The 56374-nt window shown below is 72.1% G+C and carries 44 protein-coding genes, 1 tRNA gene, 1 rRNA gene and 1 pseudogene (1 of these 47 running past the window's edge); 22 read left to right on the forward strand and 25 right to left on the reverse strand.

Annotated features, from left to right (window positions below):
- Positions 1–249, forward strand: partial view of a lysine N(6)-hydroxylase/L-ornithine N(5)-oxygenase family protein gene (locus tag ACFY6U_RS05155; protein ID WP_390035208.1) — the 3' portion only. It extends 1095 nt beyond the left edge of the window; the window shows 249 of its 1344 coding nt (coding positions 1096–1344); its start codon lies beyond the left edge, outside the window; it ends in the stop codon at positions 247–249.
- Positions 250–367: 118 nt separating this feature from the next.
- Here the strand turns inward: ACFY6U_RS05155 and ACFY6U_RS05160 are convergent, their stop codons facing one another.
- Together ACFY6U_RS05160 and ACFY6U_RS05165 are read right to left on the reverse strand one after the other, a co-directional pair.
- On the reverse strand, positions 368–1888 hold the full coding sequence (locus ACFY6U_RS05160; RefSeq protein ID WP_390035128.1) for an amidohydrolase: 1521 nt from the start codon (positions 1886–1888) through the stop codon (positions 368–370).
- Positions 1889–2074: 186 nt separating this feature from the next.
- Positions 2075–2908, reverse strand: a complete 834-nt coding sequence (locus tag ACFY6U_RS05165) for an isocitrate lyase/phosphoenolpyruvate mutase family protein (protein WP_390035129.1) — start codon at positions 2906–2908, stop codon at positions 2075–2077.
- A 137-nt stretch (positions 2909–3045) separates the two neighbouring features.
- On the opposite strand from ACFY6U_RS05165, the gene ACFY6U_RS05170 reads away from it, so the two are divergent.
- From ACFY6U_RS05170 to ACFY6U_RS05180, 3 genes are all read left to right on the forward strand, one after another.
- Positions 3046–3597 carry a histidine phosphatase family protein gene (locus ACFY6U_RS05170; RefSeq protein WP_390035130.1) on the forward strand — a complete coding sequence of 184 codons (552 nt, stop codon included), beginning with the start codon at positions 3046–3048 and terminating at the stop codon, positions 3595–3597.
- A gap of 76 nt (positions 3598–3673) precedes the next feature.
- Positions 3674–4033, forward strand: a complete 360-nt coding sequence (locus tag ACFY6U_RS05175; RefSeq protein ID WP_390035131.1) for a DUF6204 family protein — start codon at positions 3674–3676, stop codon at positions 4031–4033.
- 217 nt (positions 4034–4250) lie between these two features.
- Positions 4251–5702 (forward strand): hypothetical protein, encoded by a 1452-nt coding sequence (locus ACFY6U_RS05180; RefSeq protein WP_390035132.1) that lies wholly within the window; start codon positions 4251–4253, stop codon positions 5700–5702.
- 7 nt (positions 5703–5709) lie between these two features.
- Here ACFY6U_RS05180 and ACFY6U_RS05185 read toward each other — a convergent pair whose 3' ends face one another.
- Positions 5710–6144: a MazG nucleotide pyrophosphohydrolase domain-containing protein gene (locus ACFY6U_RS05185; RefSeq protein WP_390035133.1), complete on the reverse strand. Its 435-nt coding sequence runs from the start codon at positions 6142–6144 to the stop codon at positions 5710–5712.
- Between the two features lie 111 nt (positions 6145–6255).
- On the opposite strand from ACFY6U_RS05185, the gene ACFY6U_RS05190 reads away from it, so the two are divergent.
- Positions 6256–7254, forward strand: a complete 999-nt coding sequence (locus ACFY6U_RS05190) for a TAXI family TRAP transporter solute-binding subunit (protein ID WP_390035134.1) — start codon at positions 6256–6258, stop codon at positions 7252–7254.
- A 122-nt stretch (positions 7255–7376) separates the two neighbouring features.
- On the opposite strand, the gene ACFY6U_RS05195 is transcribed toward ACFY6U_RS05190, so the two are convergent.
- Positions 7377–8774, reverse strand: coding sequence for an ATP-binding protein (locus ACFY6U_RS05195; protein WP_390035135.1), 1398 nt, complete (start codon positions 8772–8774; stop codon positions 7377–7379).
- A gap of 9 nt (positions 8775–8783) precedes the next feature.
- Positions 8784–9476, reverse strand: a complete 693-nt coding sequence (locus ACFY6U_RS05200) for a response regulator transcription factor (RefSeq protein ID WP_390035136.1) — start codon at positions 9474–9476, stop codon at positions 8784–8786.
- A 318-nt stretch (positions 9477–9794) separates the two neighbouring features.
- On the opposite strand from ACFY6U_RS05200, the gene ACFY6U_RS05205 reads away from it, so the two are divergent.
- The 8 genes from ACFY6U_RS05205 (at position 9795) to ACFY6U_RS05240 (ending at position 16233) form a co-directional block, all read left to right on the forward strand.
- Positions 9795–10571 carry an amino acid ABC transporter ATP-binding protein gene (locus ACFY6U_RS05205; protein WP_351484917.1) on the forward strand — a complete coding sequence of 259 codons (777 nt, stop codon included), beginning with the start codon at positions 9795–9797 and terminating at the stop codon, positions 10569–10571.
- A gap of 60 nt (positions 10572–10631) precedes the next feature.
- Positions 10632–11468, forward strand: a complete 837-nt coding sequence (locus ACFY6U_RS05210; RefSeq protein WP_390035137.1) for a glutamate ABC transporter substrate-binding protein — start codon at positions 10632–10634, stop codon at positions 11466–11468.
- A 118-nt stretch (positions 11469–11586) separates the two neighbouring features.
- Positions 11587–12252 carry an amino acid ABC transporter permease gene (locus tag ACFY6U_RS05215; RefSeq protein ID WP_293999038.1) on the forward strand — a complete coding sequence of 222 codons (666 nt, stop codon included), beginning with the start codon at positions 11587–11589 and terminating at the stop codon, positions 12250–12252.
- Positions 12249–13151 (forward strand): amino acid ABC transporter permease, encoded by a 903-nt coding sequence (locus tag ACFY6U_RS05220; RefSeq protein WP_390035138.1) that lies wholly within the window; start codon positions 12249–12251, stop codon positions 13149–13151. The genes ACFY6U_RS05215 and ACFY6U_RS05220 overlap by 4 nt, the downstream gene beginning before the upstream one ends.
- 236 nt (positions 13152–13387) lie before the next feature.
- The gene (locus ACFY6U_RS05225; protein WP_390035139.1) at positions 13388–15019 is read left to right on the forward strand and encodes an FAD-dependent monooxygenase; all 1632 of its coding nucleotides are present in this window, start codon (positions 13388–13390) and stop codon (positions 15017–15019) included.
- Between the two features lie 78 nt (positions 15020–15097).
- Complete coding sequence (locus tag ACFY6U_RS05230) at positions 15098–15169, forward strand: putative leader peptide (protein ID WP_311737274.1); 72 nt, start codon at positions 15098–15100, stop codon at positions 15167–15169.
- A 72-nt stretch (positions 15170–15241) separates the two neighbouring features.
- Entirely contained in the window at positions 15242–15790 is a 549-nt protein-coding gene (locus ACFY6U_RS05235) for a cysteine dioxygenase (RefSeq protein WP_390035140.1), read from the forward strand.
- Positions 15781–16233 carry a rhodanese-like domain-containing protein gene (locus ACFY6U_RS05240; RefSeq protein ID WP_390035209.1) on the forward strand — a complete coding sequence of 151 codons (453 nt, stop codon included), beginning with the start codon at positions 15781–15783 and terminating at the stop codon, positions 16231–16233. Before ACFY6U_RS05235 ends, ACFY6U_RS05240 begins: the two co-directional genes overlap by 10 nt.
- Here the strand turns inward: ACFY6U_RS05240 and ACFY6U_RS05245 are convergent.
- The 4 genes from ACFY6U_RS05245 to recA all read right to left on the reverse strand — a co-directional run bounded on the left by ACFY6U_RS05245 (position 16230) and on the right by recA (position 21980).
- Positions 16230–17189: a sugar ABC transporter substrate-binding protein gene (locus ACFY6U_RS05245; RefSeq protein ID WP_390035141.1), complete on the reverse strand. Its 960-nt coding sequence runs from the start codon at positions 17187–17189 to the stop codon at positions 16230–16232. The genes ACFY6U_RS05240 and ACFY6U_RS05245 overlap by 4 nt on opposite strands.
- Before the next feature lie 181 nt (positions 17190–17370).
- Entirely contained in the window at positions 17371–19902 is a 2532-nt protein-coding gene (locus ACFY6U_RS05250; RefSeq protein WP_390035142.1) for an ABC transporter permease, read from the reverse strand.
- Between the two features lie 97 nt (positions 19903–19999).
- Complete coding sequence (gene recX, locus ACFY6U_RS05255) at positions 20000–20842, reverse strand: recombination regulator RecX (protein ID WP_390035143.1); 843 nt, start codon at positions 20840–20842, stop codon at positions 20000–20002.
- A gap of 4 nt (positions 20843–20846) precedes the next feature.
- Positions 20847–21980: a recombinase RecA gene (recA, locus tag ACFY6U_RS05260; protein ID WP_390035144.1), complete on the reverse strand. Its 1134-nt coding sequence runs from the start codon at positions 21978–21980 to the stop codon at positions 20847–20849.
- 478 nt (positions 21981–22458) lie between these two features.
- Between recA and ACFY6U_RS05265 the strand changes: the two genes are divergently transcribed.
- The 4 genes from ACFY6U_RS05265 (at position 22459) to ACFY6U_RS05280 (ending at position 25912) form a co-directional block, all read left to right on the forward strand.
- The gene (locus tag ACFY6U_RS05265) at positions 22459–22734 is read left to right on the forward strand and encodes a polyprenyl synthetase (protein ID WP_390035145.1); all 276 of its coding nucleotides are present in this window, start codon (positions 22459–22461) and stop codon (positions 22732–22734) included.
- On the forward strand, positions 22727–23779 hold the full coding sequence (locus ACFY6U_RS05270; RefSeq protein ID WP_390035146.1) for a polyprenyl synthetase family protein: 1053 nt from the start codon (positions 22727–22729) through the stop codon (positions 23777–23779). Before ACFY6U_RS05265 ends, ACFY6U_RS05270 begins: the two co-directional genes overlap by 8 nt.
- Before the next feature lie 88 nt (positions 23780–23867).
- Complete coding sequence (locus ACFY6U_RS05275; protein WP_390035147.1) at positions 23868–25028, forward strand: oxygenase MpaB family protein; 1161 nt, start codon at positions 23868–23870, stop codon at positions 25026–25028.
- Between the two features lie 80 nt (positions 25029–25108).
- Entirely contained in the window at positions 25109–25912 is an 804-nt protein-coding gene (locus ACFY6U_RS05280; RefSeq protein WP_390035148.1) for a hypothetical protein, read from the forward strand.
- A 12-nt stretch (positions 25913–25924) separates the two neighbouring features.
- Here the strand turns inward: ACFY6U_RS05280 and ACFY6U_RS05285 are convergent, their stop codons facing one another.
- The gene (locus tag ACFY6U_RS05285; protein WP_390035149.1) at positions 25925–27199 is read right to left on the reverse strand and encodes an AI-2E family transporter; all 1275 of its coding nucleotides are present in this window, start codon (positions 27197–27199) and stop codon (positions 25925–25927) included.
- A 60-nt stretch (positions 27200–27259) separates the two neighbouring features.
- Positions 27260–27454, reverse strand: coding sequence for a DUF3046 domain-containing protein (locus tag ACFY6U_RS05290; protein WP_351484938.1), 195 nt, complete (start codon positions 27452–27454; stop codon positions 27260–27262).
- Between the two features lie 80 nt (positions 27455–27534).
- Between ACFY6U_RS05290 and ACFY6U_RS05295 the strand changes: the two genes are divergently transcribed.
- Positions 27535–28479 carry a hypothetical protein gene (locus tag ACFY6U_RS05295; protein WP_390035150.1) on the forward strand — a complete coding sequence of 315 codons (945 nt, stop codon included), beginning with the start codon at positions 27535–27537 and terminating at the stop codon, positions 28477–28479.
- 50 nt (positions 28480–28529) lie between these two features.
- Here ACFY6U_RS05295 and ACFY6U_RS05300 read toward each other — a convergent pair whose 3' ends face one another.
- The 3 genes and pseudogenes from ACFY6U_RS05300 to ACFY6U_RS05310 form a co-directional block, all read right to left on the reverse strand.
- A complete protein-coding gene (locus ACFY6U_RS05300; RefSeq protein ID WP_390035151.1) occupies positions 28530–28838 on the reverse strand; it encodes an AzlD domain-containing protein in 309 nt (102 codons plus the stop codon).
- Complete coding sequence (locus tag ACFY6U_RS05305; RefSeq protein WP_390035152.1) at positions 28835–29587, reverse strand: AzlC family ABC transporter permease; 753 nt, start codon at positions 29585–29587, stop codon at positions 28835–28837. Before ACFY6U_RS05305 ends, ACFY6U_RS05300 begins: the two co-directional genes overlap by 4 nt.
- A gap of 28 nt (positions 29588–29615) precedes the next feature.
- Positions 29616–30449: pseudogene (locus ACFY6U_RS05310) on the reverse strand (AraC family transcriptional regulator); the annotation flags it as partial.
- 432 nt (positions 30450–30881) lie between these two features.
- Between ACFY6U_RS05310 and ACFY6U_RS05315 the strand changes: the two are divergent.
- The 3 genes from ACFY6U_RS05315 to ACFY6U_RS05325 are packed head-to-tail and all read left to right on the forward strand — an operon-like array spanning position 30882 to position 37541.
- Positions 30882–35852, forward strand: coding sequence for an ATP-dependent helicase (locus ACFY6U_RS05315; protein ID WP_390035153.1), 4971 nt, complete (start codon positions 30882–30884; stop codon positions 35850–35852).
- 49 nt (positions 35853–35901) lie between these two features.
- Positions 35902–36744 (forward strand): Fpg/Nei family DNA glycosylase, encoded by an 843-nt coding sequence (locus ACFY6U_RS05320; RefSeq protein ID WP_390035154.1) that lies wholly within the window; start codon positions 35902–35904, stop codon positions 36742–36744.
- Positions 36745–36776: 32 nt separating this feature from the next.
- Positions 36777–37541 carry an SDR family NAD(P)-dependent oxidoreductase gene (locus ACFY6U_RS05325; protein ID WP_390035155.1) on the forward strand — a complete coding sequence of 255 codons (765 nt, stop codon included), beginning with the start codon at positions 36777–36779 and terminating at the stop codon, positions 37539–37541.
- A gap of 630 nt (positions 37542–38171) precedes the next feature.
- Here ACFY6U_RS05325 and ACFY6U_RS05330 read toward each other — a convergent pair.
- The 8 genes from ACFY6U_RS05330 to ACFY6U_RS05365 all read right to left on the reverse strand — a co-directional run bounded on the left by ACFY6U_RS05330 (position 38172) and on the right by ACFY6U_RS05365 (position 51946).
- Complete coding sequence (locus ACFY6U_RS05330; RefSeq protein WP_351484950.1) at positions 38172–38546, reverse strand: helix-turn-helix transcriptional regulator; 375 nt, start codon at positions 38544–38546, stop codon at positions 38172–38174.
- A 109-nt stretch (positions 38547–38655) separates the two neighbouring features.
- Entirely contained in the window at positions 38656–39201 is a 546-nt protein-coding gene (locus ACFY6U_RS05335; RefSeq protein ID WP_390035156.1) for a CinA family protein, read from the reverse strand.
- Entirely contained in the window at positions 39198–39968 is a 771-nt protein-coding gene (pgsA, locus tag ACFY6U_RS05340) for a CDP-diacylglycerol--glycerol-3-phosphate 3-phosphatidyltransferase (protein ID WP_390035157.1), read from the reverse strand. Before pgsA ends, ACFY6U_RS05335 begins: the two co-directional genes overlap by 4 nt.
- Positions 39965–41437, reverse strand: coding sequence for a 30S ribosomal protein S12 methylthiotransferase RimO (gene rimO / locus ACFY6U_RS05345; protein WP_390035158.1), 1473 nt, complete (start codon positions 41435–41437; stop codon positions 39965–39967). The genes pgsA and rimO overlap by 4 nt, the downstream gene beginning before the upstream one ends.
- Positions 41438–41529: 92 nt before the next feature.
- Entirely contained in the window at positions 41530–42372 is an 843-nt protein-coding gene (locus ACFY6U_RS05350) for a RodZ domain-containing protein (RefSeq protein ID WP_351484957.1), read from the reverse strand.
- A 290-nt stretch (positions 42373–42662) separates the two neighbouring features.
- The gene (locus ACFY6U_RS05355) at positions 42663–45410 is read right to left on the reverse strand and encodes a DNA translocase FtsK (protein WP_390035159.1); all 2748 of its coding nucleotides are present in this window, start codon (positions 45408–45410) and stop codon (positions 42663–42665) included.
- 124 nt (positions 45411–45534) lie between these two features.
- Complete coding sequence (locus ACFY6U_RS05360; protein WP_390035160.1) at positions 45535–46218, reverse strand: two-component system response regulator; 684 nt, start codon at positions 46216–46218, stop codon at positions 45535–45537.
- Positions 46219–46492: 274 nt separating this feature from the next.
- Positions 46493–51946 carry a HAMP domain-containing protein gene (locus tag ACFY6U_RS05365; RefSeq protein ID WP_390035161.1) on the reverse strand — a complete coding sequence of 1818 codons (5454 nt, stop codon included), beginning with the start codon at positions 51944–51946 and terminating at the stop codon, positions 46493–46495.
- A gap of 397 nt (positions 51947–52343) precedes the next feature.
- Here ACFY6U_RS05365 and ACFY6U_RS05370 point away from each other — a divergent pair, with 397 nt between their 5' ends.
- Positions 52344–55097, forward strand: coding sequence for a SpoIIE family protein phosphatase (locus ACFY6U_RS05370; RefSeq protein ID WP_390035162.1), 2754 nt, complete (start codon positions 52344–52346; stop codon positions 55095–55097).
- Positions 55098–55176: 79 nt separating this feature from the next.
- Here the strand turns inward: ACFY6U_RS05370 and ACFY6U_RS05375 are convergent.
- The 3 genes from ACFY6U_RS05375 to rrf all read right to left on the reverse strand — a co-directional run bounded on the left by ACFY6U_RS05375 (position 55177) and on the right by rrf (position 56218).
- Positions 55177–55249 (reverse strand) — tRNA-Thr (locus ACFY6U_RS05375).
- A gap of 76 nt (positions 55250–55325) precedes the next feature.
- Positions 55326–55988, reverse strand: a complete 663-nt coding sequence (locus tag ACFY6U_RS05380; RefSeq protein WP_390035210.1) for a DegT/DnrJ/EryC1/StrS family aminotransferase — start codon at positions 55986–55988, stop codon at positions 55326–55328.
- 113 nt (positions 55989–56101) lie between these two features.
- Positions 56102–56218 (reverse strand): 5S ribosomal RNA (gene rrf, locus ACFY6U_RS05385).
- Positions 56219–56374 lie beyond the last annotated feature (156 nt).

Here is a 56374-nt window from a genome sequence, read left to right on the forward strand (position 1 = left end):
TACCGGCCCCGGGACCTGACCGCGCTCATGGGCGACGCGGGCAAGCTGTGCCTCAAGGACGACGGCGACGCGATCCGGGTCGGCCGGGACCACCGCGTGGAGACGGTGCCGGAGGTCGAGGCCGGCATCTACCTCCAGGGCGGGACCGAGCACACCCACGGGCTCACCAGCACCCTGCTGTCGACCGTGGCGGTCCGCGCGCAGGAGATCCACCGGTCCCTGCTGGCCGACCGGGCGACGGCGGCCTGACCCGCCCCGCCGCTCCACCACCCGCCGCACTCCCGTGGCCCGGACGGTACGGTCCCGTCCGGGCCACGGGCTCTGGCGGCCAAGCCCCTCCAAGGCGGGCGGTCCGAGGCGGGCGGTGTCAGTACGGCCCGTGGGTCCAGCGCCCGGCCGTCATCGTGGCGTGCACGGGCATCGCGCGCAGGGCGTCCGGAGCCGCCGTCAGCGGATCCACGTCCACGACCGCCAGGTCCGCGGGGTCCCCGACCCTGATGAGGCGGCGCCCGCGGGCCGCCGCGGCCAGCGCGTCCCGTACCGGCAGGCGCTGTTCGGGGTGCCAGGCGGGACGGTCGTCGTCGGTACGGGTGACGGCCGACGCGACGGCGAGCCAGGGGTCGAGCGGGGAGACGGGGGCGTCCGAGCCGAACTCCAGCCGTGCCCCGGCGGCCAGCAGGTCGGCGTAGGCGAAGGCGCGCGAGGTGCGTCCGGCCCAGTACCGGTCCGCCACGTCACGGTCGTCCGTCGCGTGCCGGGGCTGCACCCCTGCCGTGACGTCCAGTTCCGCGAAGCGCGGGAGGTCCTCGGGGCTCAGCAGCTGCGCGTGCTCGATCCGGCCGCGGCAGCGCACGGCCTCGAAGGCGTCCAGGGCGACGGTGTTGGCCCGGTCGCCGATGGCGTGCACCGCAGGTTCGATGCCGTGGGCGGCGGCCCGGCGCATGAGCCGTACCAGCTCGTCCGGTGCCGTCTGCTCGATGCCGTGCGCGTGCTCCGTGTTCTCCAGCCCCGGGTAGGGGTCGCGGCACAGCGCGGTACGGGTGTTGAGCGAGCCGTCCGTGAAGAGCTTGAGCGGGCCGACCCGCACCAGGCCGCCGGAGTCGCCGATCTCGGAGCCGGTGCGCAGTCCGCGCGCCACGGCCGCGTCCAGGTGGCTCGGGTAGACGGCGGCCGACACCCGTACGGCCGGCGGGACCTGTGCCGAGCGCCGCTCCCAGGCGCCCACGGTGTCGCCGAACTGGAAGTCGATGACCCCGGTGACCCCGCGCGCGGCGGCTGCCCGGCAGGCGTCGGCGACCCAGTCGTCCAGCGTCCCGGCCGGCACCTCGGGCAGGGCCGAGAGGACTTCGTGCCCCTCCGCCTCCCGGACCAGTCCGGTCGGGTGGTCGCCCCGGCCGACCAGCGCCAGGCAGGCGGAGTTCAGCCACACGGCGTGCAGATCGGCGCTGACCAGGGCGACCGGACGGTCCGGCAGGACCGCGTCGAGGAGTCGCCGGTCCGGGGCGTCGGGCCAGAGCCCGTCCCGGAAGCCGTATCCGAACAGGACCGTTCCCGCGCCGGGTGCCGTACGGCCGTGCGCGCGCACCCGGTCGGCCACCTCCCGCGCGGAGGTGGTTCCGGAGAGGTCGAGCCGGCGGCGCGCGCTCGCCCACTCGGCGAGGTGGACATGGGCGTCCCACAGCCCGGGCAGCAGGAAGCGCCCGTCCAGATCGACGACCCGCTCACCGGCGGCGGGTCCGGCGGGCGCCGCGTCGTCCCGCTCCGGGACCACCTGCGTGACCCGGCCGTCCTCCACCCGCACACCGGCCAACGGGCCGCCCGCCCCCAGCCGCACCCGGGCGAGGGTCACCGCGGCCGACCCGAGCGGAGTGGTCGCGAAGTCCGTCATCGAGGCTCCCTCCGAGGCGGCACGCCCGCCCTCAACAGCGACGAGAAGACAAACTTAGGCTCACCTTACCCAACATGATCCCGCCCTCATCCCCGAGCAACTGGTGGCGCGCCGCCAACTGCGCCGTTACCGGTCCTGGTCGCCCTAGGCGGCCGCACACTCGGCGCACCCACCACTGACGTACCGTCACCTGTGGAAGAGGTCGTTCAGGTCCGTCTGCGAGATCTGGTTCTCGGCGTAGGAGAAGGTCCCCCGCTCCGCCAGCTCCCGTGCCGCGGCGAGCAGGTGCGCGTACATCGCCCGGGCGATGCTGCCGCCCACCGTGACCCGGCGCACGCCGAGTTCGCGGAGGTCGGCCAGGGACAGGGCGCCGCCTGTCAGGCCCATCACCACGTTCAGCGGGCCGTCGATCGCCCGCACCAGCGTGCCGATCGTCCCGGCGTCGGCGGCGCCCGGCACGAACGCGCAGTCCGCACCCGCCGCCAGATACGCGTTGGCGCGCCGCACCGTCTCGTCGAGCGGGCCGCCGGTGAGCAGCACGTCGGTGCGGCCGACGAGGACGAACGGCTCGCCGGCCGCGTCGATCACCTCGCGCGCGGCGCGGATCCGGTCGGCCGAGAGCTCCGGGTCGTACAGCGGCCGGGAGCGGTCGCCCGTGAAGTCCTCGATGTTGCCGCCGGCGGCTCCGGCCGCGAGGGTCGCCGAGATCGTCCCGGCCACGGTTTCGGGCGCCTCGCCGAACCCGTCCTCCAGGTCGGCGCTGACCGGGACGCGCACCTCGGCGGCGATCTCCCGGATCCGGCCCGTCATCGTGGCACGGTCGACGCGGCTTCCGCCGTAGTCGTGGTCCGCACGGCCCAGGGAGAAGGCGATGCCCGCACTGGTGGTGGCCAAGGCCGGGAAACCGGCCGACTCCAGAACGCGGGCGCTCCCCGCGTCCCAGGCGTTGGGCAGCAGGAAGCAGCCCTCCCGGTGCAACTCCACGAAGCGTGCGGCCCGTTCTCGACGTTGAGTGTCCACGCCGGACACTCTGCCAGCCGGCACTGACCATCAGGTGCCGGCGACGCCCGGCACGGTCCGGGGCGGCGTACTCTCGTGCGCGTCCGGCACTCGCCGTCGTCGGCACCCGCTGTCCGACCGAGGAGGAACTTCCGCCCGTGACCTGCCGAGTCATCCTCATAGCCCCCGCCATCACCCCCTCGCTGCGGCGGGCCCGCTTCGACGACGGCGACTCGATCGAGAAGCCCGAGACGGTGGCGCTGTCCCTGCCGGCCGCGGGCGAGGAGGTCAGCTCCCCCAGCGTGCGGTGCCGGGAGACGGCGGCCGCACTGGGCCTCGACGCCTCGGCGGAACCCGAGCTGTCGGGCCTGGACGCGGGGCGCTGGCGGGGGCTGACGCTCGAGGAGGTCGGCACCGCCGAACCCGACGCCCTGCTCAGGTGGCTGACCGACCCGGGGGCCGCACCCCACGGGGGCGAATCGGTACGGGAGTTGTGCGCGCGGGCTGCCGGCTGGCTGGACCGGACGGGCCTGACGATCGGCAGGACGATCGCCGTGGTGGAGCCGGAGGTGGTGCGCGCCATGGTGCTGCACGCACTGGGGGCGCCCGAGGCGGCGTTCTGGCGCGTGGACGTCCCGCCGCTGTCGGCGACGGAGATCACGGGCGGCCCGGGGCGCTGGAACCTGCGGCTCGGCCAGGTCGGCCGGTAGACGTCCGGCGGGCGGGGTCCCGCGGGCGCCGGAAATGCGGTGGAGCGGTGCGCCCCGTCCTGCCTAGGGTCGCGCCATGACCACCCGCACCTTCCGCCTCACCGTCCGCGGCGTCTTCGACGGCCTCAGCGCCGAGCAGCGCGCCGAACTCCTCTCCCGGGCCGCCGAGCACGACGTGCTGCGCGCGGCCTTCACACCCGAGGGGCACCTCAGCTACGACATCACCGCCCGTCCGGCCTTCACCTTCCGCTTCCAGGACACCGGGGAGGAAGAGGAGGACATCCTGGTGGCGACCGAGCGCGCTGAGGAGGCTGCCAGGGCGTGGCTCACCGAGCGCGGCTACGGCTACAAGAACCTCAGGTCCAGCGCGGAGGACCTCTCCCAGGCACCCCTCGGCAAGCGGCAGCGCCGGGCGGCCGCGCAGCGGCAGGACTGACTCCGGCGCCGACTCCAGCCCTGACTCCGGCCCCGTGGATACGGCCATGGCGGCCTGAAGTCGCCGTGGTTCAGGTCACGTCGGGATGTGGCCGGATCGTGGGGAGCCTGTGCGGCGGGCGTGGCATGCTCTTGGCCACATCGAGTTACCGGTCGGCTCTACTCGCCGGTAATCATGATCGGTGTCTCTTCGTCACCCCCCACCCTCAGGACTGACCTTGCGCAGACGCACAAGGCTCGGGCATGCCCTCACGCCCGCCTTCGCCGTGACCGCCCTCCTCCTCGCCGCCGGCTGCTCCTCGCCGCAGCACCAGGCCGCCGCCGACGGCCACGCCCGGGAGGCCGCCCGGGTCTCCGACGACACCGGCGCAGCCGCCGGCACGGACGGCCCGGCGCTCGCCGTCGCCGCCGCACCCACCGCGACCGCGACCACGGCCGCGGGCTCGGCCGGCGCGGGCCGTCCGGCCCACCGCACCACGCTCACCGTCAGCTCGTACGACACCAGGACCCGACGGGCCGTCATAGCCCGTTCCCCGAAGGGTGATCCGACGGGCAAGGGGAATCCGACCGCCCCGGCCTCCCCGGCCGTCTCCCCCAGCGCCTCGGCACCGGCCGCCGCCCACCAGGCCGCCGTCGGTGACGTCATCGCCAGCGCCCCCGCGCCCGGCGCCCCGGACGGGCTGCTCGCCAAGGTGACCAAGGTGCTCGGCGAGACCGACGCGGGCACCCAGGTGCAGACCGAGCCCGCGACCCTCGACGCCCTGCTCGGCGACGACACCGCGAAGGGCAGCGTGCCCGTCGACCCGGCCGCCTTCGACGTCGACACGCTGCTCCCGGACGTCAAGGTGTCCTGGTCCAAGGCCGGTGACGGGCACGTCGGCCCCAAGGGCGCCACCGTGCCGCTCGGCAGCCTCCGGCTGGACGTCAGCACCGGGATACCGGCCGCCGAGGGCGCGCCGGCCTCCGCCGCGGCCTCGGTCTCCGGCTTCGTCCAGGTCGCCCCGCAGGTCGACTTCGCCTACGGCGGCGCGGGCACCGGCACCGCGCCCGGCTCCGCCTACCTCGGCGTCTCCGGCGACTGGGACTCCGGCTGGGCGGTCAAGGGGCGGGCCGGCGCCACGGCCACCCCGCTGCGCATCCCGTTCGCCAAGCTGCACGCCGACCCGGTCCTCCAGGTCGGCCCGGTCCCCGTCGTCGTCAACCTCGACCTGACCTGCTACCTCCAGGTGAGCGGCGACGGGAAGATCACCGTCGACGTGGAGCAGAACCTGAAGGGCGACTTCAAGGCGGGCGGCACCTTCGGCACCGCCCAGGGCTGGACGCCGGTCAGCAGCTCGACCCTGACGAGCACGCCGGTGCGCACCTCGGTGACCACCGCGGGAAGCGTCCGGACCGCGCTGGGCGCCGAGGCCTCCGTCGGTCTCTACGGCAGCGTGGGCGTCACCGCCGACCTGGCGCCGTACCTGCGGGGCGAGGCCACCGGCGCGGTCACCGCCACCTCCGCGACCCCGGGCGCGGACGCCGAGGGTGCCTGGAACCTCTACGGCGGTGTCGACCTCTCCGGCACCCTCCGCCTCCAGCTGTCGGTCTTCGGCACGCCGGTGCTGGAACGGAGCATCCCGCTGGGCGCCCTGCACCGCGAGTGGAAGCTGGCGGGCGGCACCCTCTGATCCCGGGTCAGGCCGCGCCGCCCGGTGTCCAGCCCTGGCGGCGCAGCACCGCCGAGACGTCCGGCGCCCGGTAGTGCTCCCCCTTGAGGACCTTGCCGTCGGCCCGGCGGGCCACCTGCCCGTCGGGCCCCAGCTTGCTCATGTTGGACCGGTGGATCTCGGCGAGCACCGCGTCGAGGTCGATCCCGTGCACCAGTGCGGTGCCGTACGCCACGTAGACCACGTCCGCCAGCTCGTGCGCGAGCCGGTCGAGGGGCCCGCCGACCGCGACCTCGGCGACCTCCGCGGCCTCCTCGGCGAGCAGCTCCCCGCGGTGCGCGGCCAGTTCGGGAGAGACCTCGGTCGGCGTGGTGCGGGCGTCCAGGCCGAAGGCGTGGTGGAACTCCCGGACGAGGCGGGCGGGCGAGGTACCGGACGGGGCACCGGGGACGGAACTGGTCATGCGAACGACTCTAGCGGCCGCCACCGACAGTCACGGTCCGCCGCCGGGCTCCCGGCCCCGCCCCGCCCCCGGCCCTGGTCAGGACGGTGACCGGCTGGCAGGATCGCGCGCATGTCCAAGCTGCTCCCCCGTGTCGGCAGACGCCGTGCCCTCCAGTGCGCGACGGCCGGCGTCGTCGCGTTCGGCCTGCTGCTGTGGTGGCTGCTGCCGCTGGGCGAGAAGCCGCCGACCGGGACGATCGTCTTCAGCACCGGGACGCTGCGCGGCGTCTACCAGGAGTACGGCGAGCGGCTGCGCACCGAGCTGCGCAAGGACATGCCGGGCCTGAAGGTGAAGCTGGTGCAGAGCAACGGGTCGTACGAGAACGTACGGCGGGTGGCGACCGGCCACGCCGACTTCACCATCGCGGCGGCCGACGCGGTGGAGACGTACGAACTGAACGGCGGCCAGGACGCCGGACTGCTGCGCGGGGTGGCCCGGCTCTACGACGACTACGTCCAGCTCGTCGTACCCCGCGACTCGGGCATCACCGACGTCGCGCAGCTGCGGCACAGGCGGGTGGCGATCGGGCTGCCCAACTCGGGGGTCCGGCTGATCGCCGACCGGGTGCTCAGGGCCGCCGGGATGGACCCGGCGAAGGACATCACACCGGTCTCCGACGGCATAGACACCGGCCCGGACCAGTTGCGGCGCGGCAAGATCGACGCGTTCTTCTGGTCGGGCGGCCTGCCGACCAAGGGGCTGCTGGACCTGGCGAAGAAGTTCAGCTTCACGTTCGTCCCGATCGGCGGGAACCTCGTCACCAGGCTGCACACCGAGGGGGAGGCCGCGCTCTACTACCGGGCGACCAACATGCCGGAGTCGGCGTACCCGTCCGTGCAGCAGGGCACGACGGTGCCCACGATCGCGGTGTCCAACGTCCTGATGACCCGCAAGGACGTCGACCCGCGCCTCACCGAGTGGGTGACGCGCACGGTCATCAAGAGCCGCGACGACATCGGCAACCACGTCCACTCGGCCCAGCTGGTGGACCTCCGCACCGCGATCTACACGGACCCGCTGCCGCTGCAGGAGGGAGCCAGGCGGTACTACCGCTCGGTCAAGCCCTGAGCGCGGCTTGAAGCGCCCCGGATCGAAGCGCGCCGGATCGAAGCGCCCCAAAGGGGCGCGGGGAACTGCGCGAGCACCCCCCACCGACCCGTACCCGACCCACCACCGCGCCCACCACCGTCTCACCCACCCCGCGGCACCGACACGGTCACCCGCAACCCCCGCGGCTCACCGTGCTCGTACTCGATCGCACCCCCACCCGCCGCCAGCAACGCCCGCGTGATCGACAGCCCCAGCCCCGACCCCTTCACGTTCTGATGCCGCCCGCTCCGCCAGAACCGGTCCCCCACGCGCGCGAGCTCCTCATCCGTCAGTCCCGGCCCCGAGTCGGTCACCACGACCGTGGACACGTCACCGTCGGCGGCCACGGTCACCTCCACCGCACCCCCCTCCGGCGTGAACTTCACCGCGTTGTCGATCACCGCGTCCAGCGCGCTGGACAGCGTCACCGGGTCGGCCCACCCGGTGGTCGGCGGGCAGTCGCCGGTCAGCCGGACCCCCTTCGCCGCGGCGGCCGGTGCCCACGCGGCGATCCGCTCCTCGGCCAGCCTTCCGAGGTCGGTCGTCATCAGGTCCGCCTCGGCGTGCTCGGCCAGCGCCAGGTCGAGCAGGTCGTCGAGGACCTGCGTGAGCCGCTTGCCCTCGGTGCGGACCGAGGCGATCTCCTCGTTGTCCTCGGGCAGTTCGAGGGCGAGCAGCTCGATGCGCAGCAGCAGCGCGGAGAGGGGGTTGCGCAGTTGGTGGGAGGCGTCGGCGACGAAGGCCCGCTGCTGCTCCAGCACGTCCTCGACGTTGTCCGCCATCTCGTTGAACGCCCGGGCCAGCCGTCTGAGTTCCGGCGGGCCGCCGGCCGCCGCGACCCGGGACTTGAGCCGGCCGCTGGCGATCGCGTGCGTGGTGGCGTCGAGGACCCGTACCGGCCGCAGCACCCACCCGGTCAGCCGCAGCGCCGCGCCGACGGCGAGCAGCATCGCCGCGCACTCGCCGGCGCCGATGACCAGCCAGTCGCGCAGGGTGCGGGAACGCATGGGACCGGTGGGCGAATCGGTGACCACCACGGCGACGACGTCACCGTCCCGGATCACCGGCGAGGCGACCACCAGCCGGGTGCGCTGCCAGGGCCACACCTGGGCGGGATCGTGGCTGCGGCGGCTGAGCAGGGCCTCACCGAAGGCCTCCCGGACCTCGCCGGTCTCCGGCAGCACCCAGTCCTCGGGGGCGTTGGCCATGGAGGAGGCGTTCCGGTAGAAGACGCCCGCGCGGATGCCGTAGACGCCGTAGTAGCTGGCGAGTTCGCGGCGGAGGGTCTCCAGGCGGTCGTCCGTGCGCATGGGGCGCGCGGTGGTGGGCGTGTCGGTCACGAACTGGGCGAGGGCCGCGAACCGCGCGGTGTCGTCGATGCGGTCGACGACGACCTTCTGCTGCTGCGCGGAGGCCGTGCTGACGGCGAGCGGAACGCCGAGCGCGAGCAGCACGGCCGCCATCAGGACGATGAGCAGCGGAAGGAGACGTGTGTGCACCCGTCCCCGCTACGCGGCCGGGGCGACGAGCCGGTAGCCCACGCCGCGTACGGTCTCGATGAGCGCGGGCATGCGCAGCTTGGCGCGCAGCGAGGCGACGTGCACCTCCAGGGTGCGGCCGGTCCCCTCCCAGCTGGTGCGCCAGACCTCGCTGATGATCTGCTCCCGGCGGAAGACCACGCCGGGCCGCTGGGCGAGCAGCGCCAGCAGGTCGAACTCCTTGCGGGTGAGCTGCACGACCTTGCCGTCCACGCTGACCTGGCGGGTGGGCAGTTCGATGCGGACGGCGCCGAGCCGCAGCGCGCTGTCGCCGTCGGCCCCTGCCGGGCCGTCCTCGTGGTGGGTGCGCCGGCTGACGGCGTGGATCCGGGCGAGCAGTTCGCCGGTGTCGTACGGCTTCACCACGTAGTCGTCGGCGCCGAGGTTGAGGCCGTGGATGCGGGAGCGGACGTCCGAGCGGGCCGTCACCATGATGACCGGGGTGCTGGTGCGCTTGCGGATCTTGCCGCAGACCTCGTAGCCGTCCTGGTCGGGCAGGCCGAGGTCGAGGAGGACGACGTCGTAGCCGTCGCTCTCGGGGACGAGGGCCCGCAGGGCCTCCTCGCCGCTGCGGGCGTGGGTGACGGAGAACCCGTGCCGGGCCAGGACCGCGGAGAGTGCGGCGGCGACGTGGTTGTCGTCCTCGACGAGCAGCAGTCTCATCCCGGCCCCCTCCGGTTCAGCGGTCGTACGGTCGTGGTTCGTCGGCGGCTCGCCCGTGGAAACCCGCGCATTGCAGAAAGCGCGCGCACGCGCGCGTGCCCGAGGAGCAGTCACGCTGATGGACGCCGACGGCGTCAAGTGGGTTCCGGTGGCGCGCGGGTTCCGTTACGCGGCCGATACCCGGGCGGCCGCCGATGCTACGACACGTGTCCGCCTGCTACCGGATCGTGATGCTCAGATCTCCCTCAGATGTAATGACGCTGGTCATCAGCGAAAACTACATTCCTCCGAAACCGATGAGGACGGAGCCCGAAAGCGATGACCGAAGTATCGGTGGCCAAGGAGGACGTGGCCGCGACCGGCGAACTGGTCGTCCTGAAGAGCGTGAACAAGCACTTCGGCGCCTTGCACGTGCTCCAGGACATCGACCTGACGATCGCCCGCGGTGAGGTCGTCGTGGTGATCGGGCCCTCCGGGTCCGGCAAGTCCACTCTGTGCCGCACCGTCAACCGCCTGGAGACCATCGACTCCGGGACGATCACCATCGACGGCAGGCCGCTGCCCCAGGAGGGCAAGGAACTCGCCCGGCTGCGCGCCGACGTCGGCATGGTCTTCCAGTCCTTCAACCTCTTCGCGCACAAGACGGTGCTGGAGAACGTGATGCTCGGCCAGGTCAAGGTCCGCAAGGCGGACCGGAGACAGGCCGAGGAGAAGGCCCGCGCCCTGCTCGACCGGGTCGGCGTGGGCACCCAGGCCGACAAGTACCCCGCGCAGCTCTCCGGCGGCCAGCAGCAGCGCGTCGCCATCGCGCGGGCGCTGGCGATGGACCCGAAGGTCATGCTCTTCGACGAGCCGACCTCGGCCCTCGACCCCGAGATGATCAACGAGGTCCTGGAGGTCATGCAGCAGCTGGCCAGGGACGGCATGACGATGATCGTCGTCACCCACGAGATGGGCTTCGCCCGCTCGGCCGCGAACCGGGTGGTCTTCATGGCCGACGGCCGGATCGTCGAACAGGCCACCCCGGACCAGTTCTTCAGCAATCCGAGCAGCGACCGGGCCAAGGACTTCCTGTCGAAGATCCTGCACCACTGAAAAGCGGCAGACCCCCGCTTCCTTTCACAGCCGTCTTCACCAGAACGAGGGATGTTCATCATGCAGCTCCGCAAGGTCACCGCCGCCTCGGCCGCCGTGCTCGCGCTCGCCCTGTCCGCCACGGCGTGCGGCGGCGGCGACAAGGACGACAGCGGTTCCTCGGGCGGCGGCAAGATCAAGGTCGGCATCAAGTACGACCAGCCCGGTCTCGGCCTCCAGGAGCCCGACGGATCCTTCTCCGGCTTCGACGTGGACGTGGCCACCTACGTGGCCGGGCAGCTGGGTTACAAGCCGAACCAGATCGAGTTCGTGCAGACCAAGAGCGCCGACCGGGAGAACGCCCTCGCGCGCGGCGACGTGAAGTTCATCGCGGCCACCTACTCGATCACCGACGAGCGCAAGGCGAAGGTGGACTTCGCCGGCCCGTACCTGCTGGCCCACCAGGACCTGCTGGTCAAGAAGGACTCGACGATCGCCGAGGGCGCGGACCTCAACGGCAAGAAGCTGTGTTCCGTGACGGGTTCGACCTCGGCGCAGAACATCCAGAAGACGATCGCCCCGAAGGCCAACCTCAAGGAGGTCGGCACCTACTCGGAGTGCATCGCCGGCCTGCAGAGCGGCGCCGTCGACGCGGTGACCACGGACGACTCGATCCTCGCGGGCTTCGCCGCCCAGGACAAGTACAAGGACCAGTTCAAGCTCGCCGGCCTGAAGCTGAGCAACGAGAACTACGGCATCGGCGTCAAGAAGGGCGACTCCGCGACCGTCGACAAGATCAACAAGGCGCTGGAGAAGATGGTCGGCGACGGCTCCTGGGACAAGGCCGTCACCAAGAACTTCGGCCCGGCCAACTACAAGAACGAGCCCGCCCCGAAGATCGGCGTGATCGTCAAGTAAGGCTTCGCGCACGGCGGAACCGAACCCCCGAACCCCGCGCGCGCCGCCGCCACCGCTTCCCCGGCGGCGGCGCGCCATGCCCTCCACGTACGCCACACACCCGGAAGCGCGGGAAATCGTGTTCGACTTTCTTCAAGGCTACGACGTCCTAGGGGCGTTCTGGACGACGGTGGAACTGACCGTCCTCTCCGCCGTCGGCTCCCTGGTCTGGGGCACCCTGCTGGCCGCGATGCGGGTCAGTCCGGTACCGCTGATGCGCGGGTTCGGCACCGCCTACGTCAACATCGTCCGGAACATCCCCCTGACGGTCATCATCATCTTCACCTCGCTCGGCCTCGCCGACATCTTCGGTGTGACGCTGGGCGCCTCCGACTTCAAGGTCCAGGGCTTCCGCCTCGCGGTGCTCGGCCTGACCGCCTACACCGCGGCCTTCGTCTGCGAGGCGATCCGCTCCGGCATCAACACCGTGCCCCTCGGACAGGCCGAGGCGGCCCGCGCGATCGGGCTGAACTTCTCGCAGACCCTGCGGCTGATCGTGCTGCCGCAGGCCTTCCGCGCGGTGATCGGCCCGCTGGCCAACGTCCTGATCGCGCTGACGAAGAACACCACGGTGGCGGCCGCGATCGGCGTCGCCGAGGCCGCGGCCCTGATGAAGACCATGATCGAGAACGAGGCCCAGACGCTGGCCATCGGCGCGGTCTTCGCCTTCGGCTTCGTGGTCCTGACCCTCCCGACCGGCCTGTTCCTCGGCTGGCTCGCCAAGCGCCTGGCGGTGAAGCGATGAGCTCCGTCCTGTACGACACCCCCGGGCCCCGCGCCAAGCGGCGCAACGTGGTCCTCTCCGTCGTCTTCGTCCTGCTTCTCGCCCTCGCGGTCTGGTGGGTCTGGCAGAAGATGGACGACAAGGGCCAGCTCAAGTGGGACCTGTGGCAGCCGTTCACCACCTCCGAGGCGTGGACCACGTACCTGCTGCCGGGCCTCGGCAACACGCTCAAGGCCGCGGCGCTCGCCATGGTCATCGCCCTCCCGCTGGGAGCGGTCTTCGGCATCGCCCGCATGTCCGACCACGCCTGGGTGCGGATACCGGCCGCCTGGATCGTGGAGTTCTTCCGCGCGATCCCGGTCCTGCTGCTGATGCTGTTCGCCAACGAGTTCTACGTCCGCTCCACCGACGTCGGCAGCGACGAACGGCCGCTGTACGCGGTCGTCACCGGCCTGGTGCTCTACAACGCCTCGGTGCTCGCCGAGGTCGTACGGGCCGGCGTCCTCGCGCTCCCCAAGGGGCAGACGGAGGCGGCGTACGCGATCGGGCTGCGCAAGGGGCAGACGATGACCGGCATCCTGCTGCCGCAGGCGGTCACGGTGATGCTGCCTGCCATCGTCAGCCAGCTCGTGGTGATCGTGAAGGACACCGCGCTGGGCGGTGTGATGCTGCAGTTCACGGAACTGCTCACCGCGCGCGGCACGCTGGCCGCCAACTACGCCAACGTCATCCCCAGCTTCGTCGTCGTGGGGGTCGTCTTCATCGTGCTGAACCTCGCGCTCACCACCTTCGCCTCGTGGCTGGAGCGCCGGCTGCGGCGCAGCAAGCGGGGCACGGGTGCGGTCCTCGGCCCCGAGGACGTCCACGACCTGAACGCGGCCGAGGTGGCCGGAGCCTTCGGCTCGGGAGCCTCCGCCTGACCCGGAGTCAACCCGCGCACCGGGTACGGAGGCGGCGGCCGTCGGGCCGCCGCCTCCACCGCGTTCCGGCGGCCCGACGGGGTTCGCGCGCCCGCCATGCTGACGTGTCCCCGGGTGCGCCGCTTGACCGGGTGGCGCCCAGTCTGTTGCATACGTTCTGTGATCGTGCACCCTGCTCCACCCACCCCTTCATCGATGTCCGTCGGGACTTGCGTACGGGCAGGGGGCGCCGCGCCGTGGACCCGGTGATCATCGTCGGAGCGGGGCCCGTCGGGCTCACGCTCGCCCTGGCGCTGGCCCGCCAGGAGGTGCCGTCCGTCGTGCTGGACGAGGGCCCGGGCAAGGACGAGCCGCGCCCGGCGCGCACGGTGGTGCTCCGCGAGGACACCGCCGCCCTGGTGGCGCGCCTGTCCGGTGCCCCGCTGGACGATCTGGGCGCCCGCTGGACCGGCTGGCGCTCGATGCGGCGCCGGCAGGTGCTGCGCGAGGTCGTCTTCGACGACGCCCGCGAGCCGTCCCCGCTGCACCTCGCACAGCACGTGCTGACCGACGCCCTGCGCGCCGCGATCACCGACGAACCGCTGGTCAAGGTCGCCACCGACAGCCGCCTGGACGCCGTCGAGCAGGAGCGCACCGGAGTCACCGCGCACACCCGGGGCCCCAAGGCCACCTGGTGGCGCGGCAGTTATCTGGTGGGCTGCGACGGCCCCCGCTCGACCGTGCGCAAGCTCCTGGACATCCGCTTCCCGGGCCGTACGGCGGTGGAACGACATGCGGTCGCCGCGCTGCGCACGGAACTTCCGTGGCCCGGCCAGGCGTTGCTCCATCGGACACCGCCGTGGCGGACGTCCGGGCCCTCGGCCGGGGAGGTGACCGCCCGCCCCCTCCCGGACGGCGTGTGGCGCCTGGACTGGCTGCTGCCGCCCGGCAAGGACCTGGTCACGCCCGAGCTGCTCCTGACCCGGATCCGCGAGACCCTCGCGGGCTGGACGGGCGGCACCACACCGCCGTACGACCTGCTCGACACCGGCGTCCACACCGTGCACCACCGCCTCGCCCGCAGGTGGCGGGTGGGCCGGGTGTTCGTCGCCGGGGACGCCGCGCACCTGCTCGGCGCGCTCGGGACGCACGGCCTCGACGAGGGGCTGCGGGACGTGGACAACCTCGCCTGGAAGCTGGCCCCTGCCTGGCACCACGGACCGCACGAGGCGCTCCTCGACAGCTACCAGACCGAGCGGCGCGCGGTGATCGCGGCCCGGCTGCGCGCGGCCGACCAGGTGCTGCCGGTGCTGCGCGGCGGTGGCGGGCTGCGCGGGTTCGTCCCCGGCGCGTCCCGGGGGCACGACGCGCTCCTCACGGAAGGTCACCTGGGGCAGGGCCCGCTCGGTGCGCCGGGGGCGTACGCCGACTCGCCCCTCGCCCCCCGGCACCTGGAGCACGAGATCCCGGTCGACACCCCGCCGGGGACACCGGTCACCGATGTCCGGGTCACCGCGGAGGACGGCACCTTCGTGCAGCTGCGCTCCCGCCTCGGCCGCGGCGCGCTGCTCGTCGTCCTGATCGCGCCGGGTACGGGCGTGTGGGACCGCAAGCACTGGGTCTCCGCCGGGATCATGCCCCGGCTCGCGGCGGCCGTGACGGCGCTGCCGCACCCCGCCGAGCTGCTGGTCGCCGAGGCCTACCCGGGCGCCCCGGCGCACACCGTGCTGCTCGTGCGCCCCGACGGCCATCTGGTCACCGCCCTCAACGGGGTCCGCCCCGCCGACCTGTACGCGGCGGCCGAGGCGACGCTGGGCGGCAAGGACCAGGAGAAGAGCGAGCAGGCGGAACAGAAGGCCGGGGCGGAGGCCGGTTCCCCCACGCGGTGACCAGGCGGTCCACATGCTGACGGCGAGTTGACCGGCCCGCACCGGCGTGGTGTACTCCGCATCGTGAACGACACCACTGTGCGCCTGTGGCGGAAGGTCCATGTGGACCTGGTCCGCTATGCGGGCTGCGTGTGTCTTCCGTCCTGCTGACTTCGCATTCCTCTTCTCTCGCCGGGCGCCGTCCGCGCCTGCTTCTGCGAACCCTCATCAGGATCGGTGCACGTGTCTGCTTCTCTCTCGTCGTCCTCCGTCTCCCCGTCCGCCCCTGCGCCCGGTGCCGCGCCCACCCAGGCGGACCTCCTCGACTTCGTCCGGCGTACGGCCGCCGACGCCGAGCTGATCGCCTCGCTCCCGCTCGACCCCGAGGGCCGCACCTGGGTACGGCTCGACGGCCCCGCCGGCAGCGAGGCCTGGCTGATCGGCTGGCCCCCCGGCACCGGCACCGGCTGGCACGACCACGCCGAGTCGGTCGGCGCCTTCCTCACCGCCACGGGTGAGCTGAAGGAGTACTCGCTGGCCACCCGGCTGCCCACCGACGGCTGGCGGACCCTGGAGCTCTCCGAGGGCGTCGACCGCGAGCGCCGGCTGCCGGCCGGGAAGGGCCGCTCCTTCGGCCGCGACCACGTCCACGAGGTGCTCAACGAGTCCACCGAGCACCACGCGGTCTCCGTCCACGCCTACTACCCGCCGCTGCCGCGGATCCGCCGCTACAGCCGCGCCGGACAGGTGCTGCGCCTGGAGCAGGTCGAGCGCCCGGAGGACTGGCAGTGAGCGGCACGGAACCGCTGGAGCCGCGTCCGGTGGGCATCGACGAGCTGCTGGAACGGGTGCGCGCGGGCTACCGGCGCATCGAGGCGCAGGACGCGTACGACGCGGCGCGCACCGGTGAGGCCCTGCTCGTCGACATCCGGTACGCGGCGCTGCGCGAGCGGGACGGGGTGATACCCGGTGCGCTCGTCGTAGAGCGCAACGAACTGGAGTGGCGGCTGGATCCCCAGGGCAGCCACAAGACCCCGGAGGCCACCGGTCACGACCTCCAGGTCGTCGTGATCTGCAACGAGGGTTACGCGTCCAGCCTGGCCGCCGCCTCCCTGCACCAGTTGGGCCTGCACCGGGCGACGGACCTGATCGGCGGCTTCCAGGCATGGAAGACGGCGGGCCTGCCGGTCACGCCCCAGCCGTCCGAGCCGTCCCGGTCTTCGCCGTCTTCCTAGTCGTCCGTGGGGCAGTACAGCGGCGCGAGATCCGCGTTGTCCTTGGTGACCAGCCGGATCCGCGCCTTGGCGATCTTGTCCGTCTTCTCGTCACGCAGCAGGGCGATCGTGTTCTCCACCGCCGACTGACCCATGTCGGCGGCCGAGTTGGAGACCGTGGCGGCGAACCGTCCGTCCCTGAGGGCCGCCAGCCCCTCGTCCGTGCCGTTGACGGTGACGATCCGCACGCCCGTGGCCCCCGCCGCGTCGAACGCCTTGCGCACACCGAAGGCCATCTCCTCATTGGCGACGAACGCGTAGTCCAGGTCGGGATGCGCCTTGATCATGCTCGCGGCGACGGTCCTCGCCCTGGCCGCGTCGAACATGCCCGGCTGGTCGGCGACCACCTTCGCGTTGGCCGGCAGCGCCTTGGTGAACCCGCCGACGAGCAGGTCGGAGGCCGCGCCGGGCGCCCCGGCGACCACTCCGACCCGCACCCGGCGTCCGGCGGCGTCGTCGGCCACCCACTGGGCGTCCAGCTCGCCCACCTCCTCCAGGTCCACGACGACCGCCCCCAGGATGTCGGAGGGATCGGCGTCGACCGAGGTCAGGAAGACGGGGATGTGCGCGCTTCGGGCCTTGACGACGTCCTTCTCCAGGGCATCGGTACTGACCGTCTGGATGATGATCACGCCCACCTTGCGCGCGATCATGTCCTCGATGTTGGACAGCTCCCGCGCCGCGTCCTGATGCGAGTCGGCCGTGACGATCTCGGCGAAGTTGTCCTTGGCCGTCCTCACCACGGCCCGCTGCAAGCAGGTGTGGAACTGGGTGGACCCTCCGTTGACGAACCCGATCACCAGCGGGCCGTCGTCGCCGCTGCGCTGGGTCGAGTCGAACGCGCAGCCACCCAGTCCCAGCCCGGCCACCAGTCCGAAGGCGGCCAGGGCGCTTCGGACACGAGCAGTTCCGGGCATGGCGGTGCCGCCTTTCGAATACACGGACTCGCCTGTTCCACGAAGGAGTCGACGACATACGGAGAGCCACGCGGGTGGCGGGACCGGCCGAAGCTACCGCCACCCCGAACAGAACGAACCCGCCTGCGCGCGCACGCTATGAGTGCGCGCGCGGTAGCGATCCCGGGGAGGCGGCCCGGACCTAGTCCTTCACCGTCGCCGCCGTCACCACCGGCACCCGCAGGGCCACTCGTCCGGGAAGAGCCGCGGCCACCAGCGCGAGCAGCGCGGCGGTCGCCACGACGGTCACGTACAGCAACGGTGTGACCGTCGCTGCGGCGTGGCCTGTCATGCCGACACTGAACCCGGTGAGTACGGCGAGCGCGATGCCGCTGCCGAGCGCCGTGGCGAGTGTCAGCACGGACAGCACCTCGGTGCGCAGCATCCGAAGCACCTGGCGGCGGGTGGCACCGGCGAGCCTGAGCAGCGCGAACTCCCGCCCCCGGTCGGCGACCGACATGGCGAGCGTGTTGACGACGGCGATGGCGGTGAAGGCCAGGACCAGCCCCATGGCCAGGTAGTTGACCTCGGCGTTGTCCTGCTGACGCGCGGCCCGGAGGTCGTCGACGGCGGTCGGCGAAAGAATGTCGAGCCCCGGGAACTCACGCAGCGTAGCCGTCAGTTGTGCATGTGTACGGGCGGTGCTGACGAGGACGGAGGAGGCGAGCGGGTTGTCCACGTGGTGCGCGACGAGGTCGTGGGCGAAGGTGAGGTCGCCGAAGCCGAGACCCCGGGCGTAGACGGCGGCGACGGTGAGGGTGGCGGGCGTGCCGTCGCCGAGGGTGAGCTTCAGGGAGCTGCCGGGCTTCAGGTGGTGCTGGTCGGCGGCCAGTTCGCTGACGGCGACGGTGCGGTCGGTGAGCCGGTCGAGGGAGCCGGCGGTGACGCCGGGGTCCCAGGTGCGGGTGAGGCCCTCGGGAGTGACGCCCTGGGCCGGGTACTTGTCGAGCCCGATGCGGACGGTCGTGCGGACCACCTCGGTGACGGCGTCGTGGTGCGCCCGCAACCGCCGTGCCGCATCGGCCGGGACGCCCGGCCCCCGCGCGGTGACGATCCAGTCCGCGGTGACTCCGGCGCGGGCCTGGGCGCGGGCGGCGGCGTCGAGTGTGGACTGGACGAACAGCACGGTGCAGGTCATCCCGATGAGCAGGGTGAGGGGGGTGACGACGGAGGCCATCCGGGCGGCGTTGCCGCGCAGGTTGGCGGTGGCGAGCCGGCCACCGTGGCCGGTGAGCCGCAGCGGTCCGGCGAGCAGCAGCGCGGCCGCCTTGACCAGCAGCGGACCGAGCAGGGCGACGGAGATGGCGAGGACCACGACGGCGAGGAAGGTGACAGGCGTCGAGGCGGCTTCGGTGCGCAGGGAGGTGAGCAGCACGACGAGGACGGCTCCACCGGCGAGCAGCAGCAGACCGGTGGCGATCCTGCCCCGGGCGGGCCGGGCGGGCTCGACGCGGGACTCGGCCAGCGCCTCGGTCGGCCGGATCCGGGCGATGCGCCGGGAGGCGATACGGGCGGCCGTCCAGGCCCCGGCCAGGGTCGCGGCGAGCGCGGCGAGGGGCGGGACGACACCGGTGGTGTGCTGAAGCGCGGCGGGTACGGCGCCGAGCGCGACGAACCTGGTGTGCAGCCAGGTCCCCAGAGGCAGGCCGAGGAGTGCGCCCAGCGTGCCGGCGACCGCTCCGATGACCAGGGCCTCACGGCCGAGCAGGCGACGGATCTGTCCCGGGGTGGCGGCGATGGCACGCAGCAGGGCGAGTTCGCGGTGGCGCTGCTGGACGGTGAGCGCGAAGGTGCCGACGACCACCAGGACCGCCACGAGCAGCGAGGTCCCGCCCATGGCGGCGCCCATGCTGACCAGCCGGACCCGGGCGGCGGCCGCGTCCAGGAACTCGACGGGGCCACGGGCGTCCCCGGTGGAGACCTGGGCGGTGGTACCGCGCAGCGTGCGCGTCACGGCCTGCTCCAGCTGCTGCGGGTCGGTGCCGTGCGCGGGCAGCACACCGAACGCGGTGACCTGTCCTGGGTGCGCGGCCAGCCTGCGGGCCTCGGCGGCGGAGAAGAAGAGGGCCGTCTGGTGGCGTACGTCCGTGGCCGGAGCGGCGATTCCGGTGATCCGGTAAACGCGCGGGGCCTGCGTCGACTGCACGGCGAGGGTGTCGCCGGGCCGCAGCCGGGCACGGGCGGCGAGATCGCGGTCGACCACCAGGTCGGTGGCGGCCTGCGGCGCGGTACCGGTGACCAGCCGGTACGGGGTGAGCGCGGCGGACTCCCAGGCGTGCCCGTAGGCGGTACGGCCGCCGGTGCCGGCCGGGGTCAGCGGCTGGGCGAGGAAGGTGAGTTCGGGCACCACCCTGGCGACATCGGGCGTACGGGCGAGTCCGGCCTCCAAGTCGGCCGGCAGCCAGGCGCGCTCGGCGATGGGTTTCGCCTTGTGCTTGACCTTGGTCTTGCCGTGCTTGTGCTTGACGGTGGTCCGGTGGACGTACTGGTCGGCGGAGACCACGACCGGGGTCGCCGCGTAGCGCTCGGTGCGGATCGTGCCGCGCAGGCCGGTGTCGAGGAGGGTGCCGCAGGCCGTGATCAGGGCGGCCGCGCAGAGCAGGGCGAGGAAGGCGCCGAGAAAACCGGCCTTGCGGGCACGGATGGTCTTGAGGGCGTAGCGCAGCAGCGTCATGACGTACACCGTCGTCGACACGCGGGGCCCGGGGCACTGCGGTGGTCCGGTGTCCTGACGGGGGGTTAACCCCACCCCCGCGGCGGCTGTCGCCCCGTCAGAAGTCCCCGCCCTCCAGGAACTCCGTGTCCTCGCCCTCTTCCTCCAGCGCCCGCCGGACGACCCGGAGGGCCATGCCCTCGGGGTACCCCTTGCGGGCGAGCATGCCGGCGAGGCGGCGGATCCGCTTGTCGCGGTCGAGGCCCCGGGTGGAGCGGAGCTTGCGGGCGACGAGTTCGCGGGCCGTCTCCTCCTCCTGCTCGGAGTCAAGCTGGGCGACGGCCTCGTCGACGAGCGCCGAGTCGACGCCCTTGGTGCGCAGTTCCTGGGCGAGTGCGCGCCGGGCCAGCCCCCGGCCGTGGTGCCGGGACTCCACCCAGGCGTCCGCGAACGCGCTGTCGTTGATCAGCCCGACCTCCTCGAACCGCGACAGCACCTCCTCGGCGACGTCGTCCGGGATCTCCCGCTTGCGCAGGGCGTCCGCGAGCTGTTTCCGGGTGCGCGGGGTCCCGGTGAGCAGGCGCAGACAGATCGCCCGCGCCCGCTCAGCCGGGTCCGCAGGAGGTTCCCCCTGCTCGGCCCTCGACGAGGAGGAGGAACCTCCGTCCTCACCGGACGGCTCCCCGAAGCCACGCCGACGGCGCGTCCCGGACTTCCGCGAGCCACGGCCGGGTGACCCGTGCCCGCGGGGCCCGCCCGGGCCGCCGTGCGTGCCGTCGTCGTACAAGCCGTCGGCGTACGCGGCGTCGCCCCCGTGTGTGCCGCCCCCGTAGTTGTCGCCGCCCGTGCCGTAGGCCTCGTCGCCGTCCCCGGTGGAGCCCGGGTCGCCCCCGGTGCCCCTCCCCCGTGGGGCACCGGGGGACGCGTACTCGTGGTCGGCCCAGTCGGTTCGTCGTGTCACGGCGTCAGCTCTTGGCGGTGGCGGCCTTGGGCTTGGTGGCCTTGGCGGCGGCCGGGGCGGGCACCATCTTCGCGGCGTCGTCCGTGGCTGCCGCGGTGGTGACCGCCGCGTCCGCGCCCGGCTCGGCGGCGGGCGTCTCCGGGCGGACACCGACGCCCAGCTTCTCCTTGATCTTCTTCTCGATCTCGTTGGCCAGGTCGGGGTTGTCCTTGAGGAAGTTGCGCGCGTTCTCCTTGCCCTGGCCGAGCTGGTCGCCCTCGTACGTGTACCAGGCGCCGGCCTTGCGGACGAAGCCGTGCTCCACGCCCATGTCGATCAGACCGCCCTCACGGCTGATGCCCTGGCCGTAGAGGATGTCGAACTCGGCCTGCTTGAAGGGCGGCGCGACCTTGTTCTTGACGACCTTGACCCGGGTGCGGTTGCCGACCGCCTCGGTGCCGTCCTTCAGGGTCTCGATGCGGCGGATGTCGATACGCACCGAGGCGTAGAACTTCAGCGCGCGGCCACCGGTCGTGGTCTCCGGGGAGCCGAACATCACGCCGATCTTCTCGCGGAGCTGGTTGATGAAGATCGCGGTGGTCTTGGACTGGTTGAGCGCGCTGGTGATCTTCCGCAGCGCCTGGCTCATCAGGCGGGCCTGGAGACCGACGTGGCTGTCGCCCATCTCGCCCTCGATCTCCGCGCGCGGGACGAGCGCGGCGACGGAGTCGATGACGATGAGGTCGAGGGCGCCGGAGCGGACCAGCATGTCCACGATCTCCAGGGCCTGCTCGCCGTTGTCGGGCTGGGAGAGGATCAGGTTGTCGATGTCGACGCCGAGCTTCTGCGCGTACTCGGGGTCGAGGGCGTGCTCCGCGTCCACGAACGCGACCTGGCCGCCGGCCTTCTGCGCGTTGGCCACGGCGTGCAGGGTCAGGGTCGTCTTACCGGAGGACTCCGGTCCGTAGATCTCCACCACACGGCCGCGCGGCAGGCCACCGACACCGAGGGCGACGTCGAGCGCGGTCGAGCCGGTCGAGATGACCTCGATGGGCTCCTTGGCCCGCTCGCCCATGCGCATGACCGCGCCCTTGCCGAATTGCCGTTCAATCTGTGCGAGCGCGGCGTCGAGCGCCTTCTCGCGGTCGGTTCCTGCCATGGGTTCCACCCGGTTTGCTTGAGTCGATCGCTTCACGTCAAAGACGCTAACGCCTGCCACTGACAATGCGCCCCGACGCCGGTTCGACCTGTGGACAACTCGGGGATGTCTCCGCCCAAACCATGTCGAACTGCCGCTGGGATCCCCGCCGCGAGCCGTGCCGGAGCCTCCATGAGAATGGATGTTCGATTTTTGTGTCAAGCGCACCACTCGGTACTCCCGCCACTTCCCCGCAGGGCGCTCACCCACCCCTCACTCGCCGCTCGCCCATGGCTCCGGGCGTACGCGGCACGCGAGCGGGAGTGCGCTGCGTGCCGGGGGCGGCAGCCGGTGACGGGACCGCGGCACGGCGATCCGCACCACCCGGCAGGGCGTTCACCCGATCGTGAGTTTCCACCTGCCCGCACCCGTCGTGCCGCGATGCTCGAAGAGGCGGCCGGGAGAGCGCCGCCCGTTGGTGCCGTGGGTGGGAGAGCGCATGACACGTGAGACGGGACGACTCGGTCTGGACGAGCAGGCCGTGCTGCTGGCGGCGGGGCTGGCCGATCTGGCGGTGAGCACGGCGGGCACCGCCTTCGGGACGTTACGGGGGCTGCTGCGCCGCTCGGACGCCGGCGCGCTGGCGGCGGAGGCCGAGCAGGACCTCACCGCGCGGGGGCGCCTGGTCCTGGACCGGTACGCGACCGTGCCCCCGGCCCATCTGGAGATCCTCGCCCGGCACGCCCTCGCCCGGCGGACCGCAGGCGATGACTGACCGCTGGGATCCGGGCGCCTTCAAGAACCGCGTCGACGAGGTGCTGCGCCGGTTCGTCGCCGAGGAGGCCGACCTGTTCGCGGCGGTCGACCCGCTGCTGGCCCCGGTGGCGGAGCAGCTGGAGGCGGCGGTCACGGACGGCAAACGGCTGCGGGCGGCGTTCTGCTATTGGGGCTGGCGTGCGGTGGGCCAGCCGGACAGCGACGCACTGGTGCGGGCGGCGGCCTCCATGGAACTGGTGCACGCCGCCGCCGTCGTCCACGACGACCTCATCGACGACAGCCCGCTGCGGCACGGCCGCCCCACCCCGCACATCGCCCTGCGCGCCGCCGTACGGGACCGTCCGCACGCCGAGGACACCGCGCGGTCGCTGGCGCTGCTCGTGGGCGATCTGCTGATGTCACTGGCCGGGCAGCTGTTCGCGACCTGCGGGCTGCCCGCCGCCTACCTCGCCCGGGCTCGCCCCCTGTGGTCGGTGCTGGCCCGGGAGCTGATCGCGGGCGAGTGCCTGGAGATCCTGCGCACCGGAGCCGGTCCGGACACCATGGCCTCGCTGAAGGTGATCCGCTACAAGACCGCCAAGTACACCGTCGAGCAGCCCCTGTTGATCGGCGGCGCCCTGGCCGGGGCCGGCGAGCGGCTGCGCGCGGGGTACTCCGCGTACGGACTGCCGTTGGGCGAGGCCTTCCAGCTGCGCGACGACCTGCTCGGCCTGTTCGGGGCACCGGAGCACACCGGCAAGGCCAACGCCGACGACGTACGCGGCCACCGGCCCACCGCCCTGCTCGCGGAGACCTGGCGCCTCGCCCGTGCCGACGACCGGGAGCGGCTGGGCGCGCTGCTCGGCCGCCGCGATCTGGACGCGGACGGCCTGGACGCGGTCCGCGAGGTGATGTGCCGGCTCGGGGCGCCCGACCGGATCGAGCACATGATCGGCGCACGGGTCGCGGAAGCGCTCGACGCCCTCCACGAACTGAACGTGCCGGCCCCGGCCGCCGGCGCCCTGACCTCGCTGGCCCACTCGGCCGCGGTCCGCCTGTCCTGACCCGCACGGGTGACCCGCGACGGCACCCGCGACGTCCCCGACGACCTGCGACGGCCTGCGCCGACCCGCGATGACAAGGAGCCCTGCCGTGATGCACACCGAGGCCTCGCTGGACACCCTGCGGCACGCCGGTGACGAACTCGCCGACGCCACGGTCGCCGCACTCTTCGAGCGCGGGGAGGCGGGCACGTTCAACACGCTGATGCGCTACGTCTCCACCGCCGGCGCTCCCCTGCCGGACGGACTGCCCGACGTCGCGCGCGAGTACCTGGAGGCCACCCGGGTGCCGCCGTCCTGGGTGGACTGGGGCGAGATGGAGAAGGCCCGGCTGTTCTTCATCGACAACAACGTGCACATCTCGACCGCGCTGTCCTTCGCCGCCATGCCCGCCTGTTACGTCGTCCCGCGCGTGGCGAAGCTGCTGTCGGCCACGCACGGGCTGAAGTACCCGTCCAAGCGCATGGCGGAGACCGGTCAGTTCACCGTCTACCTCATGCGGCCCGACGCCTTCGAGGCCGGCAGCCGCTTCGTCCCGGCCGCCCAGAAGGTGCGCCTGCTGCACGCCTCCATCCGGCACCACCTCAGGCGCGAGAACCGCTGGGACACCGAGGCGCTCGGCACGCCGATCTGCCAGGAGGACATGATCGGCGGGCAGATGTTCTTCTCCATGCTGGTCCTCGACAGCCTGCACCGGCTGGGCGTCCACCTGTCCACGGAGGGCGCGGAGGCGTACTACTACGCGTGGCGGGTGGTGGGCGCCATGCTCGGCGTCGACCAGGAGGCCGTCCCGAAGACCCTCGAGGAAGCACGCGCCTTCCTCGACCTGTACATGGTCCGCCACATGGGCCCCTCCGGGGAGGGCGCGGTCCTGACCCGGCAGCTCATCGACCTGTACGAGGAGGTCGTCCCCGGCACCTTCTTCGACCCGATCGTCTCCGCCCTGATCCGCCACCTGGTGGGCGACACCTGCGCCGACTGGCTGGAGGTGCCGCGCACCCCGTGGGACACCGTCGTCAAGGTCGTACCGCACCTCCTCGGCGTCCTGGAGACCATCGAGGACCGCTCCCCTCTCGGCGCCTGGGCCCTGGACCGCCTCGGCCACCTCACCACCGTCCTCGAACTGTCCTCTCTCACCCGTGGCCGCGTCATGCACTACGCCATCCCCGAACACCTCAAGAAGGACTACGGCGTCCCGGGCACCGTCCCCCGCACCCGCCGGTGGACCCCACCGGCCGCCACGGTCTCCTGATCCCCCTACTCCGCGAGGCGTACGGCGGGTGCCTTCGGCCGGACGACGACCGCGCGGACGGGCCCCGGGAGGCTGGGCGCATGTCCTCCTCCCTGAAGAGTCCGCCGCGCAAGCCACCGGCGAACCCGCCGACCGGGATCCTGACCCGGGTGCGCCCCGCCGAGCGTCTCTGTCACGCGACCGGGGTGCTGCTCGTCCTCTCCGGTCTGGCGCACCTGGTGGTGTTCGCGGTCGACGGCGGCCCCTGGTACGGGCCGGTCTCCTGGCGCAAGCCCGTCACGTTCGGGCTCTCCTTCGGGCTGACACTGATGGCGGTCACCTGGGTCACCTCCTACCTGCGGGTCGGGGAGCGGCTGCGGACCGTCCTGCTGCTCGTGTTCGCCGCCGACTGTGTGGTGGAGGTCGGCGGGATCACCCTGCAGGCGTGGCGCCGGGTGCCCTCGCACCTCGACATGGAGACGCCCTTCGACACCGCGGTGTCGATGATGCTCGCGGTGGGCGGCGGGGTCCTGGTGGTGCTGCTCACCGTCTTCGCGGTGGTGTCCTTCCGGCGCCGGCCGGCCGGTCCCGTCGGCATGGCGCTCGCGGTGCGCTCCGGGTTCGCGGTCCTGCTGGTGGCGCTCGCCTCGGGAGCGGCGATGATCGCGCGCGGGGTGGTGCTCGTCCGGACCGGGCACCAGGAGGCGGCGTACGACTCGACGGCCCCGCTCAAGCCGCTGCACGGGGTCAGCCTGCACGCGGTGCTGGTCCTGCCGGCCCTGGCCCGGCTGCTGTCCCGCACCGCGTGGAGCGAGCAGACCCGGTGGCGGGTCGTGGCCGCGGCGGTGGGCTGCTACGCGGCGGCCGTCGCCGCCGCCGGGGTGTGGGCGGTACTCACCTACTGATCGCGGCGGCCGTCAGGACGGAGTGTCTCCGGAGCCCTCGGCCGGCCGCTGCCATATCAGGCGCCGCACCAGGCGCCGCGCGCGCGTGAGCGGCCCGGGGCCGCCCGTGCCCCGCCGGCGGTGCCCTTGCACCCGGGGGTCGTCCGTGACGTCGTAACGCTTCACGTAGGCGCTCAGGAACGCCTGGAGCGTGGCGACCGCCGGGATGGCGATCAGTGCGCCGACCGCGCCGAGGAGCGCGGTGCCCGCGATGACCGAGCCGAAGGCGACCGCCGGGTGGATGTCGACCGACTTGGAGGTCAGCTTGGGCTGGAGCATGTAGTTCTCGAACTGCTGGTAGATCACGACGAACACCAGCACCCACACCGCGTACAGCGGGTTGACGGTGAACGCGATCAGCATGGGCAGCGCGCCCGCGAGATAGGTGCCGATGGTGGGGATGAACTGCGAGACCAGCCCCACCCACACGCCCAGCACGGGCGCGTACGGCACGCCGAGGGCCTCCAGCAGGATGTAGTGCGCGATCCCGGAGATCAGCGCCATCACACCGCGCGAGTACAGATAGCCGCCGGTCTTGTCGACGGCGATCTCCCAGGCCCGCAGCACCTCGGCCTGGCGGGCGGGCGGCAGCACGGAGCACAGGGTGCGGCGCAGCCGGGGGCCGTCGGCGGCGAAGTAGAAGGCGAACAGCGTGATCGTCAGCAGCTGGAAGAGGCCGCCGAGCACCTGCCCGGACACGTCGAGCGCACCGGCCGCACTGTTCTGCGCGTACTTGCGCAGCCAGTCGGAGTGCAGCAGGCCCTCCTGGACGTCGACCCGCTTCAGTTCGGTGTGGAAGGTGTGGTTGACCCAGTTGATGACCGAGTCCAGGTAGTCGGGGAAGTCCTCGACGATCTTGATGATCTGCCCGGCCAGCATCGAGCCGAGCAGTGTGATGAACCCCGCGGTGGCGATCGCCAGGCCGAGGAAGACCAGGAAGGTCGCGAACCCGCGGCGCATGCCGCGGGAGGCCATCCAGCTCACCGCGGGTTCGATGGCGAGCGCCAGGAAGAACGCGATGAGGATGTTGATCAGCAGTCCGGTGAGCTGGTGGAAGGCCCAGCTGCCCAGCTGGAAGGCGGCGACGAGGGCGAGTGCCAGCACCATGGCGCGCGGCAGCCAGCGCGGCATGCGGGCGCCCGGTACCGCGGCGCCGGCGGCCGGTGATCCGGCGCGCGGCGTCGTGTCGGCCGTGTCGGCCGGGAATGCGTCCTGGGCGGTCCGCCCGTCCTCGTCAGTGGATACCACGGTGCAAGTCTCGCCTACGCCACTGACAACGCGTGGCCCTTGTCCGATCTCCGTGCACGGTCAGCGTCTCTCTCCCGGAACGTTCATGACCGCGCAGACCACGCGCCACACGTCCTTGGCCTCCCAGCCGGCGTCCAGCGCCTCGTGCACCGTCAGCCCGCCGAGCTCCGTCATCACGTGATCGCGCGCGAAGGTGTCGGCGTACCCGGAACCGAAGTGTTCCGCCATCCGCTGCCAGAAAACCGTCAACCGCATGAAACCAGTATCCCGCCCCTGAGAGTGGGCCCTGCCCGGGAGCGCCTGCCGAGACCGCTTTCCGCCCTACGGTCTTGCGCATGGCCGAAACCGGAGCTTCCCCGCTCCCCCCTACGCCCCCGGCGCACTCCCCGCTCTTCCGCGCCGAACAGTTCATGTGGCTCACCGCGCGCGTGCTGGAGCAGCGTCTCTTCTCCTACCACTTCCTGAACGGCGACCCCGATCCGGTGGAGAGCGCGCTGGACGCCTACCGCAACGAGGACGGCGGCTACGGACACGCTCTGGAGCCCGATCTGCGGGGCCCGGTGAGCCAGCCGCTGCACACCGGGCACGCGCTGCGGGTCCTGGACGCCATCGGGCGGTGCGGCGGGCAGCGGGTGGAGCGCGTGTGCCGCTATCTGACGGCCGTCTCCACGGCGGACGGGGCGCTGCCGGCGGTCCGTCCCAGCCAGCGCGGCTATCCGGCGGCGCCGTTCGTCCCGGTCGTCGACGACCCGCCCAGCGAGCTCCTGGCCACCGGTCCGGTGGTGGGCCTGCTGCACCGCAACGAGGTGTGGCACGCCTGGCTGTTCCGGGCCACCGACTTCTGCTGGCAGGCGATCGAGTACCTGGAGAAGTCGCACCCCTACGAGATCGAGGCGGCGGTCGCCTTCCTGGACACGGTGCCCGACCGCTCGCGCGCGGAGGCGGCCGCCGACCGGCTGGGCCGTCTGGTGCGCGAGCAGCGCCTGGCCGCGCTGGACCCCGGGCGCCTCGGCGCTTACCCGGTCGCACCCGGCTACGCCCCGCGCGAGCACCACTTCCCGCACGACTTCGCGAAGTCCCCGGACTCGCTCGCGCGGGCCTGGTTCACCGACGAGGAGATGACCCGCTCGCTCGACTTCCTCGCCGCCGAACAGGAGGCGGACGGCGGCTGGCCGATCCGCTGGCGCCAGTGGACACCGGCCGCCTCGCTGGAGGCCCGCCCCAGGGTGACGATCGAGGCCCTGCACACGCTCAGGGCGTACGGCCGCTTCGTGGGGTGACGGAAGTCGACTGCCGGATGCCGGCTGAGGAGGGCCGGGTGACGGAAGTCTCAGCCGGTCACGGCGCGCAACCCCGCCGTGACCACCACGGCGACCCCGACGACGACCAGGAACGGCGCCCGCAGCACCAGCGCCACGGCCGCCGCCCCGAGCCCCGCGGCCCGGGCGTCCAGCACGAGCGCGTGCCCGTCGGCGAACGTCTGCTGGGCCGTGAGGGCGGCGAGCAGGGCCACGGGCAGCAGGGCGGCCAGCCGCCGCACCATCGGCCGCTCCAGCACGCCCGCGGGCACCAGCAGCCCGGCGAGCTTGACGGCGTAGCAGCCGAGGGCGGTCGCGCCGATCGCGATCCAGAAGTTCACCGGGTCTCCTCGGATGCCTCGTCGCGGGTGCGGTCGCGGCCGGACCGGCGGCCGGAGACGAACAGGGCGGCCGGTGCCGCCAGCGCGGCCACCAGGACCGGCACCCCGGCCGGCAGCACCGGCAGCAGGCCGAGCCCCAGCAGCACCGCGAGGGCGGCGACCGCGCGGTCGGTCGTGGTCCTCAGCATGGGAGCGAGCAGGGCCAGGAAGACGGCGGGCCCGGCCGCGTCCAGACCCCAGGCGCCGGTGTCCCCGACGGCCTTGGCGCCGAGCGCACCGAGCAGGGTGGTGAGGTTCCACAGCACGTACAGGCTGAGCCCGGTGACGGTGAAGCCGATCCGGGCGGCGCGCCGCGTCGGCTGGGCCAGGGTGACCGCGGTGGTCTCGTCGATCACCCACTGGGCGGCGAACGGCCGTACCGCGCGCGGGAGCGCCAGCACCTGCGAGAGGCGCAACCCGTAGAACGCGTTGCGCACCCCGAGGAAGAGGGCACCGGCCGCCGCGGTCAGCGGGTTGCCGCCGGCCGCGAGTGCGCCCACCAGGGCGAACTGGGAGGCGCCGGTGAACACCAGGAGGCTGAGCGCGCAGGTCTGGAGCAGGCCGAGGCCGCTGCCGGCCGAGGTCACCCCGAAGGCGAACCCGGAGAGTCCCACGGCGACCCCGACCCCGAGGGCGTCCCTGACGACGGCGGAGTCGGGCTTCGGCCCGTCTTCGCCGCGTATGTCTGCGAGTGCTGTCTGTTGTGCCACGCCCAGGACGTTACGGACGGCCGTCCCGCGCGTCTTGTACGTTCTTGCGCTCGCGCTGGTAGGCGCCCGGCGGGACACCGACGATCCGGGCGAAGTGCCGGTTGAGGTGCGGCTGGTCGGTGAAGCCCACGGCGACGGCCGCCTCGGCGGGTGCCGTGCCGGCGTCCAGCAGCAGGCGGGCGCGGCGCACCCGGGCGTCGGTCAGCCAGGTGTGCGGGGGCATGCCGTAGGCGACGCGGAACGCCCGCAGCAGCGCGAAGGGGCTGGTGCCGAGGTCGGTGGCGAGCCGCTCCAGGGTGGGCGGTCCGGCCATCCGCTCCTCCAGCACCGCACGCGCGCGTGCGGCCAGCCGGGCGCCCGCGGTACGCACCTGCCGCTGCGGCAGCGGACCGCCGTTCAGCCGCAGCAGCCGGGTGACCGCGACCCGCAGCAGGGTGTCGGCCGCGAGCGCGTTGCCCTCGTCGGCGGCGCGCAGCACCCGGTGCACGAGGGCGACGCTGTACGGGTCGTCCAGCACGGGGCTGACGAAGCCGGGGGTGCCCCGGACGGCGGTGGTCTCGGCGGCGATCTGCGCCACGAGGTCCGGCGCCGGATAGACGGCCCCGTACCTCCAGCCCTCGGGCACGCCGGCCCGGCCGGTGTGCGGGGTGTCCGGGTTGACCAGCGCGAGCGCGCCCGCCCCCGCGGACACGTCGGAGCCCCGGTGGTGGAAGACCTCGACGCCGTCCGCGATGGCGGCGATCACGAAGTGCTCGTGGGTGTGCCGCACGAACGTCTTCCTGATGTACCGGGCACGCAGCAGATCGACCCCGGGCAGCGCCTCGTACCGCCAGTGCCGCGCCCGCTCCTCCGATCCCGCCATACCCCCATTGTCGACCGCCCGCCCCACCCGACCGCCCCCAGCCACATCCCTGATCCCACCCGACCGCCCCCAGCCACATCCCCGCACCCACCCGGCCGCCGCCTTCCACGTGCCACCACTCCCGCGTCACACCCGCCGTCCTCAGCCACCACCCCGCTTCCGCTCCGCTTCCCGCCCCCGGCACCTCCGCCTTCCCCTCACCGACCACCCGACACGGCCACCACCATCCCTGTCCGGCCCTCCCGAGCCAGCGCGCGCCCCCACCCACCTTCGCGCGGCCGCCGACGGCGAATCCGCCCCACGGGGGCCACTCGCACCCGACGACGAAACTGTCACGGGCGGTGCGGGTGGGAACACACGGACCGAAGGCGAAGCCGAGGACATCTCCGCAGGTCAGAGCCGATTGTCAGTGGCCGGGTGCAGGATGGACGCATGGCGAAATCCGCACACCGGGCCCTCGACGGCTTCTCCCCCGCGACCCGCGGCTGGTTCACGGGGGCGTTTTCCGCGCCCACCGCGGCCCAGGCGGGCGCGTGGCAGGCCATCGGCGCGGGCTCGGACGTGCTGGTGGTCGCCCCGACCGGCTCCGGCAAGACACTGGCCGCCTTCCTCGCCGCCCTGGACCAGCTGGCCTCCACCCCGCCCCCGGCCGATCCCAGGAAGCGCTGCCGCGTGCTGTACGTGTCACCGCTGAAGGCCCTCGCCGTCGACGTCGAGCGGAACCTGCGCAGCCCGCTGACCGGCATCCGCCAGGAGTCCGTCCGGCTGGGCCTGCCCGAGCCGGAGGTCAGGGTCGGCATCCGCTCCGGTGACACTCCGGCCGCCGAGCGCCGCGCCCTGTCCACCCGCCCGCCGGACATCCTGATCACCACCCCGGAGTCCCTGTTCCTGATGCTGACGTCGGCCACGCGCGACGCGCTGACCGGCATCGAGACGGTGATCCTGGACGAGGTGCACGCGGTCGCCGGCACCAAGCGCGGCGCGCACCTCGCGCTCTCCCTGGAGCGGCTGGACGAGCTGCTGCCGAGGCCGGCCCGCCGCATCGGCCTGTCGGCGACCGTCCGCCCGGTGGACGAGGTGGCCCGGTATCTCTCGCCGCGTCGCAAGGTGGAGATCGTCCAGCCGACGTCCGGCAAGGAGTTCGACCTCTCGGTCGTCGTCCCGGTGGAGGACATGGGAGAGCTGGGCGGCTCCCCGGCCACCGACGGCGCCGAGGGCGCGGAGAAGCCGTCGATCTGGCCGCACGTGGAGGAGCGGATCGCCGACCTGGTGCAGGCGCACCGCTCGACGATCGTGTTCGCGAACTCCCGCCGCCTCGCGGAGCGGCTGTGCAACCGGCTCAACGAGATCGCCTACGAGCGCGCGACCGGCGAGCCGCTGGACGAGCACCACTCCCCGGCCGAGCTGATGGGCGGCTCGGGCGCGGCCCAGGGCGCCCCGCCGGTCCTCGCCCGCGCGCACCACGGCTCGGTCTCCAAGGAGCAGCGCGCCCTGGTGGAGGAGGACCTGAAGGCGGGCCGGCTCCCCGCCGTGGTGGCCACCTCCAGTCTCGAACTGGGCATCGACATGGGCGCGGTGGACCTGGTCGTCCAGGTGGAGTCCCCGCCGTCGGTCGCCTCCGGCCTCCAGCGCGTCGGCCGCGCGGGGCACCAGGTCGGCGCGGTCTCCACCGGCGTGGTCTTCCCCAAGTACCGGGGCGACCTGGTGCAGGCGGCCGTGGTCACCGAGCGGATGCGCACCGGCTCCATCGAGTCCCTGAAGGTCCCGGCCAACCCTCTCGACGTGCTGGCCCAGCAGCTGGTCGCGATGACGTCGCTGGACACCTGGCAGGTCGACGACCTGCTCGCCACCGTCCGCCGCGCGGCGCCCTTCGCCTCGCTGCCGGAGTCGGCGTTCACCGCGGTGCTCGACATGCTCGCGGGCCGCTACCCGTCGGACGCGTTCGCGGAGCTGCGCCCGCGTGTGGTCTGGGACCGGGTCGCGGGGACGGTCACCGGCCGCCCGGGCGCCCAGCGGCTCGCCGTCACCTCGGGCGGCACGATCCCCGACCGCGGCCTCTTCGGCGTCTTCCTGGCCGGCGCGGACCCCAAGAAGGGCGGCGGCCGGGTCGGCGAGCTGGACGAGGAGATGGTGTACGAGTCCCGGGTGGGCGATGTCTTCACCCTGGGCACCAGCTCCTGGCGCATCGAGGACATCACCCGCGACCGCGTGCTCGTCTCCCCCGCCCCGGGTGTCCCGGGCCGCCTCCCCTTCTGGAAGGGCGACCAGCTGGGCCGCCCGCTCGAACTGGGCCGCGCGGTCGGCGCGTTCCTGCGCGAGGTCGGCGCGCTCGCCAAGGACGACGCCCGGCTGCGCCTCCTCGCGGCGGGCCTGGACGCCTGGGCGGCGGACAATGTGCTGTCGTACCTGGACGAACAGCGCGAGGCCTGCGGCCATGTCCCCGACGACCGCACGATCGTGGTCGAGCGCTTCCGCGACGAGCTGGGCGACTGGCGGGTCGTCGTCCACTCCCCCTTCGGCGCCCAGGTCCACGCCCCCTGGGCGCTCGCCCTGGGCGCCCGGCTGTCCGAGCGGTACGGCATGGACGCCCAGGTCATGCATGCCGACGACGGCATCGTGCTGCGGCTGCCGGACGCCGACCTGATGGGCCTCGACCTGCTCGACCAGGCCCCCATGAAGGCCGGTTCGGAGTACGACGCCGAGCAGGCCCCGGTGGGCGCGGCGGACGTCGCCTTCGACAAGGGCGAGGTCGACCAGATCGTCACCGACCAGGTCGGCGGCTCGGCCCTGTTCGCCTCCCGCTTCCGCGAATGCGCCGCCCGCGCGCTCCTGCTGCCGCGCCGCAACCCCGGCAAGCGCACCCCGCTGTGGCAGCAGCGCCAGCGCGCCGCCCAACTGCTCCAGGTGGCGAGCGAGTTCGGCTCGTTCCCGATCGTCCTGGAGGCGGTCCGCGAGTGCCTCCAGGACGTCTTCGACGTCCCCGGGCTCGTGGAGCTGATGGGTGACCTCGAATCCCGGAAGGTCCGCCTGGTCGAGGTCACCACCCCGGAGCCGTCCCCGTTCGCCCGCTCCCTCCTCTTCGGCTACGTCGCCCAGTTCCTGTACGAGGGTGACTCACCGCTCGCCGAGCGCCGCGCGGCCGCGCTCTCCCTGGACTCCCGGCTGCTGGCCGAGCTGCTGGGCCAGGCGGAGCTGCGGGAGCTGCTCGACGCGGAGGTGCTGACCGAGCTGGAGCGCGAGCTCCAGTGGCTCGCCGAGGACCGCAGGATCAAGGACCCGGAGGGCGTCGCCGACGTGCTGCGGCTGCTCGGGCCGCTCACGGACGCCGAGTTGGCGGAGCGGGGCGCCGAGCCGCAGTGGGCCGCGGAGCTGGCGGGCGCCCGGCGGGCCATCAGGGTCCGGATCGCCGGTGCCGAGCACTGGGCGGCGGTCGAGGACGCGGGCCGGCTGCGCGACGCCCTCGGCACGGCCCTGCCCGTCGGCGTCCCCGAGGCCTTCACCGAGCCCGTGAAGGACCCGCTCGGCGACCTCCTCGCCCGGTACGCGCGCACCCACGGCCCGTTCACGTCGACCACCGCGGCCGGCCGCTTCGGGCTCGGGGTGGCGGTCACGGAGGGCGCGCTGCAGCGGCTCGCCGCGAGCGGGCGGGTGGTGCAGGGCGAGTTCCATCCGGCGGGCATCGGCCAGGAGTGGTGCGACGCGGCGGTGCTGCGCAGGCTGCGCCGCCGTTCGCTGGCCGCGCTCCGGCACGAGCTGGAGCCGGTGGCACCGGCCGCGCTCGCCCAGTTCCTGCCGCAGTGGCAGCACATCGGCAAGGGGCACGGGCTGCGCGGCGTCGACGGACTGGTGCGCGCCGTGGAGCAGTTGCAGGGCGCGTCCGTACCGGCGTCGGCTCTCGAGAAGCTGGTCCTGCCGTCCCGCGTGGCGAACTACTCGCCCGCGATGCTCGACGAACTCACCGCGGCCGGCGAGCTCGTGTGGGCCGGCGCGGGAGCCCTGCCCGGCAAGGACGGCTGGGTCTCCCTGTATCTGGCGGACGCGGCCCCCGTGCTCCTCCCGCCGCCGCACCCACTGGAGCTGACCGCTCTCCACCAGTCCGTCCTCGACGCCCTCTCCGGCGGCTACGGCCTGTTCTTCCGGCAGATCGCCGACCAGGTCCGCGCCACCACCCACCCCGACGCCACCGATCCCCAACTGGCCGACGCCGTCTGGGACCTGGCCTGGTCCGGGCGGCTCACCAACGACACGCTGGCCCCGATGCGCTCCCTGCTCGGCTCGGGGCGCACCGCGGGCTCCACCGCGCACCGCGCCAAGCGCGCCGTCCCGCGCGGCCGCTACGGCTCCCTGACGGCCGCCGCCCGGCCCGCCTCCCGTACCGGCCCGCCGACCGTGGCCGGGCGCTGGTCCCTGCTGCCGCAGCGCGAGCCGGACACCACCGTGCGCGCCCACGCCCTGGCCCGTACCCTCCTCGACCGGCACGGCGTGGTGACCCGGGGCGCGGTGGCGGCGGAGGGCGTCGAGGGCGGCTTCTCGGCGGTGTACCGGATCCTGTCGGCGTTCGAGGAGAGCGGCCAGGCGCGCCGGGGTTACGTCGTGGAGGGCCTGGGGGCGGCCCAGTTCGCGATGGACGGCGCGGTCGACCGGCTGCGCGCGGTGTCCAACGCCCGCGAGCGGGGCGAGAGCCTGCCGGGCACCGGCTTCGGAAGCACCGGCCCCTCCGGACCCGCCGCGTTCACCGGCCCGAACGGCGGCCACGGCACACCCGCCGACCCCCTGGATCCCCTCGGCCCCTTCGACACGGCCGGTCTCCCCGACCTGGACGGCGACTTCACCTGGCCGCCAGAGCCGCCCACCGCCCCCGGCGACTACGTCTCCCCCAAGGACCTCGCCCCCGCCGACCCGTTCGCGGCCCCCGGCTACGGCGGCCCCCGAGGCGGCAGCCCCGCGAACCCCTACAACACGAACCCGTACGCCTACGGCAACCGCCACACCCGCGCCCCCGCCGCCCCCGGCCCCGGAGCCGTGGTCCTCGCCGCCGCCGACCCAGCGAACGCCTACGGCGCCGCCCTCGGCTGGCCCGAGCCTCCGACCGGCGCCGGGCACAAACCGGGCCGCAAGGCCGGCTCGCTCGTCGTCCTGGTCGACGGCGAGCTGACGCTCTACATGGAGCGGGGCGGCAAGACCCTGCTGGCCTGGCCCGCCACCCCGGACACGGCCGCCACCGACGACACCCGGCTCCGTAGCGCGGCGGAGGCCCTCGCGGCCGCCGCCCGCGCGGGCACCCTCGGCACGGTGACGGTGGAGCGCGTCAACGGCGCCTCGGCCCTGACCTCCCCGCTCGGCACCCTCCTGGAGGCAGCCGGCTTCATCGCGACCCCGCGCGGCCTGCGCCTGCGGGCGTGAAGCACGGTGCGTGCCTCACCTCCCGCCCCCTCCGTGCCACCCTTGACCCATGCCCGAAGGTGACACGGTCTGGCAGGCCGCGAGGCGCCTGCACGACGCGCTCGCGGGCCAGGTGCTGACCCGCAGCGACTTCCGGGTGCCCAAGTACGCCACGGTCGACCTCAGCGGCCGTACGGTCCTCGGCACCACCCCGCGCGGCAAGCACCTGCTCACCCGCTTCGAGGGCGGCCTGACCCTGCACACGCACCTGCGGATGGAGGGCGCCTGGAAGGTCTACGGCACCGGTGAGCGCTGGCGGGGCGGTCCCGCGCACCAGATCCGGGCGATCCTCTCCACCGCCGACCGCGCGGCCGTCGGATACCGCCTCCAGGTCCTGGAGTTCCTGCGCACCGACGAGGAGGAGCGGGCCGTGGGCCACCTCGGCCCCGATCTGCTGGGCCCCGACTGGAATCCCGACCGCGCCCTGGCCAACCTCCTCGCGGACCCCGCCCGCCCGCTCGGCGAGGCCCTGCTCGACCAGCGCAACCTCGCCGGGATCGGCAACATCTACAAGAGCGAGCTCTGCTTCCTGATCGGCGCGACCCCCTGGCTCCCGGTCGGCGCGCTCCCCGCCGACCGCGCCGCGATCCTCCCCGGCCTCGCCCAGCGCCTCCTGGACGCCAACCGCGACCGCGTGGTCCGCCGCACCACCGGCCTGCGCGACCACGACCTCTACGTCTACGGCCGCGCACCCCGCCCCTGCCTGCGCTGCCACACCCCGATCCGGCTCGCCGACCAGGGCGACGGCTCCCGCGAGCGCCCCACCTACTGGTGCCCCGCCTGCCAGACCGGCCCGGCCCCCGCCCCGGGTTCCCGGCGCGCCCACGGAACCCGCCCCCGTACGACTAATTGACGACCCGTCAGAACTGCTCGTACCGTCCCCTCATGTCCCTCAAGGCGTACGACCTCACCGGACGCACCGCGTTCGTCACCGGCGCCGCCGGCGGCATCGGCCGGGCGTCCGCCGTGCTGCTCGCCGAGGCGGGCGCGACCGTGCACTGTGCCGACCGGGACGCGGACGGCCTGCACGAGACGGCGGCGCTGATCAAGGACCGGGGCGGCTCCGCCCGCCCCCACACCCTCGACGTCACCGACCGGGCGCGGCTCGGGGAGGCCGTGCGGTCCTGCGGGCGGCTGGACGTCATGGCGGCGATCGCCGGGATCATGCACCGCAGCCCGGTCCTGGAGACCAGGGACGAGGACCTCGACCGGGTGCTGGGCGTCAACTTCAAGGGCGTGCTGTACGCCTGCCAGGAGGCGGTCCGGTTGATGCTGGACGGGCGGAGCGGGGGCAGCATCATCACCATGGCCTCCGGGGCGATCGACACAGGCGGCCCCGGCCTGCTCTGCTACGGCGCCGCCAAGGCGGCCGTGGTCCAGCTGACCAAGACGCTCGCCAACGAGGTCGGCCGGCAGGGCATCCGCGTCAACGCGGTCGCCCCGGGCTGGACCCGCACCCCCATGACCGACCGCGACGACAGCGCGGAGCAGCAGCAGACGGAGGCCCGGATGGCCCGGATGTCACCGCTGGGCCGGGTCGGCGAGGCCGCGGACGTCGCGCACGCCGTGCTCTACCTGGCGTCCGACGCCTCCTCGTTCACGACGGGCCAGATCCTGCGCCCGAACGGAGGGGTGGCGATGCCCTGGTAGCCCCCTGGATCCGCCAGGCCGTCCGCCAGCGCGCCGGCCCCAGGGCCCCCGCCGCACGGGCTCTCGGCACGCAGTTCACCGGCAGCAGGCTCAGTCCCCACCCGCCGGCGGCCACGGTCCCTTCCAGGGCCCCGGCGCCGTCGGCGAAGGTGATCCGCAGCACGGCCCACCACCACACCGCCGCGAACCCCAGCGCAACCCCCCAGCGCACTATCCGCCCCACCATGGCCGTCACCTCCAGCCGGACGCTAGAACGCCGCCCGGCCCACCGGGGAGGCGCACCGAGGGCTCACCGATGCAACGGCCGTGGACCGGCATCGGCCTCTGCTACGCGTTCTCCGCCTGGCACATCCAGTGCTGCTGCTCCGGATCCGCCGCGATCCCGACGAAGAGGTTCGGGCAGCGGGCTCTTCACGGCGTGCATGCGTTGTCTCCGGTCGTCGGCCCCTGGCAAGCGTCCCTCCACCATGACCGGGACGGCGGACACCGGCAAATGGACGCATGCCGTCCACGGAGGCACGAAAGCCCCGGCCGTACCCTCCCGGGTCTCCCCGGCAGGGCCCCGGCCGGGGCCTCGCGCACTTCTTCGGCGCCAGGTCGGCGCCGCGTCGGTCTACATCCGCGCAGGCGTCACGCGGCGACCACGTCCACCGCCTCGGCGGGCGCTTTGATGGTCACCCGTTCCGGTGGCACGCCGGTCACCGAGACGGTACCCAGCATCGGGCGAACCGGCGTGGGCACGGGCTCGGTGGCCTGGGCGGACTGGGCCAGCTCGGCGAGGGCGAGCTCGTCGCTCACTTCCCGCATGAGCTCGGACATCCGTACGTCCAGCGCGTCGCAGATGGCGGAGAGCAGCTCGGAGGAAGCCTCCTTCTGCCCCCGCTCCACCTCGGAGAGATAGCCGAGTGAGACTCGGGCGGACGAGGAGACTTCGCGCAGAGTACGGCCCTGGCGCTGGCGCTGCCGACGCAGCACGTCACCCAGCAGGCGACGGAGCAGAATCATCGGTGGCTCCCTCCTCGGACCGCGTAGCCGCATCCTTCACGCCCCACCGTACCGCCTTGCGCCGCGGCCGTGCGGGGAGCGATGTCGTGTTCACTCAGGGCTGCAAACATCAAAACCCCCCGTTCTGTTCCGTATCCTGTGTCCGCTCATTCCCGGTCTGTTCGCTCGCAAGCTCCCTCAGAAGCAGTGCGAGTACGCTCCGTACACTCTCTCTACGAATTTCCGCGCGGTCGCCGTTCAACCGCAGGGCCTCCACTTTTCCGCCAGCGGCAGAACCGGAACCAGGGCCGAACGGCCCGTCCACGGCCACGAAGACCGTCCCGACCGGTTGGCCGTCCTGCGGTTCCGGTCCGGCGACTCCGGTGGTCGCGAGGCCCCAGTCGGCGCCCAGCGCCTTGCGTACTCCGGCGGCCATCTGGGCCGCGACCTGCGGATCCACCGCGCCCCGCTGCGCCAGCAGGGTGGCGTCGACGCCCAGCAGGCCGTGCTTCAGCTCGGTGGCGTAGGCGGTGACGGAGCCCCGGAACGCCTTGGACGCTCCCGGCACCGTCGTGATCTCCGCCGCGACCAGGCCGCCGGTCAGCGACTCGGCGACAGCCAGGGTCTCACCCCTCACCGTCAGTAGTCGCACCAGTTCGGCGGCCGTGGAATTCACTCTTCCGTCTCCTCCGACGCTGCCGCGCGCTCGGCGATTCCGTGCCGCCGCAGCACAATGGCCTGTCTCACATAGTCGAGGCCGGTGACGACGGTCAGGACGACGGCCGCGGCCATCACCCAGAACCTCAGGGTCGCCAGCCACCCCGTCAGTGCCAGCACGTACATCCCGACGGCCACGCCCTGGGTGAGGGTCTTGAGCTTGCCGCCGCGGCTGGCCGGGATCACGCCGTAGCGGATGACCACGAAACGCATCAGCGTGATGCCGAGTTCCCGGGCGAGGATCACGATCGTCACCCACCAGGGCAGATCGCCCAGCCCGGACAGGCAGATCAGCGCCGCCCCCATGATCGCCTTGTCGGCGATGGGATCGGCGATCTTCCCGAAGTCGGTGACGAGGTTGTAGGTGCGTGCCAGATGCCCGTCGAACAGGTCGGTGATCATGGCGATGGCGAAGGCCGCCCAGGCGAGCGAGCGCCACGCCGGGTCGTATCCGCCGCCGGCCAGCATGAGCGCGACGAAGCCGGGCACCAGGACCAGCCGGAGCATGGTCAGCAGATTGGCGACGTTCCACAGGCTGGCCTGGTTGACGGCGGCAGCGGCGATCTTCCCGCCGCGCGCGGGCCGCTCGCCGTCGCGGGCGCCGGAGTCACGGGAACCGGGGTCACGGGAACCGGAATCCGGGGCGGCACCGGAGGTGGCGGCGGAGCCCGGGGCGCCGTGCGCGCCGGAGGAGCCGCCCGCGGCGGACGCCGGGACTCCGGTCATCTGCCGGCCTCCTCACTCCATGCGGGCGAGCCCTGCAACGGCTCGGCCACCAGGTCGACACCTTCCGTACCGACCACCTTCGCCTCGACCATACGGCCCACGCGCAGTCCCGCGCCGCTGGTGAGCAGCACCTGGCCGTCCGTCTCGGGCGCCTGGTGGGCCGCCCGGCCGTGGACGCCGTCCTCGTCGTCCACGGACTCCACGAGGACGTGCACGGTCTCGCCGAGGCGCTCCTCGGCCCGCTGCGAGACGAGCTCCTCGGCGAGCCGGGAGATGTGCGCGAGACGCTCGGCCACGACCTCCTCGGCGAGCTTGTTCTCGTACGTGGCCGCCTCGGTGCCCTCCTCGTCGGAGTAGCCGAAGACACCGATGGCGTCCAGGCGCGCGCCGTTCAGGAAGCGCTCCAGCTCGCCGAGATCGGACTCGGACTCGCCGGGGAAGCCGACGATGAAGTTGGAGCGGACGCCGGCCTGCGGCGCCTTGCTCCGGATGGTGTCGAGGAGCTCCAGGAAGCGGTCGGTGTCGCCGAAGCGGCGCATGGCCCGCAGCACGCCCGGGGCGGAGTGCTGGAAGGACAGGTCGAAGTACGGGACGACCTTCGGGGTGGAGGTCAGCACGTCGATCAGGCCGGGGCGCATCTCGGCGGGCTGGAGGTAGCTGACCCGCACCCGCTCGACGCCGTCCACCTCGGCCAGCTCGGGCAGCAGGGACTCCAGGAGGCGGATGTCGCCGAGGTCCTTGCCGTAGGAGGTGTTGTTCTCGGAGACCAGCATGATCTCCTTCACACCCTGTTCGGCCAGCCACCGGGTCTCGTTCAGCACGTCGCTCGGGCGGCGTGAGATGAAGGAGCCGCGGAAGGACGGGATGGCGCAGAAGGAGCAGCGCCGGTCGCAGCCGGAGGCGAGCTTGACCGAGGCGACGGGGGCGCCGTCCAGGCGGCGGCGCAGGGGCGCACGCGGGCCGGAGGCGGGCGCGACACCCTCGGGGAGGTCGGCCGGGCCGTGCCCCGGGAGCGCCACCGCGGCGGCCGAGTCCTGCCGCTCGGCGGGGCTGATGGGCAGCAGCTTGCGGCGGTCGCGCGGGGTGTGCGAGGCGTGGATGCCGCCGTTCAGGATGGTCTGCAGGCGGTCGGAGATGTCGGAGTAGTCGTCGAAGCCGAGCACGCCGTCCGCCTCGGGCAGCGCCTCGGCGAGCTCCTTGCCGTACCGCTCGGCCATGCAGCCCACCGCCACGACGGCCTGGGTTCTGCCGTGCCCCTTGAGGTCGTTGGCCTCCAGGAGGGCGTCGACCGAGTCCTTCTTGGCGGCCTCGACGAATCCACAGGTGTTGACGACGGCGACATCCGCGTCCGATGCGTCCTCGACGAGCTGCCAGCCGTCCGCCTCCAAACGGCCTGCGAGCTCCTCCGAGTCCACCTCGTTACGGGCGCAGCCGAGAGTGACGAGTGCGACGGTACGGCGTTCAGGCATGGGCTCAAGACTACTTTGTCTGACTGACAGCCCACGTCGAAGGGGCTGGCCGATCATGGCCAACCCCTTGTGTACGTGCATGATCCGAACGATTATCCGACTTCCGGGTCGCCCTTGGTGTACGTCAGACGCTCCACCGCGCCCGGCCGGAACTGGTCCTCGATCTTCTTGCCGTTGACGTAGAGCTGGATGGCGCCGGCGTCGCCGAGGATCAGGTTGATCTTGGAGCTGTCCTGGAAGGTCTTGGAGTCGCCCTTCTTCAGGAGCCCGTCGAAGAGCATCCGGCCGTTGTGGTCCTTGGCCGAGATCCAGCTGCGTCCGTTGACCGCGCTGACCTGGACGGTGACCTTGTCCTGGGGCGCGGCGGCGATCGCGCTGTCGGAGGGCTCGGGGGTCTTGCCGGGCTTGCTCTCCTTCGGGGTCGGCGAGACCGGCTTGCTGGTCGTCGGGGCGGGGCCCTCGGCGACCGACTGCTTGGCGTCGTCGCCGTCGCCGCCCTTGAAGGCGGTGAAGCCGACGAAACCGATCACGACGACGATCGCGGCGACCATGGCCGCCGTCCAGTTGGGTCCGCGCCGCTCGGGGCGGATACGTTCCGCCTCGAACAGCGGCGCGGCGGGCGTCGGCGCGGGCCGCCCACCACCGTGCTCCGCCGCGAACTGCGCGAGCAGCGGCTCGGGGTCGAGACCGACGGCCTTCGCCAGGGTCCGGATGTGCCCGCGGGCGTAGACGTCGCCGCCGCAGGGCGCGAAGTCGTCGGCCTCGATGGCGTGCACGATGGCGATACGGACCCGGGTGCTCCCGCTGATGTCGTCGACGGTCAGCCCGGCGGCGATGCGGGCCTGCTTGAGGGCTCGGCCTACGGAGGGGCGGTTTTCCTCGGACACGTCTGGGAACGGACGCTCGTCTTCAGGGGAGTTGCTGCCGATGGACACGGGGGCGCCTTTCGAGCGTGTAGCCACCTGTGCTGGAGGTTCAGTCTATGGGGGGTACAAAAGGGTGAGGCAACCGGGCGGTACGACTTTGTACGCCATCGGTATGGCCCGACATCCCGATGACGGGTCAGGTGCGCGCCCCAGAATGGGGTACACACCTTTCCTCTCGCTCAACTTGACGTACGTCAAAGGGAAACGGTTGCCCGACGGTCCCTAACGGGTGGATCACGGCGATGACTCCACCCGGCCCGCAGACGCCCGTAGCCCTCGGACAGGTCTACCCCTCAGGTCTACCCCTCGGACTCCCCGCGGATCACAGCAAGCACCCCGTCCAGCTCATCAGGTTTTACCAGAACGTCGCGCGCCTTGGACCCCTCGCTCGGCCCGACCACACCGCGCGACTCCATGAGGTCCATGAGCCGGCCGGCCTTGGCGAAGCCGACCCGCAGCTTGCGCTGGAGCATGGACGTGGAACCGAACTGGGTGGAGACGACCAGCTCAGCGGCCTGGCAGAGCAGGTCGAGGTCGTCGCCGATGTCCTCGTCGATCTCCTTCTTCTGCTTGCTGCCCACGGTGACGTCGTCCCGGAAGACCGGCGCCATCTGGTCCTTGCAGTGCTGGACGACGACGGCGACCTCCTCCTCGGTGACGAACGCGCCCTGCATACGGGTCGGCTTGTTCGCCCCCATCGGCAGGAAGAGTCCGTCGCCCTTGCCGATGAGTTTCTCGGCGCCGGGCTGGTCGAGGATGACGCGGCTGTCGGCGAGCGAGGAGGTGGCGAAGGCGAGCCGGGAGGGCACGTTCGCCTTGATGAGACCGGTGACCACGTCGACCGACGGCCGCTGGGTGGCGAGCACCAGGTGGATGCCGGCCGCGCGCGCGAGCTGCGTGATGCGCACGATCGCGTCCTCGACGTCGCGCGGGGCGACCATCATCAGGTCGGCCAGCTCGTCGACGATCACCAGCAGGTACGGGTACGGCTGCAGCTCCCGCTCGCTGCCCTCGGGCAGCTTGACCTTGCCCTCGCGGATCGCCCTGTTGAAGTCGTCGATGTGCCGGAACCCGAAGGCGGCCAGGTCGTCGTAGCGCAGGTCCATCTCGCGCACGACCCACTGGAGCGCCTCGGCGGCCCGCTTCGGGTTGGTGATGATCGGCGTGATCAGGTGCGGGATGCCCTCGTAGGCGGTCAGCTCGACGCGCTTCGGGTCGACCAGGACCATCCGCACGTCCTCCGGGGTCGCCCGCATCATGACCGAGGTGATCAGACAGTTGATGCAGGACGACTTGCCGGAGCCGGTGGCGCCGGCGACGAGCATGTGCGGCATCTTCGCCAGCGAGTGCATGACGTAGCCGCCCTCGACGTCCTTGCCGAAGGCGACCAGCATCGGGTCGTCGTCCTCGGCGGACTCGGCGAGCCGCAGCACGTCCCCGAGGTTGACCATCTCGCGGTCGGTGTTGGGGATCTCGATGCCGACCGCGGACTTGCCGGGGATCGGGCTGATGATCCGCACGTCCGGGCTGGCGACGGCGTACGCGATGTTCTTGGTGAGCGCGGTGATCCGCTCGACCTTCACGGCGGGGCCGAGCTCGACCTCGTAGCGGGTGACCGTCGGCCCGCGGGTGAAACCGGTGACGGCCGCGTCGACCTTGAACTCGGAGAAGACGTTGGTGAGCGAGGCGACCACCCGGTCGTTGGCCTCGCTGCGCGCCTTGCCCGGGCCGCCGCGGGTGAGGAGGTCGAGCGACGGCAGCGAGTAGGTGATGTCGCCGGAGAGCTGGAGCTGCTCGGCGCGCGGGGGCAGGTCGCGGGGCTCCTCGGGCGCCGGTTTGGTCAGGTCCGCGACGACCGGCTCGACCTTGAGTTTCTCCTGCTTGGGCCGCGCGGCCGGGACCGGGCTCGGGCTCGGTGCCGGCACGGGCGTGGGGGTGGTGTCCTCGCGGTCGCCGACGCTGACGCCCTGGGTGAGGTCGGCGACGAGCGGCGAGGGCGGCATGCCGTGCAGGACGGCGCCGTCGAGCGCGGCCGCGGCGGCCGCCGCGACGTCCACGGCGTCCATCTGGCGGCCCAGCTCGGGCTGCGGCACGGCGGAGCGGCGCGGGCGGCCCCGGCGCTTGGCGAGGGCCTCCTGCTCGGCGCTGTCGGGGTCGTACTCCTGGGGGGCACCGGAGCGCCTGCGGGGGCGCGCGGGCAGTGCCTGGCGCCACTGCTCGTCGTAGCGCTCGTCGTCCTCGCTGTACTCCTGGTACCCGTCGTCGGGCTCGGGGTCGTGCAGCAGCCCGAGGCGCGCGCCGAGTGCCCGCAGCCGCTGCGGAATGGCGTTCACCGGGGTCGCGGTGACGACGAGCAGCCCGAAGATCGTGAGCAGTACCAGCAGGGGTACGGCGAGGACCTCGGTCATGGTGTACGTCAGCGGGGTGGCCGCCGCCCAGCCGATGAGGCCGCCGGCGTCCCTTATGCCCTGCATGCCGCCGCTGCGGGCGGGCGAGCCGCAGGCGATGTGCACCTGGCCGAGCACGCCGATGACCAGCGCCGACAGGCCGATCACGATCCGCCCGTTGGCGTCCTGCTGCTCGGGGTGGCGCATGAACCGTACGGCGATCATCGCGAGCAGTATCGGCACCAGCAGGTCGAGGCGGCCGAAGGCGCCGGTGACGAGGATCTCGACCAGATCGCCGACCGGCCCGCGCAGGTCGGCCCAGGTCCCGGCGGCGACGATCAGGGCGATCCCGAGCAGGAGCAGGGCGATGCCGTCCTTGCGGTGGGCCGGGTCCAGGTTCTTGGCTCCCTGTCCTATGCCGCGGAAGACGGCGCCGACGGCGTGCGCGACGCCGAGCCAGAGGGCGCGCACCAGGCGGTACACGCCCCCGGTGGGGCTGGGCGCCGGCTTGGGTGCCGGCGCGGACTTCTTCGCCGCGGTCCTCTTGGCGGGCGCCTTCTTGGCCGGGGCTTTCTTCGCGGCGGCCCTCTTCGCCGGAGCCTTCGAGGGAGCGGCCTTCTTCGCGGGCTGCTTCTTGGCTGCCGAGGGACGTGAGGCCATGGGTGTGAGGTTACCGGGGGATGCGACAGGGGACACGTGTGCCCACTGCTTCACCCGTTCGTGTCGCCCTTCGCGGGGCGCGGAACTGACGCACGCTCATGGGCAACTGCGTCCGCCGTCGCGGTCAGTTCTGCGACGGGACCGGCGGCGTGGCGCCGCCCGTGCCCGGTTCGAGGGCGTCGAGCGCCCGGCGCAGGCCGGTGAGTTTGCGCTCCAGGTGGGCCGCCGTGGCCACCGCAGCCGCGTCCGCGGACTCGTCGTCCAGCTGCTTGGACAGCGCCTCGGCCTGCTCCTCGACGGCCGCGAGCCGGGCCGACAGCTCCGCGAGCAGCCCCGCGGACTCCTTGCCGGCCACCGCGCCGCCCTTGCCGCCGCCCTCCAACTGGAGCCGCAGCAGCGCCGCCTGCTCGCGCAGCTGGCAGTTCTTCATGTACAGCTCGACGAACACCGAGACCTTGGCGCGCAGCACCCACGGGTCGAAGGGCTTGGAGATGTAGTCGACCGCGCCCGCGGCGTAGCCCCGGAAGGTGTGGTGCGGACCGTGGTTGATGGCCGTGAGGAAGATGATCGGGATGTCCCGGGTCCGCTCCCGCCGCTTGATGTGCGCCGCGGTCTCGAAACCGTCCATGCCCGGCATCTGGACGTCCAGCAGAATCACCGCGAAGTCGTCCGTGAGCAGTGCCTTGAGCGCTTCCTCCCCGGACGATGCCCGCACCAGTGTCTGATCGAGCGCAGAGAGGATGGCCTCCAGCGCCAGCAGATTCTCCGGCCGGTCATCGACCAGGAGGATCTTGGCCTTCTGCACCATGGCCCGCCCTCCTCGCCCCGGATGTGCACCGGGCGCCGCCCCAGGGGACGACTCCCTTTCGCCGCCCGTCCTTGTGCCGGTCATGGTAGCCGCACCCCGCCTGTCGCCACACCCTGTCACCGCGATGTCACTGTGCACGTAGCAGAAACGCAGCCGGAGACCAGAAGGTTCCCCCAATCCCGCACTTCTACACGGGTTCCGCCACCGTGAGTCAGCAACTCCCCGTGCACACGGAACGTTCCCACAACGTTCACATCACGCCTGACCGTTCCTGTCACTCCCCGCGCATCCACTGCTCCATCACCGCCAGAAGGTGATCGGGGTCGACCGGCTTGGTGACGTAGTCGGAGGCGCCCGACTCGATGGCCTTCTCCCGGTCGCCCTTCATCGCCTTCGCGGTGAGCGCGATGATCGGCAGCCCGGCGAACTGCGGCATCCGGCGGATCGCGTTGGTCGTGGCATAGCCGTCCATCTCGGGCATCATGATGTCCATCAGGACGACCGCGACATCGTCGTGCTGTTCCAGGACCTCGATGCCCTCCCGGCCGTTCTCGGCGTACAGCACCGACAGGCCGTGCTGCTCCAGGACGCTGGTGAGCGCGAAGACGTTGCGGATGTCGTCGTCGACGATCAGCACCTTCTCACCGCCGAACCGCATGCCCCGGCGCGGCTGCGGGGACGTCGCCTCCTGCTCCGCGAGCACCGGCCACGCCTCCGCCACCGGAGCCCCCCGGCGACGGCGCCGGAAGAGCGCCGCGGCGCCGTTCTGGGTCTCCTGGTACGACTTCACCTCGGCCGGCGTCTCGATCTCCACGCCGGACAGCTCCAGGGCGTGGTGCGAGGCAACCAGGTCCCCGGCCTCCAGCTGGGGCACGGACTGCTGGTAGCCCTGCGGCGGCAGCTCGCTGGGGTGCAGCGGCAGGTACAGCGTGAACGTGGAGCCGCGGCCCGGCTCGCTCTGCGCGTAAATCTCACCGCCCAGAAGCTGCGCGATCTCCCGCGAGATCGACAGCCCGAGGCCCGTACCGCCGTACTTGCGGCTGGTCGTGCCGTCGGCCTGCTTGAACGCCTCGAAGATCACCCGCATCTTGCTGGCCGCGATACCGATGCCCGTGTCGGTCACCGAGAACGCGATCAGCGGCGCGTCCGGATCACTGAGCGAACCGGCCTCCAGGAGCTGCTCCCTGATCCCCACCGGGACATCGCCGCTCGCCGGCCGGATCACCAGCTCCACCGAGCCGGAATCGGTGAACTTCACCGCGTTGGACAGCAGGTTGCGCAGCACCTGGAGGAGCCGCTGCTCGTCCGTGTGCAGGGTGGCGGGCAGCTCCGGCGAGACCCGCACCGACAGGTCGAGGCCCTTCTCCGCGGTCAGCGGCCGGAAGGTGGCCTCCACGTAGTCCACGAGCTGGACGAGGGCGATCCGCGTCGGGGAGACGTCCATCTTGCCCGCCTCGACCTTCGACAGGTCCAGGATGTCGTTGATCAGCTGGAGCAGGTCGGATCCGGCGCCGTGGATGGTCTCGGCGAACTCCACCTGCTTCGGCGACAGATTGCCCTCGGCGTTGTCGGCGAGCAGCTTGGCCAGGATCAGCAGCGAGTTGAGCGGAGTGCGCAGCTCGTGCGACATGTTGGCGAGGAACTCGCTCTTGTAGCGCATGGAGACGGCGAGTTGCTCGGCGCGCTCCTCCAGGACCTGCCGGGCCTCCTCGATCTCGGTGTTCTTCACCTCGATGTCCCGGTTCTGCTGGGCCAGCAGCTCGGCCTTCTCCTCCAGTTCGGCGTTGGACGCCTGGAGGGCCTTCTGCCGGTTCTCCAGCTCGGCCGACCGTTCCTGGAGTTGCTCGGTCAGCTCCTGCGACTGCTTCAGCAGCACCTCGGTCTTGGTGTTGACGGAGATGGTGTTGACGCTGGTCGCGATCATCTCGGCGATCTGGTTGAGGAAGTCCTTCTGGATCTGCGTGAACGGCGTGAAGGAGGCCAGCTCGATCACGCCGAGCACCTTGCCCTCGAACAGCACCGGCAACACGATCACCTGCGCCGGCGGGGCCTCGCCGAGCCCGGAGGAGATCTTCAGGTAACCGGTCGGCGCCTTCTCCACCAGGATCGTCCGCTTCTCCTGGGCGGCGGTCCCGATCAGCGCCTCACCGGGCCGGAACGACGTCGGCATGGAGCCCATCGAGTAGCCGTACGACCCGAGCATGCGCAGTTCGTACGCGTCCTCGTCCTCGGCGGTCATGTCCTTGCCGTCGACCAGCGGCATCGCCAGGAAGAAAGCGCCGTGCTGGGCGGTCACCACCGGCGTCAGCTCGCTCATGATCAGGGAGGCCACGTCCACCAGGTCGCGGCGGCCCTGCATCAGCGCGGAGATCCGGGCCAGGTTGCCCTTGAGCCAGTCCTGCTCCTGGTTGGCCACCGTGGTGTCACGCAGGTTGGCGATCATCTTGTTGATGTAGTCCTGGAGTTCCTGGATCTCGCCGGACGCGTCCACGTCGATCTTCAGGTTCAGGTCGCCGCGGGTCACCGCGGTCGCCACGCGCGCGATGGCACGCACCTGCCGGGTCAGGTTCCCGGCCATCTCGTTCACGGACTCGGTGAGGTCGCGCCAGGTGCCGTCCACGTCACGCACGCGCGCCTGCCCGCCGAGCGCCCCCTCGGTGCCCACCTCGCGGGCCACCCGGGTGACCTCCTCGGCGAAGCTCGACAGCTGATCGACCATCGTGTTGATCGTCGTCTTGAGCTCGAGGATCTCACCGCGCGCGTCAATGTCGATCTTCTTGGTCAGGTCGCCCTTCGCGATGGCCGTGGTGACCATCGCGATGTTGCGCACCTGGCCGGTCAGGTTGGACGCCATCTGGTTCACCGACTCGGTGAGGTCCTTCCACGTACCCGCCACACCCGGTACGTGCGCCTGACCGCCCAGGATGCCGTCCGTGCCCACCTCACGGGCCACCTTCGTGACCTGGTCGGCGAACGAACTCAGGGTCTTCACCATCTGGTTGATGGTGTCGGCGAGCTGGGCCACCTCACCGCTCGCCTCGATGGTGACCTGCCGGGTCAGGTCGCCGTTGGCGACCGCCGCGGAGACCTGGGAGATGTTCCGCACCTGCATGGTCAGGTTGTTGGCCATCTGGTTCACGTTGTTGCTGAGGTCCTTCCAGATGCCCGTGACACCCGGAACCCTCGCCTGACCGCCCAGGATGCCCTCGGTGCCCACCTCACGGGCCACCCGGGTCACCTGCTCCGCGAAGCTCGACAGCTGGTCGACCATGGTGTTGACCGTCGTGACGAGCTCGAGGATCTCGCCCTTCGCGTCAACAGTAATCTTCTTCGACAGGTCGCCCTTGGCGACCGCGGTCGTGACCTCGGCGATGTTGCGCACCTGGATGGTCAGGTTGTTCGCCATGAAGTTCACGGACTGGGTGAGGTCCTTCCAGGTACCCGCGACCCCCTGCACCTCGGCCTGGCCGCCCAGGATGCCCTCGGTGCCCACCTCACGCGCCACGCGCGTGACCTCCTGGGCGAACGACGACAGCTGATCGACCATCGTGTTCAGGGTGTTCTTCAGCTCCTGGATCTCACCGCGCGCGTCCACGGTGATCTTCTGGGAGAGGTCACCGCGGGCCACCGCGGTGGCGACCTGGGCGATGTTGCGCACCTGGGCCGTCAGGTTGCCGGCCATGCCGTTCACCGAGTCCGTCAGGTCCCGCCACACACCGGCCACGCCGGGCACCTGCGCCTGACCGCCCAGCCGTCCCTCCGTACCCACCTCACGGGCCACCTTGGTGACCTGGTCGGCGAAGGCGGACAGCTGGTCGACCATCGTGTTGATCGTGTTCTTCAGTTCGAGGATCTCGCCTCGCGCGTCGACGTCGATCTTCTGGGACAGGTCGCCCCGCGCCACCGCCGTCGTCACCTGGGCGATCTGCCGCACCTGGGAGGTCAGGTTGCCGGCCATGAAGTTGACGGAGTCCGTCAGCTCCTTCCAGGTGCCCGAGACGCCGTCCACGCGCGCCTGACCGCCCAGCCGGCCCTCGGTGCCCACGTCCCTGGCCATCCGCGTCACCTGGTCGGCGAAGCTGGAGAGCTGGTCCACCATCGTGTTCACGGTGTTCTTCAGCTTCAGCATCTCGCCGGAGACGTCGACCGTGACCTTCTGCGACAGATCACCGTTGGCCACCGCCGTCGTCACCTGGGCGATGTTGCGGACCTGGCCGGTGAGGTTGCGGAACGCGGTGTTGACGGAGTCGGTCAGGTCCTTCCAGGTACCGGCGGCTCCGGGCACCTGCGCCTGGCCGCCCAGCTCACCCTCGACCCCGATCTCCCGGGCCACCCGGGTGACCTCGGCACCGAACGACGACAGTTGGTCGACCATGCCGTTGACGGTGTTCTTCAGCTCCAGCATCTCGCCGGCCACGTCGACGGTGACCTTCTGCGACAGATCACCGTTGGCCACCGCCGTCGTCACGGCGGCGATGTCGCGCACCTGGGTGGTCAGGTTCCGGAACACCGTGTTGACGGAGTCCGTCAGGTCCTTCCAGGTACCCGCCGCGCCCGGCACGTTCGCCTGCCCGCCCAGCCGCCCCTCGCCGCCGACCTCGTTGGCCACACGCGTGACCTCGTCCGCGAAGATCCGCAGCGTCTCGGTCATCTGGTTGATCGTCTCGGCGAGCTGCGCGACCTCACCGCGCGCCGGAACGGTGACCTTGCGCGACAGGTCACCGTTGGCGACCGCGGTGGTCACCTCCGAGATCCCGCGCACCTGGGCCGTCAGGTTGCCGGCCATGGTGTTGACGGAGTCGGTGAGCTCCTTCCACGTCCCCGCCACCCCCGGCACGTGCGCCTGACCGCCCAGGATGCCGTCCGTGCCCACCTCACGGGCGACCCGGGTCACCTCGGAGGAGAACGCCGACAGCTGGTCGACCATCGTGTTGACGGTTTCCTTCAGCTCCAGCATCTCGCCGGCGACCTGGACCGTGACCTTCCGTGACAGGTCGCCCTTGGCGACCGCCGTCGTCACCAGCGCGATGTCCCGCACCTGTGCCGTCAACCGGTACGCCATCGTGTTCACCGAGTCCGTGAGGTCCCGCCACGAACCGGACATACCCCGCACCCGGGCCTGACCGCCCAGCTTGCCCTCGGTGCCCACCTCACTGGCCACACGCGTGACCTCGTCGGTGAACGTCGACAACTGGTCGACCAGGTTGTTGACGGTCCGGCCGACCTTCAGGAACTCACCGCGCAGCGGATGACCGGCCCCGTCCGGCGACGGCGACCGCAGCTCCATACGCGGCGACAGATCACCCTCGGCCACCGCCGTCAGGACCCGGCCCACCTCGGAGACCGGCCGTACCAGGTCGTCGACGAGGGCGTTGGAGTTGTCGACCGCGGCCGCCCAGGAGCCTTCGCAGGCACCCGTCTCCAGGCGCTCCGTGAGCTTTCCCTCACGTCCGACGACACGCCGCACCCGTGACAGCTCACCCGTGAGGTGGAGATTGCGGTCGGCCACCTCGTTGAAGACCGCCGCGATCTCCGACATCACGCCGTCCCCGGACACCGTGAGCCGCTTGCGGAAGTTGCCGTCCCGCATCGCCACCAGCGCCACCAGCAGCCGGTTCAGGGAAGCCGTGTCCACCGCGGTGGTCCCGTCACCGCCCCGCTGCCTGCTCAGGGACGGTCCGCTCTTCGCGCGCGCTTTAGTGCCCCGCGCCGCTGCGCCAGACTCCACTGTGTCCCTCCCGCAGGGGTCGACCGTTACTGCTGTGCTCGGACACCGCCGTACCCGGCGTACCGCTTACTCCGGCGTACCGGTTACTGCTGCGTATTTCTGCCAGACGAGATCCGGCCACACCAGGGGCTGCTGCCCGCCGTACACGCAACGCATTCGGGCTGACCGGACCTTCATCACAAGCTTGCCCAGTGTTTCACCCTCACCGAACCAGGCCATAACAGTTCGGCAGCTTCGCACATCGTCCGCACACCCTGGGGGCGTAAACACTGGCGACCGGCATCCGCTCGGACGGCGAAGGTAAGTAACCTTGCATGCGGCTGTCCAGCCGCACCGGTCCGTCCGGCCTGGGCGGTGGCAGAGAACGAGCGGGCATTCGGAGGGGCGGCCGCAGACCATGACCACCGGAGTGATCCCCGGGGGACACAACCCGGAGCCACGGCCCTCGGGCGAGCGCATGCCGCACCAGCGGCACCAGCCCGGCCAGGCAAGCCCGCATGTCGAGACACGGTCGAGGAGTTCTGTGATCACCGCGCGCGCGGCCGCCAGCTTCGAGCCCGTCGGGCGATCGGTCGCGACCGCCCGGGCCTTCGTCCGCGACACCCTCCAGGGCTGGGGCTTCGGGGACGTCGTCGACGACGCCGTGGTCCTCACCAGCGAACTGGTGACCAACGCGGTGGTGCACGCCGGCACCCACGCCGACGTGCTGTGCCTGCGCACGGACGACGGGGTGCGCATCGAGGTCTCCGACCGCTACCCGGAACGCGAGGTCCCGCTCCAGGGCTCCCCCGTCAACATGGGCAGCCCCGACCGCGAGGGCGGCCGCGGACTCCAGCTCTGCGCGGCCCTCGCCAGCCGCTGGGGTGTCGAATACACGTCCACGCACAAAAATGTCTGGTTCCAGCTCGACCTCCCCGAACGCCCCGTGGGCACCCGCGCGGCCGGCCCCTCCCTCCCCGCCGACCTGCTGCCCCTCGCCGACGGCCGGGTCCGGGTCGCGGTCGTCCAGATCGACCGCAAGGGCTCCATCTCGGCCTGGAACGAGGACGCCGAGGAGATCTTCGGCCACGCCGCCGCCGAGGTCACCGGCAAGCCGCTCACCGACCTCGCCGCCTGGCCGCACACCCCCGGCACCGGCACCGGCATCGCCGAGGCCCTCCAACTCTCCCGCTGGGAGGGCAGCTACGGCATCCGCGGCGCCGACGGCCGCGTGACCTCCGTCTACGCCTCGCACCTGAGAGTCCGCGACACCGGCGGCGAGCCCTCCACGGTCTGCCTCCTCGTACGCGACCACGAACGGGCCGTCCTCCAGACCCCGTTGCGCGTCCCCGCCTCCGACGCCGGCGGCGCCTCCGACGGCCAGAGCAGCGACCCCTTCGAGGTGTTCATCGGCTCCCCGGCCCCGGACGACCTCGACGGCCTCCTCCAGCGCACCGTCGAACGCGCCCGCGACATGCTCGACGGCGACTCCGCGTTCCTGCTCCTCGCCACCGACGACGAGACCGAGTTGGAGGTCCGCGCCTCCACCGGCCTCCCGTCCGCCCGCCAGCGCTTCGCGCGCGTGCCCGTGGAAGCCGGCCCCGGCCGCTACGGCTCGGCCCGCATGCCGGCCGTACACGACGATCTGGCGGCCGTTCCCGGCGCGGTCCCCCTCCTGGCCGGCACCGGCATGCGTTCGGTCGTCACGGTCCCGCTGAAGGTCGAGGGCCGCCTCACCGGCTCCCTGGGCGTCGCGGCCGAGGCAGCGGGCAGATACTCCAACGAGGAGGCACTGCGCCTCCAGTTCGCCGCCGACCGCATCGCCCTGGCCGTCGAGTCGGCCCGCCTCGGCGAGCTGGAGCGGCTGCGCCGTGGCTCGCTCAGCTTCCTGGTCGAGGCGTCCGACCTGCTCGCCGGCACCCTGGACCGCGACCAGACCCTCGCCCTGATGGCCCAGATGACGGTCCCCACCCTCGCCACCTGGTGCGCCGTCTACACCATCGCCGACCAGGCCTCCGAGCCGTACCTGTCCTACGTCCTGCACGAGGACGAGGAACTCATCGACGGCATCAAGTCGTTGCTCGCCAAGGTGCCCCCGCCGGACCCGGTACCCACCCCCGGCGCCCGGGTCTGGGCCGCCCCCGGCGAGCACGCCCACCAGGCCGCCCTGCGCAGCTCGATGCGCAGCCTCGGCCTGACCGGCGGCCCCACCCGCCAGGTCTCCTCCGGCATCGGACCGACGCTCGCCACCGCCTCCGCCGTGGGCGGCGAGACGGTGGTCCTCCCCCTGGTCGCCCGCAACCGCGTCATCGGCATGCTCACCCTCGGCAAGCCCACCGACGAACACTTCCGCCAGGAGATCCTGGAACTGGCCGAGGACCTGTCCCGCCGGGCCGCCCTGGCCCTGGACAACGCCCGCCTCTACTCGGAGCGCACGGCCATCAGCCAGGCCCTCCAGCGCAGCCTCCTGCCCCCGGGCACCCCGCACATCGAGGGCATGGAGGTCGAGGTCATCTACCGCGCGGCCGGCGAGGGCAACGAGGTCGGCGGCGACTTCTACGACGTCTTCCCGATCGCCGACAACGCGTACGGCTTCGCCATCGGCGACGTCTGCGGTACGGGCCCCAACGCGGCCGCCGTCACGGGCCTCGCCCGGCACGCACTGCGCCTGCTCGCCCGGGAGGGCCTCAGCGGTCCCGCGGTCCTGGAGCGCCTCAACTCGGCCATCCTGGACGAGGGAGCCCGCAGCCGCTTCCTGACCCTCCTGTACGGCGAGATGCGCCCCCAGGAGGACGGCAGCGCGGAGATGAAGGTCGTCTGCGCCGGCCACCCGCTCCCGCTGCGCCTGCGCCAGGACGGCACCGTGGAGGCAGCCGCCGAACCGCAGCCCCTCCTCGGTGTCATCGAGGACCTGGAGCTGTACGAGCAGACGGTCACCCTCGACCCGGGCGACGTCCTCCTCTGCGTCACCGACGGCGTGACGGAACGCCGGGAGGGCACGCGCATGCTCGGCGACGACGGCCTCGCGGACGTCCTGACGACCTGCACGGGCCTGACGGCGGGCGCGGTCGCCGCACGCATCATGCGCGCGGTGGAGCGCTTCGCGTCGGACGCCCCGTCCGACGACATGGCGATCCTGGCGATGCGGGTCCCCGGTCTCCAGAAGGACTGAGAGCGGGGACCGCGGGAAGGAACGACCGGAAGGAAGCACAAAAAAATCCCGCCCTTTCGGGCGGGACTTTTCTTCCTTGAGCCCCCAAACGGAATCGAACCGTTGACCTTCTCCTTACCATGGAGACGCTCTGCCGACTGAGCTATAGGGGCCTGTTGCCTTTTCGGGGTTTCCCCCGCGGCAACGGAATAGATCGTACCCCGAACAGGCCCGAGTTCCCAAACTCGTTCAGAAGGCGGGCTGAAGCAGTCCGCCGAGGGCATTGCAGGCGGACACGATCCGCTGCATCTCCCGCTTCGTCAACGCGGCGTCCACGGGCAGCGCCAGCGTCTCGTCGGCGGCCACCTCCGTTTCCGGCAGCGAGACACAGCGCCGGAATTCCGGCAGTCGGTGCACCGGCGTCTTCACCGGCACCCGGCACTCAACTCCCTTGCCCCGCAGGGCCCGAGCGAAGGCGTCCCGGTCGGGCCGGCCGTTCCCCGGCACCCGCACGACGTACTGCTGGTAGGTGTGCCCGTCGCCACCGTCCGGCGTCCGCACACCGCGCAGCTTCGCATCGAGATACGAGGCCCGTTGCCGACGCTGCGCGATCTCGTCGTACGGAGCCTCGGACTCGCCCTGCTCCAGCACCAGCAGCCCGTGCCGCTGTCCCAGCTCGCGCAACCGCCGGATGTCGGCCCACCGTCCAAACCGGTGTACGACAACCACCGCTGCGGAACGGGCAGTTATGGCCGCCTCGACCGCCGTCACGTCGAGGCAGTAGGTCAGCGGATCTATGTCGGCGAACACCGGAAGCGCACCGGCCAGTGTCACGGCCTCGGCGACTTCGACGTTCCCGAAGGCCGGCACGATGACCTCGTCGCCGACACCGACACCGGCGGCCCTGAGCATTGCAGCAGTACCCATGCTGGGATGCTCGGCGCGGAACGTGAACGACACGTTACGCAAACCAAAAAAGGGTTGGACCCGGAACCGAAGTTCCAGATCCAACCCTTTCAAAGATTGTTCGGCGGTGTCCTACTCTCCCACAGGGTCCCCCCTGCAGTACCATCGGCGCTGTGAGGCTTAGCTTCCGGGTTCGGAATGTAACCGGGCGTTTCCCTCACGCTATGACCACCGAAACACTATGAAACAGACAACCGAACCGCTTTCGACAGCGGGGCTGTTCGTGGTTTCAGAACCAACACAGTGGACGCGAGCAACTGAGGACAAGCCCTCGGCCTATTAGTACCGGTCACCTCCACCAGTTACCTGGCTTCCAGATCCGGCCTATCAAC

The organism is Streptomyces sp. NPDC013157 (genome assembly GCF_042899865.1).
Taxonomy (GTDB): Bacteria; Actinomycetota; Actinomycetes; order Streptomycetales; family Streptomycetaceae; genus Streptomyces.

What these genes read in the sequence shown, in the direction of transcription:
- ACFY6U_RS05160 (WP_390035128.1), bottom strand. Translation starts at nt 1,888, where the DNA reads ATGACGGACTTCGCGACCACTCCGCTCGGGTCGGCCGCGGTGACCCTC.
- ACFY6U_RS05175 (WP_390035131.1), top strand. Translation starts at nt 3,674, where the DNA reads ATGACCACCCGCACCTTCCGCCTCACCGTCCGCGGCGTCTTCGACGGC.
- ACFY6U_RS05185 (WP_390035133.1), bottom strand. Translation starts at nt 6,144, where the DNA reads ATGACCAGTTCCGTCCCCGGTGCCCCGTCCGGTACCTCGCCCGCCCGC.
- ACFY6U_RS05190 (WP_390035134.1), top strand. Translation starts at nt 6,256, where the DNA reads ATGTCCAAGCTGCTCCCCCGTGTCGGCAGACGCCGTGCCCTCCAGTGC.
- ACFY6U_RS05200 (WP_390035136.1), bottom strand. Translation starts at nt 9,476, where the DNA reads ATGAGACTGCTGCTCGTCGAGGACGACAACCACGTCGCCGCCGCACTC.
- ACFY6U_RS05205 (WP_351484917.1), top strand. Translation starts at nt 9,795, where the DNA reads ATGACCGAAGTATCGGTGGCCAAGGAGGACGTGGCCGCGACCGGCGAA.
- ACFY6U_RS05210 (WP_390035137.1), top strand. Translation starts at nt 10,632, where the DNA reads ATGCAGCTCCGCAAGGTCACCGCCGCCTCGGCCGCCGTGCTCGCGCTC.
- ACFY6U_RS05220 (WP_390035138.1), top strand. Translation starts at nt 12,249, where the DNA reads ATGAGCTCCGTCCTGTACGACACCCCCGGGCCCCGCGCCAAGCGGCGC.
- ACFY6U_RS05245 (WP_390035141.1), bottom strand. Translation starts at nt 17,189, where the DNA reads ATGCCCGGAACTGCTCGTGTCCGAAGCGCCCTGGCCGCCTTCGGACTG.
- ACFY6U_RS05250 (WP_390035142.1), bottom strand. Translation starts at nt 19,902, where the DNA reads ATGACGCTGCTGCGCTACGCCCTCAAGACCATCCGTGCCCGCAAGGCC.
- recA (WP_390035144.1), bottom strand. Translation starts at nt 21,980, where the DNA reads ATGGCAGGAACCGACCGCGAGAAGGCGCTCGACGCCGCGCTCGCACAG.
- ACFY6U_RS05265 (WP_390035145.1), top strand. Translation starts at nt 22,459, where the DNA reads ATGACACGTGAGACGGGACGACTCGGTCTGGACGAGCAGGCCGTGCTG.
- ACFY6U_RS05270 (WP_390035146.1), top strand. Translation starts at nt 22,727, where the DNA reads ATGACTGACCGCTGGGATCCGGGCGCCTTCAAGAACCGCGTCGACGAG.
- ACFY6U_RS05280 (WP_390035148.1), top strand. Translation starts at nt 25,109, where the DNA reads ATGTCCTCCTCCCTGAAGAGTCCGCCGCGCAAGCCACCGGCGAACCCG.
- ACFY6U_RS05290 (WP_351484938.1), bottom strand. Translation starts at nt 27,454, where the DNA reads ATGCGGTTGACGGTTTTCTGGCAGCGGATGGCGGAACACTTCGGTTCC.
- ACFY6U_RS05295 (WP_390035150.1), top strand. Translation starts at nt 27,535, where the DNA reads ATGGCCGAAACCGGAGCTTCCCCGCTCCCCCCTACGCCCCCGGCGCAC.
- ACFY6U_RS05315 (WP_390035153.1), top strand. Translation starts at nt 30,882, where the DNA reads ATGGCGAAATCCGCACACCGGGCCCTCGACGGCTTCTCCCCCGCGACC.
- ACFY6U_RS05320 (WP_390035154.1), top strand. Translation starts at nt 35,902, where the DNA reads ATGCCCGAAGGTGACACGGTCTGGCAGGCCGCGAGGCGCCTGCACGAC.
- ACFY6U_RS05325 (WP_390035155.1), top strand. Translation starts at nt 36,777, where the DNA reads ATGTCCCTCAAGGCGTACGACCTCACCGGACGCACCGCGTTCGTCACC.
- ACFY6U_RS05330 (WP_351484950.1), bottom strand. Translation starts at nt 38,546, where the DNA reads ATGATTCTGCTCCGTCGCCTGCTGGGTGACGTGCTGCGTCGGCAGCGC.
- pgsA (WP_390035157.1), bottom strand. Translation starts at nt 39,968, where the DNA reads ATGACCGGAGTCCCGGCGTCCGCCGCGGGCGGCTCCTCCGGCGCGCAC.
- rimO (WP_390035158.1), bottom strand. Translation starts at nt 41,437, where the DNA reads ATGCCTGAACGCCGTACCGTCGCACTCGTCACTCTCGGCTGCGCCCGT.
- ACFY6U_RS05355 (WP_390035159.1), bottom strand. Translation starts at nt 45,410, where the DNA reads ATGGCCTCACGTCCCTCGGCAGCCAAGAAGCAGCCCGCGAAGAAGGCC.
- ACFY6U_RS05360 (WP_390035160.1), bottom strand. Translation starts at nt 46,218, where the DNA reads ATGGTGCAGAAGGCCAAGATCCTCCTGGTCGATGACCGGCCGGAGAAT.
- ACFY6U_RS05370 (WP_390035162.1), top strand. Translation starts at nt 52,344, where the DNA reads ATGACCACCGGAGTGATCCCCGGGGGACACAACCCGGAGCCACGGCCC.
- ACFY6U_RS05380 (WP_390035210.1), bottom strand. Translation starts at nt 55,988, where the DNA reads ATGCTCAGGGCCGCCGGTGTCGGTGTCGGCGACGAGGTCATCGTGCCG.